Source organism: Prochlorococcus marinus XMU1412 (assembly GCF_017696315.1).
Taxonomy (GTDB): Bacteria; Cyanobacteriota; Cyanobacteriia; order PCC-6307; family Cyanobiaceae; genus Prochlorococcus_A; species Prochlorococcus_A marinus_AF.
The window spans coordinates 500,937-558,607 of record NZ_JAAORJ010000002.1 but is presented as its reverse complement, the minus strand read 5'-3'; the positions used below and the strand labels follow the sequence as shown (position 1 = coordinate 558,607).

General features: G+C 31.0%; 49 protein-coding genes and 1 tRNA gene (2 of these 50 cut by a window edge). 28 read left to right on the top strand and 22 right to left on the bottom strand.

All coding sequences use genetic code 11. The annotated features are described in order from the left end of the window. Window positions 1–172, bottom strand: partial view of a hypothetical protein gene (locus tag HA152_RS06020; RefSeq protein WP_209134598.1) — the 5' portion only. It extends 344 nt beyond the left edge of the window; only the first 172 of its 516 coding nucleotides appear in the window; the start codon lies at window positions 170–172; its stop codon lies off the left edge, out of view. Between the two features lie 43 nt (window positions 173–215). Next, entirely contained in the window at window positions 216–830 is a 615-nt protein-coding gene (locus HA152_RS06015) for a lysophospholipid acyltransferase family protein (RefSeq protein ID WP_209134684.1), read from the bottom strand. A 160-nt stretch (window positions 831–990) separates the two neighbouring features. Between HA152_RS06015 and HA152_RS06010 the strand changes: the two genes are divergently transcribed. The 9 genes from HA152_RS06010 to HA152_RS05970 all read left to right on the top strand — a co-directional run bounded on the left by HA152_RS06010 (window position 991) and on the right by HA152_RS05970 (window position 15,067). Beyond that, entirely contained in the window at window positions 991–1,707 is a 717-nt protein-coding gene (locus HA152_RS06010) for a pyridoxine 5'-phosphate synthase (RefSeq protein ID WP_209134596.1), read from the top strand. A gap of 8 nt (window positions 1,708–1,715) precedes the next feature. Next, window positions 1,716–2,033, top strand: coding sequence for an MgPME-cyclase complex family protein (locus tag HA152_RS06005; RefSeq protein WP_209134594.1), 318 nt, complete (start codon window positions 1,716–1,718; stop codon window positions 2,031–2,033). 17 nt (window positions 2,034–2,050) lie between these two features. After that, complete coding sequence (locus HA152_RS06000; RefSeq protein WP_209134586.1) at window positions 2,051–5,233, top strand: exodeoxyribonuclease V subunit gamma; 3,183 nt, start codon at window positions 2,051–2,053, stop codon at window positions 5,231–5,233. A gap of 3 nt (window positions 5,234–5,236) precedes the next feature. After that, entirely contained in the window at window positions 5,237–5,710 is a 474-nt protein-coding gene (locus HA152_RS05995; RefSeq protein ID WP_209134584.1) for a methyltransferase family protein, read from the top strand. Window positions 5,711–5,722: 12 nt separating this feature from the next. Continuing rightward, complete coding sequence (locus tag HA152_RS05990) at window positions 5,723–9,349, top strand: UvrD-helicase domain-containing protein (RefSeq protein WP_209134582.1); 3,627 nt, start codon at window positions 5,723–5,725, stop codon at window positions 9,347–9,349. Between the two features lies 1 nt (window position 9,350). Then, window positions 9,351–11,054 carry an ATP-dependent DNA helicase gene (locus HA152_RS05985; RefSeq protein ID WP_209134580.1) on the top strand — a complete coding sequence of 568 codons (1,704 nt, stop codon included), beginning with the start codon at window positions 9,351–9,353 and terminating at the stop codon, window positions 11,052–11,054. Window positions 11,055–11,192: 138 nt separating this feature from the next. Next, complete coding sequence (locus HA152_RS05980) at window positions 11,193–12,980, top strand: DEAD/DEAH box helicase (protein WP_209134578.1); 1,788 nt, start codon at window positions 11,193–11,195, stop codon at window positions 12,978–12,980. Between the two features lie 147 nt (window positions 12,981–13,127). Continuing rightward, window positions 13,128–13,283 (top strand): hypothetical protein, encoded by a 156-nt coding sequence (locus HA152_RS09980; protein WP_245211213.1) that lies wholly within the window; start codon window positions 13,128–13,130, stop codon window positions 13,281–13,283. An 11-nt stretch (window positions 13,284–13,294) separates the two neighbouring features. After that, a complete protein-coding gene (locus HA152_RS05970; RefSeq protein WP_209134575.1) occupies window positions 13,295–15,067 on the top strand; it encodes an ABC transporter ATP-binding protein in 1,773 nt (590 codons plus the stop codon). Between the two features lie 14 nt (window positions 15,068–15,081). Here the strand turns inward: HA152_RS05970 and psbP are convergent, their stop codons facing one another. Then, window positions 15,082–15,639: a photosystem II reaction center PsbP gene (gene psbP, locus HA152_RS05965; protein WP_209134573.1), complete on the bottom strand. Its 558-nt coding sequence runs from the start codon at window positions 15,637–15,639 to the stop codon at window positions 15,082–15,084. A gap of 103 nt (window positions 15,640–15,742) precedes the next feature. Between psbP and recR the strand changes: the two genes are divergently transcribed. After that, window positions 15,743–16,342, top strand: a complete 600-nt coding sequence (gene recR / locus HA152_RS05960) for a recombination mediator RecR (protein ID WP_209134571.1) — start codon at window positions 15,743–15,745, stop codon at window positions 16,340–16,342. A 3-nt stretch (window positions 16,343–16,345) separates the two neighbouring features. Next, a complete protein-coding gene (lipA, locus tag HA152_RS05955) occupies window positions 16,346–17,245 on the top strand; it encodes a lipoyl synthase (RefSeq protein ID WP_209134562.1) in 900 nt (299 codons plus the stop codon). On the opposite strand, the gene HA152_RS05950 is transcribed toward lipA, so the two are convergent. The 6 genes from HA152_RS05950 to lysA are packed head-to-tail and all read right to left on the bottom strand — an operon-like array spanning window position 17,242 to window position 22,813. Then, window positions 17,242–17,742: a hypothetical protein gene (locus HA152_RS05950; protein WP_209134560.1), complete on the bottom strand. Its 501-nt coding sequence runs from the start codon at window positions 17,740–17,742 to the stop codon at window positions 17,242–17,244. The genes lipA and HA152_RS05950 overlap by 4 nt on opposite strands. A gap of 11 nt (window positions 17,743–17,753) precedes the next feature. Next, on the bottom strand, window positions 17,754–18,686 hold the full coding sequence (locus HA152_RS05945) for a rhodanese-related sulfurtransferase (protein ID WP_209134558.1): 933 nt from the start codon (window positions 18,684–18,686) through the stop codon (window positions 17,754–17,756). Then, window positions 18,683–19,690, bottom strand: coding sequence for a biotin synthase BioB (gene bioB / locus HA152_RS05940; protein ID WP_209134556.1), 1,008 nt, complete (start codon window positions 19,688–19,690; stop codon window positions 18,683–18,685). The genes HA152_RS05945 and bioB overlap by 4 nt, the downstream gene beginning before the upstream one ends. A 5-nt stretch (window positions 19,691–19,695) precedes the next feature. Further along, on the bottom strand, window positions 19,696–20,499 hold the full coding sequence (locus tag HA152_RS05935; protein ID WP_209134554.1) for an isoprenyl transferase: 804 nt from the start codon (window positions 20,497–20,499) through the stop codon (window positions 19,696–19,698). A 3-nt stretch (window positions 20,500–20,502) separates the two neighbouring features. After that, a complete protein-coding gene (gene cdaA / locus HA152_RS05930) occupies window positions 20,503–21,411 on the bottom strand; it encodes a diadenylate cyclase CdaA (protein ID WP_209134552.1) in 909 nt (302 codons plus the stop codon). Between the two features lie 34 nt (window positions 21,412–21,445). Further along, window positions 21,446–22,813, bottom strand: a complete 1,368-nt coding sequence (lysA, locus tag HA152_RS05925) for a diaminopimelate decarboxylase (protein WP_209134550.1) — start codon at window positions 22,811–22,813, stop codon at window positions 21,446–21,448. Between the two features lie 88 nt (window positions 22,814–22,901). Here lysA and rimI point away from each other — a divergent pair, with 88 nt between their 5' ends. The 4 genes from rimI to HA152_RS05905 all read left to right on the top strand — a co-directional run bounded on the left by rimI (window position 22,902) and on the right by HA152_RS05905 (window position 28,062). Further along, window positions 22,902–23,342 carry a ribosomal protein S18-alanine N-acetyltransferase gene (rimI, locus tag HA152_RS05920; protein WP_209134548.1) on the top strand — a complete coding sequence of 147 codons (441 nt, stop codon included), beginning with the start codon at window positions 22,902–22,904 and terminating at the stop codon, window positions 23,340–23,342. 178 nt (window positions 23,343–23,520) lie between these two features. Further along, entirely contained in the window at window positions 23,521–26,046 is a 2,526-nt protein-coding gene (locus HA152_RS05915; RefSeq protein ID WP_209134546.1) for an ATP-dependent Clp protease ATP-binding subunit, read from the top strand. A gap of 17 nt (window positions 26,047–26,063) precedes the next feature. Continuing rightward, complete coding sequence (locus HA152_RS05910; protein WP_209134544.1) at window positions 26,064–27,155, top strand: iron-containing alcohol dehydrogenase; 1,092 nt, start codon at window positions 26,064–26,066, stop codon at window positions 27,153–27,155. Window positions 27,156–27,162: 7 nt separating this feature from the next. Beyond that, window positions 27,163–28,062, top strand: coding sequence for an alpha/beta fold hydrolase (locus HA152_RS05905; RefSeq protein ID WP_209134542.1), 900 nt, complete (start codon window positions 27,163–27,165; stop codon window positions 28,060–28,062). Window positions 28,063–28,073: 11 nt separating this feature from the next. Here HA152_RS05905 and HA152_RS05900 read toward each other — a convergent pair whose 3' ends face one another. Together HA152_RS05900 and HA152_RS05895 are read right to left on the bottom strand one after the other, a co-directional pair. After that, complete coding sequence (locus HA152_RS05900) at window positions 28,074–28,931, bottom strand: phosphatidate cytidylyltransferase (protein ID WP_209134540.1); 858 nt, start codon at window positions 28,929–28,931, stop codon at window positions 28,074–28,076. 9 nt (window positions 28,932–28,940) lie between these two features. After that, a complete protein-coding gene (locus HA152_RS05895; RefSeq protein WP_209134538.1) occupies window positions 28,941–30,338 on the bottom strand; it encodes an aminotransferase class I/II-fold pyridoxal phosphate-dependent enzyme in 1,398 nt (465 codons plus the stop codon). 64 nt (window positions 30,339–30,402) lie between these two features. Between HA152_RS05895 and HA152_RS05890 the strand changes: the two genes are divergently transcribed. After that, entirely contained in the window at window positions 30,403–32,058 is a 1,656-nt protein-coding gene (locus HA152_RS05890; protein WP_209134536.1) for an ABC1 kinase family protein, read from the top strand. A gap of 109 nt (window positions 32,059–32,167) precedes the next feature. Continuing rightward, window positions 32,168–32,662: a helix-turn-helix domain-containing protein gene (locus tag HA152_RS05885; protein ID WP_209134534.1), complete on the top strand. Its 495-nt coding sequence runs from the start codon at window positions 32,168–32,170 to the stop codon at window positions 32,660–32,662. A 13-nt stretch (window positions 32,663–32,675) separates the two neighbouring features. Here HA152_RS05885 and malQ read toward each other — a convergent pair whose 3' ends face one another. Continuing rightward, window positions 32,676–34,196, bottom strand: coding sequence for a 4-alpha-glucanotransferase (malQ, locus tag HA152_RS05880; RefSeq protein ID WP_209134532.1), 1,521 nt, complete (start codon window positions 34,194–34,196; stop codon window positions 32,676–32,678). 246 nt (window positions 34,197–34,442) lie between these two features. On the opposite strand from malQ, the gene HA152_RS05875 reads away from it, so the two are divergent. Continuing rightward, window positions 34,443–35,438 (top strand): ribose-phosphate pyrophosphokinase, encoded by a 996-nt coding sequence (locus tag HA152_RS05875; protein ID WP_209134530.1) that lies wholly within the window; start codon window positions 34,443–34,445, stop codon window positions 35,436–35,438. Window positions 35,439–35,450: 12 nt separating this feature from the next. Here HA152_RS05875 and HA152_RS05870 read toward each other — a convergent pair whose 3' ends face one another. After that, a complete protein-coding gene (locus HA152_RS05870; RefSeq protein ID WP_209134528.1) occupies window positions 35,451–35,885 on the bottom strand; it encodes a Villin headpiece domain-containing protein in 435 nt (144 codons plus the stop codon). A gap of 73 nt (window positions 35,886–35,958) precedes the next feature. Continuing rightward, the gene (locus HA152_RS05865; protein ID WP_209134526.1) at window positions 35,959–36,498 is read right to left on the bottom strand and encodes a hypothetical protein; all 540 of its coding nucleotides are present in this window, start codon (window positions 36,496–36,498) and stop codon (window positions 35,959–35,961) included. A gap of 106 nt (window positions 36,499–36,604) precedes the next feature. Between HA152_RS05865 and HA152_RS05860 the strand changes: the two genes are divergently transcribed. Next, the gene (locus HA152_RS05860; protein WP_209134524.1) at window positions 36,605–37,723 is read left to right on the top strand and encodes a histidine kinase; all 1,119 of its coding nucleotides are present in this window, start codon (window positions 36,605–36,607) and stop codon (window positions 37,721–37,723) included. A gap of 41 nt (window positions 37,724–37,764) precedes the next feature. After that, window positions 37,765–37,837: transfer RNA gene (locus HA152_RS05855), tRNA-Glu, on the top strand. An 11-nt stretch (window positions 37,838–37,848) separates the two neighbouring features. Here HA152_RS05855 and HA152_RS05850 read toward each other — a convergent pair. After that, window positions 37,849–38,391, bottom strand: a complete 543-nt coding sequence (locus HA152_RS05850; RefSeq protein WP_209134522.1) for an SRPBCC family protein — start codon at window positions 38,389–38,391, stop codon at window positions 37,849–37,851. A 181-nt stretch (window positions 38,392–38,572) separates the two neighbouring features. Between HA152_RS05850 and HA152_RS05845 the strand changes: the two genes are divergently transcribed. From HA152_RS05845 to HA152_RS05830, 4 genes are all read left to right on the top strand, one after another. After that, complete coding sequence (locus HA152_RS05845; protein ID WP_209134515.1) at window positions 38,573–39,685, top strand: FAD-binding oxidoreductase; 1,113 nt, start codon at window positions 38,573–38,575, stop codon at window positions 39,683–39,685. Between the two features lie 110 nt (window positions 39,686–39,795). After that, a complete protein-coding gene (gene zwf / locus HA152_RS05840; RefSeq protein WP_209134513.1) occupies window positions 39,796–41,319 on the top strand; it encodes a glucose-6-phosphate dehydrogenase in 1,524 nt (507 codons plus the stop codon). A gap of 2 nt (window positions 41,320–41,321) precedes the next feature. Then, a complete protein-coding gene (locus tag HA152_RS05835) occupies window positions 41,322–42,623 on the top strand; it encodes a glucose-6-phosphate dehydrogenase assembly protein OpcA (RefSeq protein ID WP_209134511.1) in 1,302 nt (433 codons plus the stop codon). A 3-nt stretch (window positions 42,624–42,626) separates the two neighbouring features. Beyond that, the gene (locus HA152_RS05830; RefSeq protein ID WP_209134509.1) at window positions 42,627–44,018 is read left to right on the top strand and encodes a cobyrinate a,c-diamide synthase; all 1,392 of its coding nucleotides are present in this window, start codon (window positions 42,627–42,629) and stop codon (window positions 44,016–44,018) included. On the opposite strand, the gene HA152_RS05825 is transcribed toward HA152_RS05830, so the two are convergent. The 3 genes from HA152_RS05825 to folD are packed head-to-tail and all read right to left on the bottom strand — an operon-like array spanning window position 44,015 to window position 46,343. Further along, on the bottom strand, window positions 44,015–44,494 hold the full coding sequence (locus HA152_RS05825; protein ID WP_209134507.1) for a divergent PAP2 family protein: 480 nt from the start codon (window positions 44,492–44,494) through the stop codon (window positions 44,015–44,017). The genes HA152_RS05830 and HA152_RS05825 overlap by 4 nt on opposite strands. A gap of 13 nt (window positions 44,495–44,507) precedes the next feature. Then, window positions 44,508–45,410 carry a geranylgeranyl diphosphate synthase CrtE gene (gene crtE, locus HA152_RS05820; protein WP_209134505.1) on the bottom strand — a complete coding sequence of 301 codons (903 nt, stop codon included), beginning with the start codon at window positions 45,408–45,410 and terminating at the stop codon, window positions 44,508–44,510. A gap of 36 nt (window positions 45,411–45,446) precedes the next feature. Beyond that, window positions 45,447–46,343, bottom strand: a complete 897-nt coding sequence (gene folD / locus HA152_RS05815; protein ID WP_209134503.1) for a bifunctional methylenetetrahydrofolate dehydrogenase/methenyltetrahydrofolate cyclohydrolase FolD — start codon at window positions 46,341–46,343, stop codon at window positions 45,447–45,449. Window positions 46,344–46,417: 74 nt separating this feature from the next. Here folD and HA152_RS05810 point away from each other — a divergent pair, with 74 nt between their 5' ends. After that, complete coding sequence (locus HA152_RS05810) at window positions 46,418–47,890, top strand: HDIG domain-containing metalloprotein (RefSeq protein WP_209134500.1); 1,473 nt, start codon at window positions 46,418–46,420, stop codon at window positions 47,888–47,890. 9 nt (window positions 47,891–47,899) lie between these two features. Here HA152_RS05810 and HA152_RS05805 read toward each other — a convergent pair whose 3' ends face one another. Both HA152_RS05805 and HA152_RS05800 read right to left on the bottom strand, forming a co-directional pair. Continuing rightward, complete coding sequence (locus HA152_RS05805) at window positions 47,900–48,292, bottom strand: hypothetical protein (RefSeq protein WP_209134498.1); 393 nt, start codon at window positions 48,290–48,292, stop codon at window positions 47,900–47,902. Between the two features lie 83 nt (window positions 48,293–48,375). Further along, window positions 48,376–50,016 carry a 2-isopropylmalate synthase gene (locus HA152_RS05800; protein ID WP_209134496.1) on the bottom strand — a complete coding sequence of 547 codons (1,641 nt, stop codon included), beginning with the start codon at window positions 50,014–50,016 and terminating at the stop codon, window positions 48,376–48,378. A 223-nt stretch (window positions 50,017–50,239) separates the two neighbouring features. Here HA152_RS05800 and HA152_RS05795 point away from each other — a divergent pair, with 223 nt between their 5' ends. Beyond that, window positions 50,240–51,823 carry a glycoside hydrolase family 57 protein gene (locus HA152_RS05795; RefSeq protein ID WP_209134493.1) on the top strand — a complete coding sequence of 528 codons (1,584 nt, stop codon included), beginning with the start codon at window positions 50,240–50,242 and terminating at the stop codon, window positions 51,821–51,823. Window positions 51,824–52,042: 219 nt separating this feature from the next. On the opposite strand, the gene crtL is transcribed toward HA152_RS05795, so the two are convergent. Next, window positions 52,043–53,254, bottom strand: a complete 1,212-nt coding sequence (gene crtL, locus HA152_RS05790) for a lycopene beta cyclase (RefSeq protein ID WP_209134491.1) — start codon at window positions 53,252–53,254, stop codon at window positions 52,043–52,045. 23 nt (window positions 53,255–53,277) lie between these two features. Continuing rightward, a complete protein-coding gene (gyrA, locus tag HA152_RS05785; RefSeq protein ID WP_209134488.1) occupies window positions 53,278–55,875 on the bottom strand; it encodes a DNA gyrase subunit A in 2,598 nt (865 codons plus the stop codon). A gap of 180 nt (window positions 55,876–56,055) precedes the next feature. Between gyrA and HA152_RS05780 the strand changes: the two genes are divergently transcribed. Both HA152_RS05780 and trxA read left to right on the top strand, forming a co-directional pair. Continuing rightward, entirely contained in the window at window positions 56,056–57,219 is a 1,164-nt protein-coding gene (locus tag HA152_RS05780; protein ID WP_209134486.1) for a GuaB3 family IMP dehydrogenase-related protein, read from the top strand. A gap of 231 nt (window positions 57,220–57,450) precedes the next feature. Beyond that, window positions 57,451–57,671 carry the 5' portion of a thioredoxin gene (gene trxA / locus HA152_RS05775; protein ID WP_011376622.1) on the top strand. The gene runs 103 nt beyond the window's last position, so 221 of the gene's 324 nt are visible here — the first part of the coding sequence; the start codon lies at window positions 57,451–57,453; its stop codon lies off the right edge, out of view.

Here is a 57,671-nt window from a genome sequence, read left to right as displayed (position 1 = left end):
ATTTATCACCCTCTTTTATAAAATATTCAACGTTTGAGATGGACAGCTTTTTACTCTCATTTGAGAGTACTCTAAAGTCTTCTGGATTCTTTATTTCTGCATGAACTTCATTTTTGTAAGGAACATTTCCAAAAAATATAAATAAAATTGGGATTAATTTTAAGAATTTCATTTTCTTTTTCAATAATTAAAATTCATAGTAACTTATTGCAGATTCATCTACCTACATTTTTTAATGCTTTTTCTTCCTCTTGGGTCATTTTTTCATTTAGAAATTTATTAAAGTCCTTGATAGTAAAGTATGAATAATCATTAATTGGGATTGGTTTTCCAAAGGATAAACAAAATTCGCCCCTAAAGTTCGGAGGTATTTTGCTGTAAGCAATTCCAATTGGAATAATAGTAATAGAGGTTGTTTTTTTGGTGGCTAATCTAGCTAATCTATATAGTCCTTCTTTGAGAACTAGTTTTTTTCCATATCTGTTAATTTTTCCTTCGGGGAAAACAACTAGTTGTTCTCCTTTTTCTATAAGATCAATCGCATATCTTAAAGCTGATAGAGATGGCGATAATTGATTTATTGAAAAACATCCAAGTCTTTTTAAAAACCAACCTTGTATACCTCTCATTTCGGATTTAGTAACCATAAATCTACAATCCTTTTTTGTTACCCTTCTACCCATTGCCATTGTGAGTATTAAGCCGTCCCATCTTGATCTGTGGGTTGGAGCCAAAATGATAGAGGAATTTATGGGAATCGAAAAACCATTTTTTAATATTTTCTTTTTTCTAAAAAAGAATCTCAAAACAACGTCCTGAGTAATGAACATTGCGATAAATCCCAATACAGGGTTGATTTTATGCCAAATATTTAAGTAATTCTTCTTCAAGTTCTATTTACTATATATTAATAATTTAATTGTTTGCCTTTTTTTATTAGCTATTATTGGGCGGTTACTAGATTGTCTAGAAACTAAGATTTTCAAAATTATGGCTACTTTAGGAGTAAACATTGATCATATTGCAAATGTAAGGCAAGCAAGGAAAACTGTCCAGCCTGACCCTGTGCAATTTGCTTTTTTAGCTGAATTAGGAGGGGCAGATTCCATAACAGTGCATCTAAGAGAAGATAGAAGACATATACAAGATAGGGACGTGTTCCTTCTGAAAGAAACCATAAAAACAAAACTCAATTTAGAGATGGCTGCTACACAAGAAATGTTAGAAATTGCCAAAAAAATTCTTCCTGATTATGTGACGCTTGTACCTGAGAAAAGAGAGGAAGTTACTACTGAAGGCGGGTTGGATTTAAAAAGTAATGTGCAATACCTTAAGAAGGCTGTTGGGAATTTAAAGGATTCAAATATAGAAGTAAGCGCATTTATTGATCCTCTTGGTGAACAGATAAATTATTCCAAAGAAATAGGCTTTGATTTTATAGAATTACATACTGGAAAATATGCTGAACTATCGGGATCTGAACAATATAAAGAGCTCCAAAGGATTATAGAGTCTACACATTTAGCAAATGACCTTGGATTAGTTGTTAATGCTGGTCATGGCCTGAACTACAATAATGTTAAAAAAATTGCATCAATTAACAATATGAACGAGTTGAACATAGGTCATAGTATTGTTGCAAGGGCTTTAGCGATAGGATTAGAAAAGTCTGTACGTGAAATGAAGTCCCTTATCACATCAAATTAAATTTCAAAATGACAACATACTTTTTCGTTGCGGCAAGTGAAAAGTTTTTAACAGTTGAAGAACCACTTGATGAAATTTTGAAAGAGAGGATGAGGAACTATAAAGAAAATAATAAAGAAGTAGATTTTTGGCTCTTAAAAAATCCATCATTTTTACAAACCACCCAATTTGCTGATCTAAAAGCAAAAATTCCATCTACCCCTGCAGTTGTTTTGTCGACTGATAAAAAATTTATAACTTTCTTAAAGCTTCGTTTAGAGTTTGTTGCTGTGGGGGAATTCGAATGTCCTAATGCAGAAATAATTGATCCATTTAAAGTTGAGTAATATAACCATCTAGTAAATTGCTCAATCTTTATAAGTCAAATAAAATTGAAGTAATTAGTGAGCTGTTAGCAGAGGAATTAAAAATATGTCCTCCGCCTATAAATGAGAAATTAGAAATAGCAGTCCCCAATTACTTTTTGGGGAATTGGTTACGTGAACAAATAACTATAAAAAACAAAATAAGTGCTCTTTATGAATTAAAGACAATATCAACCTATACCGAATCTTTATTGACAAATTTTTTCCCTGCAATTGATATGAGCGCATGGAATTTTGAATCAATTAAATGGGGCATTATTGATTCCTTGGAAGAATTAAATAGCTTTAAAGAATCATTTCCGCTTAGAAATTGGATTAATAAATATTTGGATAATAAAAAGACAATTGATGGAGACATATATAATCTGACAAAAAAGATCACGAATAATTTTATTGATTATCTGATTTTTAGACCTGAAATGATTGCTCAATGGAATACATATGAAATTAATTCATCTAATCTATTTAAGAATTTAAACTCAGATCAATTTTGGCAACCTATTTTATATAAATTATTAGAGGAAAAGATATCTGAAAAGCCATCATGTTTATACATGTTTGAAGTAATAAAAAATTTAAGAAAAATTAAAAACGTTCAATTTCAAGTACCAAATCAAATTTATATTTTTTCAGATAATAACTTATCTAAACTACATATTAATTTTTATTCAGAACTTTCAAAATTTATTAAGGTAAATTTGTATCTATTATCTCCTGGAGAAGATTTATGGAATAGGATAAATTGTCTTGAAGGAGAGTTGGAATTTGATGATAATGAAAGTAAATTGAATTTAAATAATACAAATATAGAGAAAATATTTGGTAAATTTGGAGCAAACTTTCAGAAATTAATTGATGAAAATATTTATAAGGAAGGTATAAATTTAAAAAATAATCTTATTTATCTCGATCCAACAACTAATTTTCATAATAAGAAAGATATTCCTCTTCTTAATCAAATACAAAAAAGACTAATTGATAATAATAGCTTTGATTTTATAGTGAGTGAAAGGGATGATTCAATATTACTTTGTGAGCATTTTAATCAGAATAGTCAATTTGAATATTTAAGAAATAAAATTATAGAAATAATAAATTCTTGCGAGAATATTAAATATAGTGATATTGCTGTTTTATCTCCACAAACTAATTTAATTAAACCTTATCTAAGGTACATCTTTAATAATGAGTTAATTAATGGTGAAAAGATACCTTATTTTTTTATTGATGAGGATAATAATGACTCTTCAGGCATTTATGAATTTCTAATTGACATCACTGAAATAGCAAGTGAAAAAATTACAGTTGAAAAAATAGATTATATTCTTTCGAAAAAAGTAACTCAGAACATTTTTGATTTTAATATAACTGAGAAGGATGAAATTATTTTATTACTTACTCAAGCGGGGTTTCATTGGGGACTAGATGATAAAGAAAGATTAGGTGAAGAGAAAAATACTCTAGATTGGTGTATAAATAGAATTACTTTAGGCTTAATTTATGACAAAGAAGTAAATATAAGTACTTTCAATTTAAAACCATTTAGCTGTAAAAATATAAGTTTGGATTTGAATAAATGGATTAAAATATTAATTCATTTAAAAAAATATATTAATTTGATAAGGGGATCTTTTTCTTACTCGAATTGGGTTGAAAAGATAAAGTTTATATTAAAAAGTATTTCTGATTCTAATGCAAATTTCAATTTAGAAATAAGTGAAATAAATAGAATTCTTGATAATCACGCAATACCTTTAATTCCTGATGATCTTATCTTGTTAAAAGTTTTTAGAGAAATATTAATTTCTTGCATAAATAAAGCTAAATATCAAAGCAAATCACGAGTCAACAAGATCCTAGTAAGTGATATTGAGAATTCAAGGCATATTCCACATAAGGTTATCTTCCTAATAGACATGAATAGTGTTAATTATCCAAAATTACCAAAGAGTGAAAACATTAATTTATTAAAAAACAAATATTATTTGGGTGATCCATCTGTTTTTGAAAGAGAGAAATATGCATTTCTGGAGTTATTAATTGCCTGCAGAGATAAATTTATAGTTACTTGGGTAAAAAATGATAAAAACAATAAAAAATTAGATGTTTCTTTTCCTATAAAAGAGTTAATTTCTTTTTTTGATATTTTCTTGAACCAAAGCCAAAGAGAACTAATAATTAAAGATTCTGATTTAAATAAAAATCAAATAATTGATCTTAATAAATCTAAGATTGTTAAAAGTAATTATTCTTTAATAAAAGATATAAATTGGAATGAAAAAAAATCTGATATTAAAAATTACAAATTATCAGAATTGATTTATTGGTTCAAGAATCCACAAAAATATTGGCTTAATAAAAACAATATTTCTCCCAAAGAATTATTTATTCATCATCCAGACGAGGAGTATGTAAGCAATCTGCAAAAGTCGCAAATAATTACAAAAATAATCCAGCAAGTAGAGATTGATAATCCTAATATTATTGATGATTTAAATGAATTAAATATTAATGATCAATTGGCTGAAAATGGTATTATTATGCCCAATAATAGTATTTTTACAAAAGAAAAAGAAATCAAAGACTTATTAAGCAGTCTATCTGCAAGTTTGAGTCAACATAATAAGATTAATAAAATCTATGTTAAGTTAAATGCGAATAAAGAAGAATATTTAATCGCTGATGATACAGTAATTGAATTAATTAATGCGAAGTTAAGTTTAAGCCGATTGACTGAGGCTTGGATAAAATTACTCTTTATTTCTTCTTTAAAGAGGAATATAAAAAGGACTAAAGTAATTTTTAGAAAAGAAAATAATTATAAATCGCAAATTATTCAATCACCAGGAGCAACTGAATCAAATCTAATTTTGGAGGAGTACATAAATATTTTTAAAAATTATTCTGAAAAATGTTTACCTCTTCCTCCAGAAAGTGCTTATAAATATGTAGAAGCAAAAATAAAATCAAAAAATGAAAAAAAAGCTTTTACAGATAAATGGATTGGTAATAAAAATTTTTCTAAAGGAGAAAGAGATAATATTGAAATGAAAATGTGTTTTGGTAATGAGAAAGAACCAGATTTCTTTCTTGGAAATAATAATTTTGATCAATTATCATACAGATTATATGGTCCTCTAATTAAAGCATTAAAGAAATAAAAAATGTCAAAATTTCCGTTAAAAAATTTTTTTAAAGCTGCTTATGATCTAATTCTTGTTTTTTTACAGTTCTTTATTATTAGTCTTCATTTTTTTCAATGGGAATTTCTTCCACAAAGACAAATAATTCAAGAAAGTCCTTTTTCTTATTTCTTGGGTATTTTAATTATCATAATCGCTTTCATAATAATGTTAGTTTCAATTAAAGACTTAGGTAGAAATTTATCCCCTTTCCCAAGACCTATAAATAATAGCAATCTAGTTACTTCAGGTATTTATCGATTTACGCGTCATCCTATGTACTATTCTTTAATATTTATTTCCATTGGAGTTTTTATAATAAAATTATCTATTTATTATTTATTCTTGACAATAATTTTAGCTCTAATAATTAAATTGAAGATTGCCTTGGAAGAGAAATATTTAATGACTATATTTAAGAATTACTCACTTTATAAAAATAAGGTCAAAGTTTAATTTAATAAAGGAATGGATATTAATCAAATTAAATTAGATAATAAGTTTAAATTAGTAGAAGCAAGTGCAGGAACTGGTAAAAGTTTTACTTTAGCTCATATAGTTTTAAGAGCTGTTTTGGAGAAAAAAGTTAAACCAGATGAGATACTCTTGCTAAGTTTTACAAAAAATACTTGTTGTGAATTAAGAGATAAAATACTCTCGAGATTTCATAATTTAAAATTATATTTGCAAAGTCATAATGAAAGTAAGATAGATAATACTCTTAAGGATTGGTATCTAAATTTTAAGGATAAAGATAAATCTAAGGAAAAAATAATTTCCGAAATTGATAATTTTATAAATCAATTCTATAAGTTAAAAGTAATTACGTTCCATGCTTTTTGTAATAATATTATTGATGAATATAGTATTGAAATAGGTGTAACTCAAGATCCATATATTGAGAATAATATTGATAATTTGTATAAAGATGTAATAGATAATTTGTGGATTGATGATTTTCTGAATCTTAATCATGAGCTTGTTTCAGCAGTCAACAAAAAAAAAATAAGTTCTAAATTTGGAAGCAGTATCAATAAGTCATTTTTTGTAGAAATTTTAAAAAATATAGATCAAGAAAATATCTATAAATTTCAAATAAATAATAAATATAAGATTATTGATTTAAATAATTATTTTAATGAAATTTTTTATTTAAATTGGAACGAGTTTTGTTTTGAATGGAATAAGAATGGTAAGGAATTATTTTTACAACTCATAGAGTTGGGAAAATTAATTAAGGAGAGTGGTGGAAAAAGTCAAATATATGCTGCAAAGCCAAGAAATGATAAGTTTAATCAAATAAATTGTTGGATTGAAGAGATTAACAAAAGGCTTAATTCTAAAAATGTTATTGATTTTATATATGATATTTCTAAGGATGATCTTTTATCTAAATATTTTTACATTGAAAATATATCTAAAGAAATTAGTAAACATAATCTAAAATTAGATTTTACTAAATTTAATTTATTACAAGATAAAATTTATAAAATAAAAGAAGGTTTCTTTACTGAATTTGTAAGAATATTTACTCAATTAGCTTATATAAAATTAATTGAATTAAAGAAAAGTTTTTCTATATTCAACTTCAACGATCTTATAAAGACTGTAGAAAATACATTTCTAGATTCAGAAATTAGTAATAGTAATACTCTATCTAAAATTCAAAAAAGATTTACTTGTGTCTTAGTTGATGAATTCCAAGATACAGATATTACTCAGTGGAATTTAATAAAAAAATTCTTTAATACAAAAAATCATTTTTTACTTTGCGTAGGTGATCCAAAACAAGCTATTTACAAATTTAGAGGTGGAGATATTGAAACTTACTTAGATGCAAGATCTAATGCAATCGAAGTTTTTAGTCTTACAGATAACTATAGATCCTCAAAAAAGTTAATAGATGTTCTTAATAAACTTTATAAGAATGGACTTAAACAATCAAAACTAAACTATAGTAAATTAACCTCAAGAATTAATAAAAATATTAATCCTGAATTTAGATTTAAGGATGTATTTGAAATTGTAGAATTTTCAAAAAAAGAGACTGATATAGAGGATCTTGTAACTCATTACATAGTTAATTTTATTTTAAATAATAAGGAAATTGATATTAATAATATTGCGATTCTTACATTAAATAATTCGCAATGCTTAGATTTTAAAAAAAAATTAGATCAGTTTAACCTCCCATGCAAAATTCAAAATAAACAAAATATTTTTGATACAGAAGCAAGTTCTCTTCTATTTTTATTCATTGAATGTTTATTAAATCCGAGGTCTTTAAAAAATATAAATTTGCTTTCTACTTCAAAGTTTATCGAAATAAAATTAGAAGATTTACTTGATCATGGTATTAGTAATAATTTAGAAATTTTAATTAATAAATGCATTACTTGGTCCCAAGAACTAAGAGAAAAAGGTTTTTTAAACATTGTTAATGAACTGCTTATAAATTACAAGTCATCCTCGATTATTCAAGATTCAGATTTAAATTCAAATTTATTTCAACTTTCAGAAATTGTTGAAATAGAATTAATAAATAATGATTTTGATCTAAATATAGTCTTCAACTGGTATAAAAATCAGTTAGATCATATTTTAAGAATTTCTACTGGAGAAGATTTTTTAACGAAAGATTATAATCTTCAAAATGGAATAAATCTTTCTACCATTCATAGTAGTAAGGGCCTCGAATTTGAAATAGTCTTATGTCCATATCTCTCAATTATTTCAAATAAGTCAAATAAAATTAAAGGACCTCTTTGGAAATCAAATATTGATAGAAATATATACGTTAATATTTCAAATAATTTCGCGAAAGTAAAAAAATTTAAATTAATAGAAGAAGAAGATTTATTTAAAGAGAGTGAGAGGTTAATTTATGTAGCACTTACAAGGAGCAAATATAAACTTATTGTTTTTAATGATTTAGAGGATACAAATAATATTTTAAATAATGATTTACTTAATAATTTGGAAAATATCAATATTTATAAGTCTAATTTTGAAGTAAGGGTAGAAAAAGAGAAAATAAAAGAATTATTTTCTAAGTTCCAAACCAACCGATTTAACAATAATCTTTGGAAAATAAATAACGTTAATAAAAAAATATCTAATGTATTTAATTCTGATCAATTTATTTCTTATTCAAGTTATTCTTCTTGGATACGTAAAGATAAAAAATTTGATGCAGCCATTAATCAATATAAGGATTATGAAGATAATATATCAATTATCAAAAATTCTAATTTTAAGAATTCAAATAATTATCCTAATTATTTTTCTTATCCAAATCCCTTAAGTGAATTTCCAAAAGGAACTATTGCTGGGACTTGCCTGCACAAAATAATAGAAAGATTTGAATTTAGAAACGATAATAATCAAGAATTAATTGATTTAATTGTTGAGGAATTGAACTTTCATCAAATCGATACTTCTTTGGCTTTTAAAGTAAAAGATGCGATTTTGAGAATCATAAATATATCTTTAGGAAGAGAATTACAAAATAAAAAACTAGTTGATATTCCAAATGAATACTTAATTAAGGAACTCAAATATGATTTAACCCTATCTTATGAAGGTAGAAATATTAATTCTAATGATATATCAAATTGCTTTTTTTTAGATCAGGGATATGAATTTGGTGAAGAATATGCAAATAAAATAAATGATCTTCAAATTATGAATAAAGGCTTTCATTCAGGATGTATTGATTGTGTTTTCCCTGTAGGAAATAAATTAGAAGACAGTAAATGGTGGGTAATTGATTGGAAAAGTAATTTGATTTCTGGGAGTGATAATAGTGATTGTTTACCAAGAAACTATAACTATGAAAACATGAGAAATGAAATGATTAAACATCATTATCCATTGCAATCTCATCTTTATTTATTAGCATTGCATAGATTATTAAAGTGGCGACTTAAAAATTATCAACCACATAAACATCTAGGAGGATATATTTATCTGTTTTTAAAGGGATTGCCAGATTTTGAATTATTTGAAAAATCTAAGTCTGAAGATATATCTCCAGGTATTTTTATTAGCAAAGCACCTTTAAAAAGAATTAATTATTTAGATAACCTTTTTTAGAATGACTAAAACTACTATAGATATTGAAAAGTTCCAATACGATCATATATTTAATTTAATCTTAGGTATTTTCAAATTTAGTGAAAAAAAATATGGAAATTTCGTTAAAGATGTCATAAGAATTTTATTAGAGTTTGAAAAAAATGGTGAAACTATTATTGATGTTGATAATAGTTTAATAATCTTTGAATTATTAGAAGATGGCTGGCCCAATAAACATATAGATGTTCTAAAAAATATAGGTTTGATTGGTTCCCTTCATTCTCCATTCGTATTAGTAAATAGAAAATTATCCTTATCAAAATGGTCAAAAAAGATAGAAAGAGTTATTAATTCATTCCAAAAAAAAATAGATACCGATAATTTAATGAACTCAATAATTTATAAAGATGATAATAAAATTGATCAAATTAAAAATATATTTAAATATTCAAACCTAGTTTTCCTTCAAGGAGGACCAGGTACCGGTAAAACCACTTTAATAATAAAGTTAATAATCGAACTCCTTCAAATTGATAAGTTTTTAAATATTGGTTTGTCTGCTCCAACTGGTAAAGCTACAACACGTTTAAAAGAAGCGCTTAATGATAAAAAAAATATTTCAATTAGCAAATTTCTAGACCAAATAGAATTTCAAACTTTACATAGATGGATTTTAAATTCTCAAAATAAATCTCTTAACTTGAAATTTAAACTAAAAGAGCTTGATATTTTCATAATTGATGAAATGTCTATGGTTAATATCGATTTGATTGAATCAGTTTTAAATTTGCTAGCAAAGGACTGTAAAATTATTTTAGTTGGAGATAAAAATCAATTATCTCCAGTAAATAACTGTTCTATATGGAATTATTTGTTTGAATATCCCGATAATAGTTCAATTAAATCTTGTGTAGTAAATTTAGAAAAAACTTATAGAAATATTGGAGATATATCATTAATTAGTAGTTTAATATTTAATAATGATTTTTCTTTACTTAATCAAAAGATTAAAGAATTAGAAAAAGATAATAATTCAAAAGAAATTACTATTTCAAAGAGTAGAGAAAAAGATATTCCAAAAGATCTATTATTTTCGATTACAAGTCATCTAAAAAAGTTAAATATTTCAACTTCAAATTTAAGTAAAAAAAAATATATATTTGATGAGAGTATTAATAATTTATTGCTTAATGAAAAAGATTTAGTAGATAAGATATTTCTAGATTTACAAAGTCAATTGATTTTATGCGAAAAAAATTCAGGAATATGGAGTGTTGAATATTTGAATGAAATTGTTTTTGGTCAAAAAAAACCCTATGACCTTAAAACTCTTAAAGAGGGTGTTCCGATTATGTGTACAAAAAATAATAATGAACTTGGATTGTCAAATGGGGATATCGGAGTACTTATAGGTTTAAAAAATAAAAGAAAATATCTTTTTAGAAAATTTAATGATAGTAACGAAGAAATTGTCGCATTAATTGATCCATCTAATTTAGAAAATGTTGTACCAGCAATAGCCATTACTATTCATAAATCTCAAGGAAGTGAATCTGAAAAAGTAAACATTTTGTGGTCCCAAAATTATAGAAGAAAACAATATGCTGTAAAAGAAAAAAAAGATAATCAAAATATCTTTTGCAGAGATAATTTTGAAAGAAGGTTATTTTATACTGCTGTTACAAGAGCTAAAAAATCTTTAAATATATATTATTTAAATTAAATTTTATTTTTGAGAAATTAGTAATATCTTAACCTCAAGATGCTAGATTAATAATTCGGCTCTGTAAGGCTAATCAACAATTTAAGTAAATTTAGATATTTGTTGAATGCCTAATCAGAAGATTATTAGGCATTTAAAATGGCTTTAAGAAAAGATAATAACTCTATTGGTAGTGAGCAGGAAAAGTCTCAGAATGAAGATTCTTCTCTACTAGAGTCCAAGAAGTTAGAGAACAAAAAAGAAATTGAATCTCAATTATTGGAAGTATCGAAAGGAGATGACAATGATAATGAGAATGGATTTCTCGATTTTGGGTTTAATCAATCTATCTTAAACTCGTTAATAAATAAAGGATATAAAAATCCAACTCCCATCCAAAAAGCTGCAATTCCCGAACTAATGTTAGGCAGGGATTTACTAGGACAAGCACAAACAGGAACAGGAAAGACTGCAGCTTTCGCATTACCATTAATAGAAAAACTTACAGATAATAAAGAATTAAATGCCAAGGTTTTAGTAATGACTCCTACAAGAGAATTAGCAACTCAAGTGGCAGAATCTTTTAAAAGTTATAGTTCTGAATCTAGTAATTTTAAGACGGTTGCAATATATGGAGGTACCGACTATCGAAATCAAATTTCTGCATTAAAAAGAAAAGTTGACGTAGTAGTTGGGACCCCAGGCCGAATAATGGATCATATAAGGCAGGGGACTTTTAAAGTTAAAGATATAAATTGTCTTGTTTTAGATGAGGCAGATGAAATGTTAAATATGGGTTTTCTTGAAGATATTGAATGGATAATAGATAAACTTCCGGAAAATAAGCAGATGGTATTGTTTTCAGCAACAATGCCTAGTGAGATAAGAAATATAGCAAAAAAATATCTAAATGATCCCGCCGAAATATTAATCAAAAGTGTCAAAAAAGAAACTCAATTAATTTCGCAAAAATTTCTATATGTACAAAGGCATCATAAGTTAGATGCTTTAAAAAGAATACTAGAACTTAATAACGAGGGAGTAATTATTTTTGTTAGGACAAAACTACTTACTACTTCAATAGCTGAAGCTTTAGAGAATTCAGGTCATACTGTGGCAGTACTTAATGGAGATATACCTCAAAATCAAAGAGAAAATACTGTAGATAGATTGAAAAAAGGATTTATTAATATCCTTGTTGCCACGGATGTAGCAGCTAGAGGATTAGATGTTGAGAGGATAAAACTTGTTGTTAATTACGATTTTCCTTTTGACAAGGAAACATATACTCATAGAATTGGAAGAACTGGAAGGGCAGGCAGATCAGGAGAAGCAATTTTATTTGTTAATCAAAGAGAAAAACATTTTCTAAGAAACTTAGAAAACTCAACAAGAACCAAGATTGAAGAAATAAACATACCAAGTAATAAAATAATAAATGAAAAAAGGATGGAGAAACTTATAGATAATGTTAATGAGAGTTCTTTAGCTAAAGATGAAAATGAAGAAAATAAAGCTTTGATTATTGATGTACTAGATAATTTAAAAGAAAAATACTCTATGGATGACTCAAATATTGCAATGGCGGCGATTAATTTAGTAATAGGTAATAAATCATTTTTTGTTAATGAAGATGATTCTTGGATTAATAAACAAAATAATAATGATCGAAATAGATCAAATAGAAATAGTAATAATCGTATGAGAAATTCAAATAGAAGAAATAATTATCAAAATGATTCTTTTGAAACCTACAAATTTAACTTTGGTAAATTTGATGGAGTTAGAGTTGCAAATATTATATCCTCAATCTGTAATTCAACTAATATAAATGGTAGATCCATAGGTAAGATACAGATTTTTAATGATTACAGTTTGGTAGATTTACCCAGAGATCTGCATAGAGAAACTAAAAATAAATTAAAAAAAATTAAAGTCAGAAACTAGTGATAGAAAATGAAAGATAGCAAATATAATTTATTTATTTTTGTGAATCTGATAATACTATTCAACTCCTTTAATAGTTATTATTTAGCTCAAACGAAACAAAGTTCAATCATAAAATTATTTTGTCTTCAGAGTGTCAAAGAGGAAATGATGAAAGCAGAAATGGTATATAGTGAAGAAATTGCGAATGAAACTTGTGATTGTTACTACGAAGAATTTCTGCAAACTGCGAGTCATCAAGATGCAAAAACAAAATGTAAATTAGAAACTAAAGAAAATTTAAATCATAATAGAAAAATTTAATTATTATTTTTATGAGGTCTAAGAACAATCAAAATCCAATAATTAGACTTTATTTAAATCTGATTGAGGAAAGAAGGTTACTATTATTTGCTTTTCTTAGTTCCATAATTAATAAAATATTAGATTTAGCTCCCCCTGTAATAATTGGCCTTGCAGTAGATATCGTTGTTAAGGAACAGAATTCATGGATTGCTGGTTTTGGAATAAAAGAAGTTCCAGCACAATTGATTTTTCTTGCATTTGCTTCAGGGATAGTTTGGTCTGGTGAATCCTCCTTTGAATATTTATATTCGATTTTATGGAGAAATTTGGCTCAGCTATCGCAACATAAATTAAGAATAAAAGCTTATGAGCATATCCAAGAATTAGATATGGATTTTTTTGAAAATGATAATACTGGAAGGCTATTATCTATTTTGAATGATGATATAAATCAACTTGAGAGATTTTTAGACCAAGGGGCTAATCAGATTATTCAGTTATTTATAACTGTTTTAATAATTGGGGGTACTATGATTTTTGTCGCTCCAAAAATCGCATTATTTGCTTTCTTTCCTATTCCAATTATATTTTTAGGATCAATTAAATTTCAAAGGAAGCTTGCTCCAAAATACAGAGATGTTAGAAATAAAGCTGGACTGTTGGCATCAAGGCTTAATAATAATTTAAGTGGAATTCTAACCATAAAAAGTTTTACTAAAGAAAAATGGGAACTAAATAGATTAAATAAAGAAAGTCTCGATTATCAAAGAAGTAATAAAGCTGCAATAAAATTATCTTCTGCTTTTATCCCTCTTATAAGATTTGCAATTTTATTTGCTTTTATATCGATTCTATTAATTGGAGGTTTCCAAACTTGGAATAAGACACTTGATGTAGGTACTTATAGTTTTTTAGTGTTTATTACACAAAGACTATTATGGCCTTTAACTACTTTGGGGCATGTTTTAGATGATTTTCAGAGATCTATGGCTTCAATAGATAGAGTAATTGATCTCATAGATACGCCTATAAAAATAAAAGATGGAAAAATAAAAATTGAACCTAAAGATATCAAAGGAGAAATTATTTTTAATAATGTAAATTTTAATTATCCTGGTCGAGATTTAACATTAAAAAACATAAATATCAAAATTGAAAATAACTCAACATTAGGAATTGTTGGTTTAACAGGTTCTGGGAAGAGTACAATAATAAAACTACTACTTAGAATTTATGATAGTAATAATGGGTCAATAACCTTGGATGGGTTTTCTATTAAAGAAATAAATTTGAGGGATTTAAGAAAGTGTATCTCTTTAGTAAGTCAAGAAACTTATTTATTTCATGGCAGTGTACAAGAAAATATTGCTTATGGCTCAATCAACCCAAGTCTTAAAGATATTATTAAAGCTTCAAAGATTGCGGAAGCTCATAAATTTATTGAACAATTACCAGATGGTTATAGAACTATAGTGGGGGAAAGGGGCCAAAGACTCTCGGGCGGGCAACGTCAAAGAATTGCCTTGGCGAGAGCTGTTTTAAAGGATGCTCCAATATTAATATTAGATGAAGCTACAGCTTCAGTTGATAATGAAACAGAGGCTTTAATTCAAAAATCGTTATCTAAAATCACAAAAGAAAGAACAACTATAGTAATAGCTCATAGATTAAGCACTATAAAAAATGCGGATAATATTGTAGTTATTGATAAAGGTAAAATAGTTGAAAGCGGAAAACATGAAAAACTATTAGATCAGAACAAAATATATGCTGATTTGTGGAATGTTCAAGTAGGAATCTAATATGAATTTCTAAACTATATTAAGAAGTTAAATGATTCAATTACGTTACTAAACATACCGTCAACTTTATTCCACCTTTCTTCATTTGTTCCCACAGCGAAAGTGTAAAGTGTTCCTCTATCAATTACGACAGTAGCTAATTCATGTCTTGCCTGTTCATTTAAATTTAATTCATACTCTAAATCATAGAAAATGTGACTGGATGCTTCCCTCTTATCGGCATTTATAAGTTTCACCTCTCTACCTGAACCTTCGGGAGCAATGACTTTATCAATTAATGTTTGACCTACTTCACTTGGGCTTCCTAATTGCTCTAATTGAACCTCTTTATTGACATCAGAAATAACTAAACTTAAGGTCTCATTACTATTTATTAAATCATGATAAATAATTTCAGGTCCTCCATCGACTTTTACTCTAGTCCACCCTGTTGGATACAAAAAGGCATATCTACCATCTGGACTTTGATAAGCTTCTAATCCCGCATTCAGTCCGCCACTACAAGCACTCAGTGTTAAACACAAAAAAACCAAAAATAAATATTTGAAAGGGTTTAATTTAATATTTTTCATTTTGTTTGAAATTACTAACTGAAAACATAATAAGACATTAAAAGCAAACAATTATGGCAATTCGGAATTTTGCGTCTAAATTATCTTTAGAAATAGTTTAATTTTGATTACTTATACCAAACCACTTTCAAAATTAATCGGTCATTTTGAGAAATTCCCAGGGATTGGTCCAAGAACAGCGCAACGATTAGCCCTGTTTATTTTAAAACAACCTGAAAGTACAATAAGAGAATTTTCAAAGGCTCTGTTAGAGGCACGTAGTAATGTTGGTCGTTGCAAAAAATGTTTCAATTTGACTTCAGAAGATGAATGCGAAATTTGTAGGAATATTGAAAGAAATCAAAAACTAATCTGTGTAGTAGCAGAAACAAAAGATCTGCTTGCTTTGGAGCGCGCCAGAGAATTTAAAGGTGTTTACCATGTTATTGGTGGTTTAATATCCCCAATGGATTCTGTTGGCCCCGAACTCTTAGAAATAAGAAGCTTGGTAGAAAGAGTTAGTAAGTCTGAAATAGATGAAATCATATTGGCATTGACCCCTAGTGTTGAGGGAGATACAACAAGTCTTTATATTGGAAAATTGTTAGCCCCTTTTACTAAAGTTACGAGGATTGCATATGGGCTCCCAATGGGCAGTGAACTTGAATATGTGGATGAAGTTACACTTGCAAGGGCCTTAGAAGGTAGAACAAAACTAAATTAGACAATGAGAGACAATAATCTAATCAAGAAAGAAAAAATCTTAAGACTTCCCTCTTGGATTAAATTTCCTGTTAGTAAAGCTTCAGAATTCGCAAAAATACAAACACTCATAAAAAAATCAAATATTCATACTATTTGTGAAGAAGCAAGATGTCCAAATAGAGCAGAATGTTATGCCTCAGGAACAGCCACCTTCTTACTGGGTGGATCGATATGTTCACGTTCATGTGCTTTTTGTCAGGTAAATAAAGGGAGGCCTAGTTCTATCAATATTGATGAATGTACTCAAGTCGCTGAAGCAGTGAAAGTACTAAATTTGAAATATGTTGTTTTGACATCTGTAGCTAGAGACGATCTCCCTGATCATGGCGCAAATTTATTTATATCTACAATTGATGAGATTAGAAAAATTGATTCAACAATTAAAATTGAAGTTTTAACTCCTGATTTATGGGGTGGAGGCAAAAATCTTGATGAAACAAATAACCTTCAGACTGAGAGATTGAAGATGATTTTAGAAAAAGATCCAATATGCTTTAATCATAATCTTGAAACTGTTGAAAGACTGCAAAAAGAAGTTAGGAGGGGGGCAAATTACAAAAAATCCCTTATTTTACTAAAAAAGTCAAAGGATATTGCTCCTCATATTCAAACTAAATCAGGCATTATGTTAGGACTTGGGGAAACATTGGATGAAATAAAAAATACAATTTATGATCTTAGAAAAATAGATTGTGATCAAATTACAATTGGCCAATATTTAAGGCCCTCATTCAATCATTTGGCAGTTAAGAAATATTGGGATCCATCAGAGTTTAAATATTTATATCGCTTCTCTAAGAAATTAGGATTCAAAAAAGTATCTTCTGGCCCTTTAGTAAGAAGTAGTTATCACGTGGGTTAACTTTCTTTAATTAAAGAGAGTTTCTTTTCAAGTCTTTTCAATATGGAAATACATTCCCCGTTCATAAGTGTACCTGCACCTCCCCAAACCAATCTTAATAAAAGATCTACTGGGCTAGAACCAACTTCTTTGACAATTTTGAATCCTATTAACTTGAAATATCTTACAAGTTTTTTACTATATCCTTCACTATCAAAAATGGCTAAAAGTCTTACTTTGTTGCTTGATTTTTTTTCAATTGCCCAAGCCATAGTTGTTGCCCATATTAATTCCGAAACAAATGCAGGAGATTTACTAAGGATTCTTAATGTATCAAGCTGAATACCTTGTTTATTCAAATAAGTCCAACCTTTCATTTCGGCCCAAATCTTAATTATGTTATCTTTCTGTTCTGCAATCACGATTCTAAAGAAACATAATCCAAGAGTTTCTCTAACTTGAATTTTAATTAATAATCCAATAGTACCCGCTAATTTTTCTAATTCTTCAACCTTCATTATTTTGAAAATTAGTCCTTATAGATTTTATGATTTTCAACTTTTAATATATCGATTTGTTTTTGTCTTTCTTCAAACCTTTTCCTATCATCATCACTGAATTGGTCTATGCAGAAATGACATTGGATACCTTTTCTAAATTCTTTTCTTTCTTGATCTTGAATTGAAATTGGCATTCCACATGCATGACAAATCGAGTATGAGCCTTTTTCTAATTCATGATCTAAAGCAACTCTTTTATCAAAAACATAACATTCACCTTCAAATAAGTTATTTTCTTTTGGAGTATCATAAAGGTATTGAAGGATGCCCCCTTTTAGGTGATAAATATTTTTATAACCTTTCCTTTTCAGCAAACTAGTAGCTTTTTCACATCTTATTCCTCCGGTACAGAACATTGCTATATTTGTATCCTGTTTATTTTCTAAATGGGTTTCTAAATGATCATCTACCCACTTTGGGAATTCGCTAAAGTTTCTTGTATTTGGGTTTATAGAGTTCTGAAATGTACCTAAAGAAACCTCATAATGATTTCTAGTATCAATGACTATTGTATTTTGATTTTTAATTAACTTATTCCAATCAGCTGAGTCAATATAGGTCCCATTATTTTCTGCAGGGTTTATTTCAGGGACACCCATGGTGACTATTTCTTTTTTGATTTTTATCTTTAATTTTTTGAAGACTTTGTCTTTTGAAAAGTTTACTTTAATATTCAAATTTCTATTACCTGCATATTTATTAAGTAAATTGATAACAAAATCAATTACATTTTTCTCGGCACAAATAGTTCCATTAATACCCTCACTTGCAAAAATTAACAACCCTGAAAGATCATTTTCATTTTCGATTTCTAATAATTGATTTTTTAGATTAATAATTAGGTTTTCTTGAAATGGGAAGAAAGAGTAAAGAGAAACTATTTTATAATTTTTGCCTTTCATAAAGAAGATAATGTTTTTTCATGAGTTTCAAAATCTTTGTTAAATGATACTCCTACCTCTTTAAGAAGTTTTCTGTCTGATTGAAAAGATGGATTTGAAGTTGTGAGTAACTCATCTCCATAAAAAATTGAATTTGCTCCACATTGAAAACATAAAATTTGGGCTTCTTTTGAAAGCTTTTCTCGCCCTGCACTTAATCTTATTTTACTTTTAGGCATAAGAATTCTTGCTGTAGCTATCATCCTTATCATTTCAATAGAATCAATTTCTTGATTATCTTCTAAACCAGTACCTTCAATAGCTACCAGTGAATTTATAGGAACACTTTCAGGGTGTGGATTCATATTTGAAAGCACTTTTAAAAGAGATGCTCTATCGCTATTAGTTTCACCCAAACCTATTATCCCTCCACAACAAACATTTATTCCTGCATTCCTTACTCTTTTGATAGTATCAAGTCTGTCTTGATAAGTTCTTGTCGTAATAATATTTTTATAATGCTCAGGACTAGTGTCAAGATTGTGGTTATACGCGGTTAAACCTGCATCAGCCAGTCTGGAAGCTTGTTCTTCTGTAAGCATCCCAGCAGTAACGCATGCTTCCATCCCTAAATCTCTTACGCCGCTAACCATCTCTAACATTGCATTAAAAGATTTCCCATCTCTAATTTCTCTCCACGCCCACCCCATACAAAACCTATCTGCTCCCTCATTTTTTGCTATTTGAGCTCTTGCTAAAACCTCTTCAACTTGAAATTGTGGATGACTTTTGATGTCGCTAGAACTATAAATTGATTGACTACAGTACGAACAATTTTCTTCACATCCACCAGTTTTTACGCTAAACAATGATGCTAATTGAATATCGTAGTTGTTAAATTTCCTGTGAACGGTTTGTGATTCCCACATTAAATCAATAAGAGGCATATTAAGTATTCCCAATATCTCCTCTTTATTCCAATCGAACCTAATTTCTTTAAATAACTGATTATTCGAATTAACCATTTTTATTAGGAAGAATATTGAGAATCTTCAAAAGATTCATTTGGTAATGATTCTATCCCGCCGAAACGTCTATTTCTTGATTGGTAATCAATTATTGCTTTAAAAAATTCATGCTCATTGAAATCTGGCCAAAGTACGTCAGATATATAAATTTCTGAATATGCTAATTGCCATAATAAAAAATTACTTATCCTTTTTTCGCCACTAGTTCTTATTAGCAATTCTGGATCCTTAATCCCTCCAGTTAATAGCTCTGAATTAAATAATTCTTCATTGATTTCACTTGGTTTTATTTCCCCAGCAGAAGATTTTAATGCTAGTTCTTTAGCAACTTTTACTATTTCTTGTCTACCTCCGTAATTAACACAAACATTGAATAAAAATTTATTATTGTTTTTAGTAAGTGATTCTGAACTAGAGATTATTTCTTTTAAATTTCTTGGGAAAGGAGTTAAATCACCAATAAATTTTATTTTTGTTGATTCTTCATGTATCTCTTTAATTTCGTTTTTTAAAACTTCGCTAAAAAGATTTATGAGGAAATCAACTTCTTTTGCTGGTCTTGCCCAATTCTCAGTTGAAAAAGCATAAACAGTAATTTCTTTACAACCTAAATTTTTTGCAGATTTGAGAATTTTTTTTAATACACTAACGCCCTGTTTATGTCCAAATGATCTGGGTAAACCTTTTCTAGTCGCCCATCTTCCATTGCCGTCCATAATTATTGCTACATGTCTAGGCAATTTTTGCTTATCTATTTTCATTGATAAGTTACTAATTTTATTGTCTATTACTTTTTCTAAACTCATTAGTTAATCCTTTTTGTTTATAAAAATTTCTGATTTTTCTGACTTTTTTTTATTAATATCACTGATGATATTATCACCTGAGCTTGTCTTTTGGGATAAGACATTTTTACTTAAAGATGCTTTATTTGCTCCCATAGAGTTTTGATTACCAATCAGTTTTGCAAGAAGTTCTTGTAACCTGCTGCTGGTTATTGGCCTTTCTAGTTTGCCTTGGTTTGCTAATGATAACGTACCTGTTTCTTCAGAAACAACAATACAAATACATCTGTCAAATCTTTCTGTAATTCCTAATGCTGCTAAATGTCTTGTGCCATATCTACTTATTCCTTGTCTTGAAAGAGGAAGTATTACGCCAGCAGAAATTATTTTATTCCCTTTCACAAGAACTGCTCCATCATGTAAAGGCGTATCTGTTGCAAAAAGATTTATTAAAAGGTCAGTTGATAATTGTGCCTCAATATGGGTACCTGAATATAAAAAATCTTCAGGTCTTAAATCACTCCCCAAATCTACAACGATTAAAGCCCCTCTTCTATTTTGAGAGAGTTTACCTGCAGTATCAACTAACTGAGTAATAGTAGTTGAAGTTGCTCTAAATTCTCTTGGGGGATTCCCAAGTAATACAGCTAGCCTCCCAGTGCCTAGTAGTTCCATTAATCTTCTTAACTCTCCTTGCCAAAGGATCGCTAATGAAAGAGAGCAAGCGAGGACAACAGCATCAATTAATTTTGATGTTAGTGGTAAGTATGCATATCTTTGAATAAACCATGCTGATGAGACTAAAAACAAATATCCTCTTAGCAGCCATAATGTCCGTTGTTCTTTTACTCTAGAAAATAATAAAAGTCCGAAACCAACAGCAAATAAGACATCTAATAAAAGCTTTAAATTTATAATCCCCCAGAAATTCACACTAAAAACTAAATTAATTTAAATTTACCTGATTTTATTTAATAAAGCGATCAGGCAAAACATCATATTTCAAAAGATCAAATGGACTTTCTCTTTTTTGAATAATTTCTGCTTCTCCATTACAAACTAAAAGTGCTGCGGGTCTCGGTATTCTGTTGTAGTTAGAACTCATTGAATTATTGTAAGCACCAGTACCAAAAACACATATTAGATCTCCTGTTTCACAATTTGCTAGTTCTATCTCCTTAAACAATACATCTCCTGATTCGCAGTGTTTGCCAGCAATTGTATATTTATTTTTTGAATTAAAATTAAAGGGGTTTTTTACCAAACATGCAGAATAATTTGATTGATATGTTATTGGCCTTGGATTATCACTCATCCCGCCATCAACAGACAAATAAGTTCTGATTCCTGGAATTTCTTTAAAAGCTCCAATTTTGTAAATTGTTATGCCTGCTGTTGATACGATAGATCTTCCAGGCTCGCACATCAATTTTGGCAGATCTAAATTGTGTTTTTTACAAGCATTAACAACTGAGTTGGAAATTGTTCTTACCCATTCATCGATAGAAGGCGGATCATCATCTTTTGTATATTTAATGCCTAAACCTCCACCAACATTAAGTTCTTTAATATTATGGCCAAAATTTTTAGCGTCTAAAATAACTTTTACCATTATTTCACCTAGATCCTTATGAGGGTCTAGTTCAAAGATCTGGGAACCAATATGAGCATGTATTCCTTTTAATTTTAGGTGTTTAGTTTCGCTTATGCTCGCAAATAAATTATTCAAATATTCGATTCCAAAACCAAATTTGCTATCAAATGAACCTGTTCTAATGTATTCATGTGTATGGCATTCGATTCCGGGAGTGAAGCGAATCATTATTTCTAAGTCATGATTTAATGAATTTGATATCTCCTCTAGTCTTCTTAAGTCATAATCATTATCTACGATTATTTTGATGTTATTTCTTATTGCGAAATCAATTTCTTTGTCAGATTTATTATTCCCATGAAAAACAATTTTTTCGTTTGGTACACCACCCTTTAGAGCAGTTAATAATTCTCCTTCTGAGACTGCATCAAGTCCTAAACCTTCTGAGGAAACAAGATTACTCATGAATATAGAGCTATTTGCCTTGGAAGCATATATAGGGAGAGATTCCCCTGGGTAATATTTTTCTAATGCTTTTTTATAGGCTCTACAAGACTTTCTTAAAGTGATTTCATCCAATATATAAAGAGGAGAATCATATTTTTTAACTAACTCTTCAATAGAACATCCACCAATTGACAATTTTCCATCTCCTCCAATGGATGTAGTAATAGGTACGATATTTTTATTAGGACTTTCCAAGTCAATTTTCTGTTTTAAAAAAGATTGTTTTTCTTCCATAGGAGAACTTTAAATAAAGTTTTGCCAAAACTGTCATATTTTATAATGACTCTAGATTTGAACTTTTTAAATATACATACATAATAAAATGATATCTATCAAACAAATAAATAAGAAAGATATTGATTTATGTTATGAATTAGATTCAAATACAATTTCCCTATGGAGCAAGAAACAATGGGCTAACGAATTCAAAAAAGAAGGTACAAAAATCTTTGGGTTATTAATTGTAAATTTAGTCATTGGAATATGTGTTTTTCAGGTTGTTCTTGATGAAGCTCAAATAAATTATTTTGTTGTTAATAAGAGATTTAGGAAAAAGGGTTTTGGATCATACCTTATGAGCTATTTAATAAAAAAATGTGAAAAATTAAATTTAAAAAAAATTCTATTGGAGGTTTCTCAGGTCAATGTTAATGCTGAAAGATTTTATAGTCGCTTTGATTTTTCTACTGTAGGAATAAGAAAAAATTATTATAAAGATGGTTCACATGCTCTTTTAAAAGAAAAAAAATTAACAACAAAATAATGTAAAATTTAATTGTTCGGATAACCAGAATCCTTGAAATTACTATAATTTCTTGCTATATCACTAAAAATGTTCAATTTAAATTAATAAATTATACTTTTGGGTATTCACAAAAGCTCATTCTGAACACAAAATTGACATATTACTGGTAGGTTATTAGTAGGAATTTAATCTTCTAATGTTTGAAAGATTTACAGAAAAGGCTATAAAAGTCATTATGCTTGCTCAAGAGGAAGCTAGAAGACTTGGTCATAATTTTGTTGGAACTGAACAAATTCTTTTGGGGTTAATTGGAGAAGGGACTGGGGTTGCAGCAAAAGTGCTCAAATCACTTGGAGTTAATTTAAAAGATTCAAGGATAGAGGTGGAAAAGATAATAGGTAGAGGTTCAGGGTTTGTAGCTGTAGAAATACCTTTTACTCCTAGGGCTAAAAGAGTTTTAGAACTATCTTTAGAAGAGGCTCGTCAACTTGGCCATAATTACATTGGGACAGAACATCTATTGTTAGGTTTAATAAGAGAAGGTGAAGGTGTGGCTGCAAGAGTTCTTGAAAACCTTAATATTGACCTTACAAAAGTTAGAACTCAAGTTATAAGAATGCTAGGTGAAACAGCGGAAGTTGGCACAGGGACCAGTACAAATAAGGGCAACTTAAAAACTGCTACTCTTGATGAATTCGGAACAAATTTAACAAAATTAGCAAGTGAATCAAAATTAGATCCAGTCGTTGGACGCCATTCAGAAATAGATCGTGTAGTTCAAATACTTGGCAGAAGGACAAAAAATAATCCTGTACTTATTGGAGAGCCAGGTGTAGGTAAAACAGCTATCGCAGAAGGTTTAGCTCAAAGAATACAAACTGGGGATATTCCAGACATACTTGAAGATAAAAGAGTTTTGACTCTTGATATAGGTCTTTTGGTGGCAGGAACAAAATATAGAGGTGAATTTGAAGAAAGGTTAAAAAAAATAATGGAAGAAATTAAATCAGCAGGTAATGTCATTCTTGTCATAGATGAAGTGCATACTTTAATTGGTGCTGGAGCTGCTGAAGGAGCTATAGATGCAGCAAATATACTCAAGCCAGCATTAGCTAGAGGGGAACTTCAATGTATTGGAGCAACAACTCTTGATGAATATAGAAAACATATTGAAAGAGATGCTGCTCTAGAAAGAAGATTCCAGCCTGTAATGGTAGGGGAGCCATCTATAGAAGATACAATCGAAATTTTAAGAGGTCTTAGAGAGCGTTACGAACAACATCATCGTCTAAAAATTACTGATGATGCTCTAGAGGCTGCCGCTCATTTAGGAGATCGTTATATATCTGACAGATTTTTACCTGATAAGGCTATTGACCTCATCGACGAGGCTGGAAGTAGAGTACGTTTAATAAACTCTAAACTTCCCCCTGAAGCAAAACAAATTGATAGAGAATTAAGACAAGTTCAAAAACAGAAGGAAGAATCTGTAAGAGATCAAAATTTCGATCAAGCTGGCCAATTACGTGAAAAGGAGATTGAATTGTCTGCAAAAATTAAAGAGGTATTGGACAATAAAAAAGAAACTACAGTTGGAGAGCAATCTGATGCTGATAATTCTTTAAAAAGTGATTCAAAACTTTTACAAAGTCCCCTTGTTAGTGAAGAGGATGTAGCACATATTGTAGCTTCATGGACTGGTGTTCCTGTTCAAAAACTAACAGAAACTGAATCAGTCAAGCTTCTTAATATGGAGGAAACACTTCACCAAAGGCTAATTGGACAAGATGAAGCTGTAAAGGCTGTCTCAAGAGCCATAAGAAGAGCAAGAGTTGGACTGAAAAATCCTAATAGACCCATCGCAAGTTTTATCTTCTCTGGTCCTACTGGTGTTGGTAAAACTGAATTGACTAAATCATTAGCTTCATATTTCTTCGGTAGTGAAGAAGCAATGATCAGATTAGATATGTCAGAATTTATGGAAAGGCATACAGTTAGTAAACTTATAGGCTCCCCTCCTGGTTATGTTGGTTTTAATGAAGGAGGTCAGCTTACTGAAGCGGTTAGAAGACGTCCTTATACCGTCGTTTTATTTGATGAAGTTGAAAAGGCGCATCCAGATGTTTTTAACTTATTATTGCAACTACTTGAAGACGGAAGATTAACTGACTCCAAAGGTAGAACTGTAGATTTTAAAAATACATTGTTAATAATGACTTCTAATATCGGTTCAAAAGTAATCGAGAAAGGAGGTGGTGGACTAGGATTTGAATTCTCAGGTGATTCAGTTGAAGATAGCCAATATAATAGAATTAAGTCACTAGTTAATGAAGAACTTAAGCAATACTTTAGGCCTGAATTTTTAAATAGGCTTGATGAAATTATTGTATTTAGACAACTAACTAAAAATGAAGTTAAAGAAATTGCTGAAATAATGTTGCAAGAAGTTTTTGTCCGATTACAAGATAAGGGCATTAAGTTAAATGTTACCGATGCTTTCAAAGAAAGGCTTGTTGAAGAAGGTTATAATCCTTCATATGGAGCAAGACCTTTGAGAAGAGCAGTTATGCGTTTACTCGAAGATAGTTTGGCTGAAGAAGTTCTTTCAGGGAGAATAAAAGATGGAGATAATGCATTAGTTGATATAGATAATAATAAAAAAGTTACTATAAATATTTCTTCTGAAGAATCTTCTCAAGAGCTAGCAGGTGCTAATTTCTAATCATTCAAAGTAAATATATGCAGTCAATCTCTCCAGAAACTATATATAGGGGAAATTATGCTTGGGAAGAATCTTTACCTCATATTGCCGAATTAACTAAAAGTCCATTAATTCTAGGTAGAGGCATTCAGACTAATAATTTGAGAAATAATATTTTTAAAGATTTAAAAAATCAAAAACTTAATGTTAATTACGCTAATTTACAATTTGATTGTTGTTACGAAGATATTACAAGAGTTAAGAATATCATTTCAAATAATAATAATGATTCTGTTATCGCAGCTGGGGGTGGCAAAGTTCTAGATTCTGGAAAATATATAGCCGAGTCTCTTAATATCCCATGTATTACAGTCCCCCTTAGCGCCTCTACATGTGCAGGTTGGACAGCATTATCAAATATATATACAAAGGATGGTCAATTCATAAAGGATGTCGCATTAAGATCTTGTCCGAAAATACTAGTTTATGATCATAAATTTATTAAAACAGCTCCATCAAGAACACTTGCAAGTGGCATTGCAGATGCCTTGGCAAAATGGTACGAATCCTCAATAACAAGTGCAACGATAGATGACGGTCTTGTTCAACAAGCAATTCAGATATCAAGAGTTTTAAGAGATCAATTATTAATAGATGGAGAAAAAGCGTTTAAGGATCAATTTGAAAATTATCCTTCTTGGCAAAATACTGTAGAAGCCTGTGGACTTACGGCAGGATTAGTTGGCGGTATTGGTGGAGAAAAGTGTAGGACTGCAGCAGCACATGCTATTCATAATGCAATTACTCAGATAATCACTCCTAATAAATTCTTACATGGTGAAATTGTTGGGGTTGGATTATTATTGCAATTAAGATTAGAAGAAATGAAAAACAATAATAAATTAGCTGATCAATCAATTAAACAATTATTGGTACTCATGAAAGAATTGAATTTGCCAACTACAATAGGACAACTTGGAATAAATGTTTTTGAAAATAATAATTTAGATAAAATTGCTGATTTCACTTGTCGAGATAAATCTGAGATTCACTTTTTGCCTTTTGAAATTAATAAACGGGACATAATAGAGGTCATTTCAAATTTTGAACAACAAAAAATAAAAATATAAAATTTTTTTGACTAAAAACAATTTTGAACAATTAAGTGACTTAAATGCAGAATTTTTTGAGAGTGCCAGATTGTCACTATTAGACCCTTTAGGTCTTTATTTGGCAAATGATGTTAAGTGGATAAAACTTAACCAAAAGTGGAATTCTTTAAAATTCCCAGTAGTTATGGGAGGTAAAGGTCAACCTATACTTCTTCTACATGGTTTTGATAGTAGTTTTTTAGAATTCAGGAGAATATATAAATCACTAAAAAGAAATTTTCAAGTTATCGTTCCTGATCTTCTGGGTTTTGGTTTTAGTCCCAGGTGCGCAACAAATGAATACAATTCCTCGAAAATAATTTTACATTTAATTGATCTCCTTAAGACATTAAACATAGCAAAGAATCTAAAAATTATTGGAGCCTCCATGGGAGGCTCAACTGCTTTAAAACTTGCTTTTGAAATTCCTGATTCTATTGATAAAATCATCCTTTTGTCTCCCGCCGGATTGTTTGGAGAACCTAAGAGTATCCCTTTCCCTCTTAACCAAATTGGCGCCTCATTTCTTGGATTGCCTCAGGTCAGAAAAACTCTTTGTAGGCAAGCATTTGCTTATCCAGATGAATGTGTTGGTAAGATGGAAGAGCAAATTGCTTCAATTCATCTAGGTTGTAAAGGATGGAGGAATTCACTTGCATCATTTGCAAAAAGTGGTGGGTTCGCAGGGACTCAAAAATATATCCCAAATATCCCAATTAAAACATTGTGTGGAGAAAATGATCGAATTCTTGGAAAAAAAGAGATTAAAAATATAAGAAGTATTGAAAAATTAAATTTTGTAGGGTTGCAAAATTGTGGTCATCTTCCTCATATAGATCTACCATCATTATCTAGTAAAATTATCCAAGATTATTTTTTGGAATAAAAGATTTTTAATTAATTTAGATACTTGAGAATTATAAAAATATAATACAAAACTGATGGAGTAAAGATGTAACTGTCAATTCGGTCAAGAATTCCTCCATGTCCCGGTAAAAAAGTTCCGGAATCTTTTATTTTTGCATCTCTCTTCATCATAGATTCGATTAAATCTCCAACTAATGCCATGAGAGAAACTGAAATTCCATATATTATTCCAACAAATAATGGATTTTCCCAATTCATTAAAAATGCGAAAAATATTGCTAGTAAAGTTGAACAGGATATTCCTCCAATTAAACCTTCTATAGTTTTGCTAGGAGATATTGGAGATAGAGATGTTTTGCCAAATGACTTCCCAATGAAATAAGAGCCAATATCACTAGCAACAATTAAAAAACAAGAAGTTAAAGTTAAATGAAGGCCTGCAGTATTTGATAAGTTCTCAAACGACATAAAACCCTGATTTGAACTTATTATCACTGAATCTAATCCCCTTAGCTTAATCCAATAACTAGGTAAAAAACCTAAGTAGAATAATCCAAAAATAGAGGCTGCAATATCTGAAATTGTCCCAGGTTTTGGTTGCAAAAGTAGCCAAGTGCATATCCCAACTGAACAGATCGGCAAAATTGAATTTGAAATTTCTCCTTCAAGCAATCCAATAGTCTCAAGATAAGTAGAAACTATAATAATAAAGGATGAAAATAATGTGGTTTTTGTAGCTGGTCTAATTCCTTTAAATTCTGCCATTCTAAAAAATTCTAATAATGCAAGATATGTAAGCAAAGCAGTTGCCAATGTAAAAAACCATCCGCCCAACAAAACAACAATTAAACCAAAAATTCCTATAAGTAATCCGCTTCTTAATCTCATATGAAATTGCTATGTTTCTAAGACTCTTATATTAAAATTTACCAGATCTTTGTTGCATAGACTTTGATTATTTATCCAATTAAACCTATCTTTATCAATTTTTTCGCCAGGAATTAGTAAAGGTATCCCAGGAGGATAAGGGCAAATAATATCTCCAGATATTTTATTTAATGATTGTGAGAAAGAAATACTCCGAGCCTTACTTCTCCAAGCAATCCCTATTTCAATTTCGGGAGCTTGAACTAATTTAAAGGGCGATTTGAGAACTTCTAAATTTTTTGATTTTTTGGAATTCAATAGTAATTTTTTCCATAACTTTTCAAATAAATTAAGAAAATCTTTTTGATTTCCAAATCCTAAGCAAAAAGTGAGAGTCATCATTTCTGGCAATTCGGCAATAAGGCCATTTCTATAAAAAAAGTTATCAGCAGTAAAACCATCAATCCCAGCCTTAGAGGTATTTACTACAATTTTTAAGGGGTCTTGAGTTTCTATGAGAGGAATATTTTTTTGAATTAATTTTTTATAAATACTTTTTGCCTCTAAAATTCTTTTTTGATATTTTGATAAACTTTTTTTGTTAAGCCAGTCCCTTATAGACTCTTCACAAGAAGAAAGTAATAAGGAACTTGGACTGGTAGTTTGGAGCAAATTAATACTTTTGATTAAATTACTTTCATTTATTAGATTCCCTTTGTACCAAAGTACTGCCGTTTGAGTTAATCCATTGAGCGACTTATGCAATGAATTTACGACTAAATCAGCGTTTGATGATAAGGCCGGTTTTGGTAAATTAAGGTTTTCACAAAAAAGGAAATATGAACCATGGGCTTCATCAACTAAAACAGGTAAATTTTTTTGATGACAACAATCTATTAAAGACTCTAAATCTCCGGCATATCCATGATAAGAGGGATTTACGAGAATAACCCCTGCAATTTTATTCTCATCTAAATTTAATTTTTTAAATATATTTTCCAACCAAATTTTTGTAATTGGTTTGTAATGCCCCGTTACGGGTGAAAATTCTAGGTCAAAAAATATTGGATTTATATTCTGCATCGCACAGATTTTTATAACACTTATATGAACATTTCTAGGCATCAGGATATTTTCGCCTGGTTTTGCCAATGCAATTACTGCGGATTGTATTAATCCGGAAGCTCCATTAACTCCAAAAAAACATCCTTTAGCCCCAAATTTGTCGGAGAATTCTCTTTGAGATTTAGCAATTAATCCGCTTTGGGATAGTGGGGAGCCTATTTCTGGCAGTTCGGGCAAGTCCCAATACCCAGGTGGATATTTTAATAACTTCACTAATTTCTTTGGTAAAGCTGCCCCTCTGTTATGAGCGGGAAAGAATAAAGACTTTAAAAACTTTTTAGTTAGAAAAGATGAAATGCTCATAAAGTATTATTGACATATATAGAATGGACTACATGGTAATCTTTTTTGATATTTTTTAACTTTAATGAAAAGATCTTATTCGAAATATTCAGCAAAAGATGACTTATTTTGGTTGATTTTGAGACCATGGATTTTTATCCCAAGAGTTTTATATATCCTTTTAACTTTTATTTTTCTTTTTTTAAGAATACTTTTTCAAGGTAACAGTAAAAATAAAAATGTACAAAAAAATCTTTCGAAATATCTTTTTGATGTAATAACGGATTTAGGACCTTGTTTTATCAAATTAGGCCAAGCACTCTCAACTAGACCAGATCTTGTTAGACAAGATTGGCTTACAGAACTTACAAAATTACAAGATAATCTCCCAGCATTTGATCACAAAATTGCTCTAAAAATCATTGAAGAGGAACTTGATTCCCCTGCTAATGAATTATTTGAAGAGTTTCCAGATAGTCCTATTGCTTCAGCAAGCTTAGGTCAAGTTTATAAAGCAAAAATAAATAATTCTTATCTAGCTGTGAAAGTACAACGGCCAAATTTATACTTTCTCATAAGAAGGGATGTTGTAATCTTAAGGTTTTTGGGAACTTTTTTATCTCCACTCTTACCATTAAATATAGGTGTCGGAATTGGAGAAATAATAGATGAATTCGGTAGGGCACTTTTTGATGAAATTGACTATCAAAAAGAAGCCGAAAATGCTTTGAGGTTTGCAAATTTATTTAAAGAAAACCCAAATATTTTTATTCCTAAATTAGAAAAACAGTTTTCATCCAAAAGGGTAATCACAACTTCTTGGATTGATGGAGTTAAGTTAAGAGATCGAGCTTTACTAGAGGAAAATAACTTAATACCTTCTTCGTTTATAAAAACATGTGTCATCAGTGGTCTGCAGCAATTATTTGAATTTGGATACTTTCATGCAGACCCACATCCAGGAAATATGTTTGCTCTTAAAGGAGGAAATGCAGATTGTGGGAATTTAGCTTATGTTGATTTCGGAATGATGGATACTATTACAAATTCAGATAGACTTACTCTTATTAAGGCAATTGTTCACATAATAAACGATGAATATTACCTTCTCGCAGAAGATTTCCAGAAATTAGGTTTTTTAACCAAAGAACAAGATCTTCAAAAACTTGTTGAACCATTAAAAGAAGTTCTTGGAGGATCTTTTGGCGCTGAGGTTGGTAATTTTAATCTTAAAAATGTAACTGACAAATTTTCAAAACTAATGTATTCCTATCCTTTCAGAGTTCCTAGTAGGTTTGCCTTAATAATAAGAGCCGTTGTTAGTCAAGAAGGGTTAGCACTAAGGTTAGATCCTGAATTTAAAATTTTAAAAATAGCTTATCCATATATTGCTAAAAAACTACTTACTGATAATTCTGAAGAGATTTTAGACATACTTTTAGAAGTCGTTTTTGATAAAAAAGGTCAAATCCAAGTAGAAAAAGTTGAAAGTTTATTAAACATTTTATTTAGAGATTCAGAGAATATTAATTCAGATCTCATACCAGTTGCGAACGCTGGATTGAAATTATTTGTCAGTAAAAAAGGATCCGAAGTTAGGAAGAATCTTCTTTTAAGTCTTATAAAAGATGAAAAATTAGAATTTACTAATGCAAAAAAACTCTTAGCTTTAATTAGAGATACTTTTAGCCCTCTGAATATTGCAAAAAGTGCAGTACAAAATATTATTTCAACAGTTTAGTTTTTATATTTATAGTTAATTAACTTACCTATGAATTTAATTCTATTAGAATTAGATGTAATATTTTAAAAATGAGAATTAAAAGGATTATTTAGCTTTGGAAGATTAAATGAAAATTTTGAAAAATCTCTTTTTATTTAATAAAAAATCTGAAAAAAATAAAGAATTTAGTCCTAGAATGGCTGACCAATTTTTAGAAATTGCAAAGTTAGTAAAAGACGCAAGAATTCAACAAAACCTTACAATTAAAGAATTGTCATACATTTCAAAAATCCCTGAACGAATAATAAACTCTATTGAAAATAATAATAAAAGTACTAGGCCAGAGTATCCTTTTATAAGATCTATATTAATTAAATTAGAGGAATGCTTAGTTTTAAAAAAAAATACGTTAATAAATTTAGCAGTTAAAGAAAGAAAAATTTTAAAGAAAAAGGGAAAGGATTTTATGTTTAGGAAATTTGATCTTGTCAATACATGGCAAGGAAGTCTTTTGTATTTTTTTATATTAGTTTTAACTATTTTTATATTAAAGAGATACTTTATTTTAAATGTAAATGTTATCGAGATTCAAAATATTGAAAATCAAATTATTGATAAATAATTTTTAAAAATATCTATATTAGAGTTCTCCCAAAATTATTTCCTATCTCACTAAACATTTTTATATTATTTTCTATTTCTTCTAAAGGACAATTTAACTTCCATTTCCAGTTATTTTTTGTGGTCCCAGGTTTGTTTAATCTACTTGAATCGTCTAGAGATAAGAGATCTTGTAATGGAGCGATAAAAAGATTAGCATTTGTCCCCATGCCAATTTCTATTAAATCCCAAGAAGGATTTTCTGAAAATTTATATTCATCTTTTATTCTTTTTTGGGATTCATAATCTAAATTATTCCACCATGAAACAGAAGTAGAGTTGTCGTGAGTACCTGTATAAACAACCCAATTTTCTCCTTCAATATTCTTTGGTAAATAAGGATTATCTTCATTGCCATCAAAAGCAAATTGTAATATTTTCATGCCAGGTAGTTCAAAGTTTTTCCTTAATTTCTCTACATCTGGAGTAATTACTCCCAGATCCTCCGCAATAATAGGTAGATAGTTACCCCCTAGATCCTTTTTTACTTTATTTAATAGTGTTTTACCTGGAGAATTTATCCATTTTCCAATAATTGCCGTTTTAGAATTGCCATTAACTCTCCAGTAACCTGCTAAACCCCTGAAATGATCAAATCTTAATATGTCCACAAGTTCAAATTGTCTTTGAAATCTTTTTCTCCACCAATTGAAATTAGTCCTTTTATGCTTTGACCAAAAGTAAGTTGGGGTACCCCATAATTGTCCTGTTGATGAAAAATAATCAGGTGGAACCCCACTTTGAAAGATTAAATCTCCATTTTTAAAAATTGAAAATAATGATTTATTACTCCATACGTCGGCGCTGTCTCTAGAGACATAAAAAGGCAAATCTCCTATCAGCTTAATATTTCTTGATTTTGCAAAGTTTTTAATGACACTCCATTGCTCATGAAGATGCCACTGTATTAATTTTTTAATAAGTATCTCTTCACTTTTTTTCTTAATCCACGATTTTAAGAACTTATTATTTTTTATTTTAAATTCTTGAGGCCATTCCCACCAAGGCAACATATTAAATTCCTCTCTGATAACAACAAATGTTGCATAATCTTCAACCCAAGAATGCCTACTGACCCATTTGTTAAAATTAATTTTTCTTTCTTCAGATTGTGAACTCCAACCTTGCAAAAGGAGGTGACCTAATTTTTTTGTTAGGTCATCTGCAATATCAAAATCAAAATGATCTTTATTCTGATTTGTTGGACCTAGATTTTCTTTATCTGAGATGTAGATAAAACCTTTTTCGATTAAATCATCCATATCCAAAAACCATGGGTTTAGTGCAAAACTAGATGGGGAACTATATGGTGAACCTGTAGAGTCAGTAGGTGTAAGAGGTAAAAATTGCCAGTATTCAATTCCATGCTTATGAAGTTTTCTTATCCACTCTTTAGCTCCTCTCCCAAAAGTTCCACATACTCTTCCTCCCGGAATACATGTTGGATGCATAAGTACGCCTAATGATTTTCTTGCAATAATTGACTCTATAGGCATGTTTTCAATATATTTTGATTCTTTAAACTTAACGTGTTTTTATTTCTCTAAATTCAACCTTATACAAATTTTTTTTAATTGACAAATATCATTGCTGATTTTTACGCCTGGATAAATATAAATATTAATTTTTATTCAACAAATTTTTGCTTAATTGAGGTGTCTTTTGAAAATATCTAGTCATTATCTTTTGCTAAATTCACATAAACGACTACGATGATAATATAGTTTTATGGTGCAAATTTCGTGACAAGTTTTATCACGGCAATGCAGAGTAAAGAATCGAACTTTAATCTAACTAATAGTAGATTAAGGTTAGTAAGTGGGACAACAAACCCAAAGTTAGCTGAAGAAATTGCATCATACTTAGGGATTGAAAATGTACCTTTAATATCTAAAAGATTTGCAGATGGAGAACTTTATGTTCAGATTCAGCAATCTATTAGAGGTTGTGATGTATTCCTTGTACAACCTACATGCGCTCCTGTAAACGATAGTTTAATGGAGCTCATGATCATGGTTGACGCTTGTAAAAGAGCATCTGCAAGACAAATAACGGCTGTAATTCCCTATTTTGGATATGCAAGGGCAGACAGGAAAACCTCAGGAAGAGAGTCTATAACTGCAAAATTAACTGCCAATTTACTAGAGAAATCAGGAGTTGATAGAGTTTTAGCGATGGACTTACACTCGGCTCAAATACAAGGCTACTTCGATATACCATGCGATCATATTTACGGTTCACCTGTATTAATTGATTATCTAGAATCTTTAGATTTAGAAGAAATAGTTGTAGTCTCTCCTGATGTAGGCGGGGTAGCAAGAGCAAGAGCGTTCGCGAAATTAATGAATGATGCGCCGTTGGCTATCATTGATAAAAGGAGAGCTGCGCATAATATCGCTGAAAGTCTAACCGTTATCGGTGAAGTCAAAGGTAAAACGGCCATTCTTATAGACGACATGATAGACACGGGAGGTACGATTTGTTCTGGAGCAAATTTACTAAAAAAAGAAGGAGCTAATAGAATATTTGCATGTGCCTCACATGCTGTATTTTCTCCTCCTTCTTATGAAAGATTAAGTTCTAAGAATCTTTTCGAACAAGTTATTGTGACTAACAGCATACCAGTTATACATAAAGATAATTTTCCACAGTTAAAAGTCCTTTCCGTCGCAAATATGCTTGGAGAAGCTATTTGGAGAATCCACGAAGAAAGTTCTGTTAGCTCTATGTTTAGATAAAAAAATTATTTTTTACAAACCTTGTAATTTCTTGAGTCTCTCAGTTTCAATCTTAAATTGTTTTTCGATCTTTTCAGGGACATTATCTGGACAAACTTGAAGAGCTGATTCAACTAATTGCAGAGATGCAATAAATTGCAATTGTTTCATATCAACTGTTTGCTGTTTCTTTTTTTCTATTATTTTCCCTCCATGTTTTTGTGATACTACTGATGCGAACGTTGCTGAGGCAACGTTTAATGTTTTTGGGAAATCTAGATCAAATCCTTTTCTTGTCGCATTACATAGAAATGAAACACCCATCCCATGATATAAATCTAAATCTTCCTTATTGGCAGGCAAATTTTTAACATTTGCATTTACTTTATTAAATTCATTATTTGTATCAAATAAAAAAGATGAAAAAATTAGAGGAATTGCAAAAATTTTAGATATTTTTAAACTCATATTTGATTTATTTTTAATTCATATTATCAAAGATAACATTTTTTATTTTTTAAACTAAACCTGCCCAAAGAATTTATTTAATAATTTTAATTTCGTGATGATTCTCTACTATTTTAAGCATATCTTTATTCCATGAATATATAACCCTAAATCTATAATTATCAGAATCTACAAGTCTTGTATGTTCAAGAATATGCCAATCTTTGTAAGAAGATTCAAAAATCATTTCGTGTTCGTCGACTTGTTTAATATTTGAAATACCTTCATCATTACTTAAATAAAAATTTTCCCTCTTAAGTTGATGGCCTTTTAAAAATGCATGCATTTCTCCTCGTTCTTTATACTGGGGATTTTCGTCAAAGAAATTATATTTTTTTTCTGGATACCAAGTGAATTTATAATGCGACTCCCATTCGGACTTACTTTCGAGAGCTTGAATATTTATATTCATACTTAAATTATAAGTTTTTTGTGCTTCATCGAGAAAATACGTTCTATTAGATTTCCATAATCCAATATTCCTGGAAAACCATCTTTTTAAATTACTGTTTAAGTTGATTTCAGGAGGGTTTTCACCAAAATGTAAATTTTTCTTTGGATTAATAGCAACCATTTATAAAAAAGTCCTATTTATTTAATAGCCTATCTGTAAAATAAAAAAAAATATCTTAAGGTGTTTATAAGGATTAACAGCTTTTCAACACTTCAGAGGAATTCATTTGAATGATAAAAAAGAGCTAAAATTAATACTTGTGGCAGCTAGAAATCAACTTTCTAGTAATGATATTAAGTCCCTAATAGCTTATTTGGAATCAGATGATTGTGAATTTGAGACATCTCTTCAGATCTCAGAACCCACAGAGCAACCAGAATTACTTGAATTACATAGATTAGTCGCTATTCCTGCTCTTATAAAGGTTTCCCCAGCTCCAAAGCAAATATTTGCTGGAAGTAATATTTTCTCTCAGTTGCAAAAATGGTTGCCAAGGTGGTCACAAGAAGGCTTAACAAAAAATCTTGGGATTAATTTGCAGCCATCCAAAATTGATTCAACAAGAACTCAAAAAGAATTTCTATTGGAAGACGAACTTCTTGTTTTACGACAAGAAAATGAGACATTAACAAAAAGAATAGAATCTCAGGAAAGATTATTAAGAATGGTCGCTCATGAACTAAGAACACCCTTAACTGCTGCTACTTTAGCTGTTCAAAGTCAAAAACTTGGACAAATAGATATTTCAAAATTGCAGGAGGTTATTAAAAGACGTCTTGAAGAGATTGAACTCTTATCTCAGGATCTTTTAGAGGTTGGAACTACTAAATGGGAAGCATTATTTAATCCTCAGAAAATTGATTTAGGTAGTATTAGTGCTGAAGTAATACTCGAATTAGAAAAATTCTGGAGATTAAGAAATATTGAAATTGATACTGATATTCCATCTGATCTGCCAAGTGTATTCGCAGATCAAAGAAGAATGAGGCAAGTATTTTTAAATTTAATTGAAAATGCTATTAAATTTTCTAAAGATTCTGGATCTATAAAAATCACTATGATCCATAAGACAAATCAATGGGTAGAAATAACAATTTGTGACAAAGGCGCAGGTATTCCTTTGACCGAACAAAAAAGAATTTTTCTAGATAGGGTTAGACTTCCCCAGACTTCTGAAGGAACTTCAGGATTTGGTATAGGGTTATCAGTATGTAGGAGAATAGTACAAGTCCATGGAGGAAGAATATGGGTCGTATCTGAAGTAGGGGAAGGTTCCTGCTTCCATTTCACAGTTCCTGTGTGGCAAGGACAAAACAAAGAGCAACAATACTTGACGAAAGGCTAGCCTTACTCTTAGTTTTTAATAAGCTGTTAAGCTAATTTCCTGGCCCCATCGTCTAGAGGCCTAGGACACCTCCCTTTCACGGAGGCGACAGGGGTTCGAATCCCCTTGGGGCTATTACTTTAAATTTATAACGATCTTTTTGATGATTTTGCTTGCCTATCTACGGCAATTAAATTTTCTGAAAGATCTTTTTTCAGTCTCTTCTCTATCATCCCTATTGGCATCCACTGACAACCTTGAACAGTAAGATCATAAATTAATGAGTTTGTTGAAGTATTTTTAATATTTTGAATTTTCCAACTACCCTGAAACTTTCTAAAATCTCCTTTTATTAAATTAAATTTTAAGAGGCCAAGCTCCTTATCTTCAAATAAATCTATAGTTACTTCAGCTGAAAACTTCATGCCAAGGAAATCCTGAGCCCCAACTTGTTTAAGGTGAACATTATTTCCCTTCTGAAATATTTTTTTGCTCGATAAAAGATTTGGTATGTAGAGATTTAGGCGATCATAATCTGTTAAAACACTCCACAAAGAATCAAAGCTTGCAGAAGTTGTAAGTTGAGCTGCCAGTCTTCTCGTCCCACCGGAAAACTTCTCCATAGTCTGCTCAATTGTCCTGTAATCATTGTTCTTAGAATGATCTTCTGATTCTTGAGGATTATTCATAAATGAATTTTTTAATTAAATAAAAAATTATTTCTGTGTAACTATACTGATAAAAACAACAAATACTGAAAAATTAAAATAATTTCTTTTATTTATCCCGATCTCAAAACGTAACCATTTTTGTAAAATCACTACAAATTAAACTACAAATTGATAATCTTTTATAAAAGAAATCTAAAAAATGTATTCACAAGCAAAAGTAATCGCAGGCGGATTAGCTCATATACCAGTAGTTATAGCTGTTTTTTATTTTATACTCACAACTTTTAATAAAAGAGCCTTAAAATTTGTTGAAGAAGCAAAAACAAAAAAACCTGAGGCAAAAGCTGTGGAAACTAAAAAAGTCGCTGTTTCAAAAACAGAAGCGCCAAAAACAGAAGCTCCAAAAATAGTTAAGAAAAAACATGCAGATGTTCCAGTCAATATTTACCGTCCTAAATCACCATATGAGGGAACAGTTATTGAAAACTACAGTCTTCTCAAAGAAGGTGCAATTGGTAGAGTTAATCATATAACTTTCGACCTTAAAGATAGTGATCCATTTTTAAATTATGTAGAAGGGCAAAGTATTGGTATCATGCCTGCTGGTGAAGATGCTAATGGAAAACCTCATAAATTAAGACTATACTCAATAGCTAGCACTAGACATGGTGATAATTTTAATGGAAATACAGTTTCTCTTTGTGTAAGACAGCTTCAGTATGAAAAAGATGGTGAAACCATTAATGGTGTCTGCTCTACTTACTTATGTGATATTAAGCCTGGAGATAAAGTTAAAATAACAGGTCCTGTTGGTAAAGAAATGCTTCTCCCTGATGAAGAGGACGCAAACATTGTTATGTTAGCCACTGGAACTGGAATAGCACCAATGAGGGCTTATTTAAGAAGAATGTTCGAACCAACCGAAAAAGAAAAAAATAAATGGAATTTCAAGGGTAAAGCTTGGTTATTTATGGGTGCTCCAAAATCAGCTAATTTGTTATACGAAGAAGATCTTCAAAGATACATTGCTGAGAATCCAGATAATTTTAAATATACAAAAGCTATTAGTCGTGAGCAGCAAAATACAAAAGGTGGAAGAATGTACATTCAAGACAGAGTTTTAGAGTCAGCCAACGAACTTTTCAATATGATTGAAGATGAAAAGACACATATATATCTTTGTGGATTAAAGGGTATGGAGCCTGGAATAGATGAAGCAATGACTAAGGCAGCTGAAGAAAAAGGATTGAACTGGTCAGAATTAAGACCTCAACTAAAAAAAGCAGGAAGATGGCACGTAGAAACTTACTAAATCTTTGATATTTAGATTTAAGTTTCACATACTAAATACTTTTTGGTTTAGACACAATATGTAGCTAATATTAGAAAAAAAGAGGATTTTAAATAAAGAATACTAAAAATATGCCTTCAACTTTAAGTAATCCTCTAAGATTAGGTTTACGGCAGGAAAGAGTCATATCTCCACAATGTTTAGTAATTTTTGGCGCTAGTGGAGACCTTACTCATAGAAAATTAATACCAGCCTTATTTGAACTCTATTTGCAAAGAAGAATTCCTAGTGAATTTGGAATAGTTGGTTGTGCGAGAAGACCTTGGACTGATAATGAGTTTAGAGAAAAGATGAAAGTAAAGTTATCAAATCAAATATCTGGTAAAGAAAGGGAGTGGGAACAATTTTCTAATTATCTTTTCTATGAACCAGTTGACCTACAACAAAGTGATCATGTCGTAAGGCTTTCTAGAAGATTAAATGAAATTGATAAAACACAAGCTACTCATGGGAATAGAACATTTTATTTATCAGTATCTCCGAATTTCTATGCAAGTGGATGTAAAGCCCTTAAAGGGGCTGGCCTTTTAGATGACCCTAAGAAAAGTCGTTTAGTAATTGAAAAACCTTTTGGAAGAGATTATTCAAGTGCAAAAAAATTGAATAAGATCGTTCAAAGTTGCGCTGAAGAAAGTCAGATTTATAGGATTGATCATTATTTAGGTAAAGAGACAGTTCAGAATATTCTTGTTTTGAGGTTTGCTAACACTATTTTTGAACCAATTTGGAATAGGAATTATATATCAAGTATTCAAATTACTTCATCTGAAACAGTTGGTGTTGAAGATAGAGCAGGTTATTACGAAAGCTCTGGTGCTTTACGGGATATGCTTCAAAATCATATGACTCAAATGCTTGCAGTTACTGCAATGGAACCTCCTGGGAAATTTGAACCAGAAGCAATAAGAAATGAAAAAGCTAAGGTTCTTCAAGCTTCAAAACTTGCTGACGATAATGAACCGTGGAATTGTTGCATAAGAGGTCAATATGGAGAGGGAGGGAATATTTCAAATCGACTCAAAGGATATAGGCAGGAAGATGGTGTTAATAGTAACAGCACAACAGAAACTTATATTGCGACAAAAGTTTTCGTGGATAACTGGCGTTGGCAAGGGGTTCCTTTTTATTTGAGAACAGGTAAAAGACTACCTAAAAGACTTGGAGAAATAGTCTTGACTTTTAAAGACGTTCCTGTTCATTTATTTGAATCAACAATAATAAATCCTGCCCCAAATCAACTTGTCCTTAGAATTCAGCCAAATGAAGGTGCTACTTTCAAATTTGAGGTAAAATCTCCTGGTTCTGGAATGAAATCAAGACCTGTTGAGATGGAATTTTCTTATGATGAATCATTTGGAGAACCCTCAGATGAAGGCTATGTAAGATTATTAGCTGATGCAATGCTTTCTGACCCAACATTATTTACTCGAAGTGATGAGGTAGAGGCAGCCTGGAAACTTTATACGCCATTAATAGAATTGATGGATAATTCTCCTTGGAAGTTACCTATTTATAATTATGAATCTATGACATGGGGACCTCCTGAGTCAGATCAATTAATTTCAAAAGATAATATTTTCTGGCGTAGACCCTAAAAATGAAACCTCAACTTACACTACAAACACCTTTAGAGTTGCCTTATCAGGAAATTTCTAATTACCTTAATAAATTATGGATTTCAGAAGATAAAGATAATAGTGGAGCTAATACTTTCACATTAATGGTCTGGCAGCCTGCTTGGCTAGAACAATGCTTGGTCCAAAAAGGATTAGTAAATGGACCAATTACTGGAAATTTAAGTCGAGAGATAATTGAAGTTGCTAAAAAATTTATATTAGATCAAGGACTTCCTATCACTACTTCACTTAGTAGTGAAGAATTATTGAGTTTGTTGAAGGAAAATTTATCTAATAAAGACTTTGAAGATTTTAGAGGACAATTTTTTGAATCAACGATAAGTACATTAAATCCAAGAAGATTAATAACTCTAGCGCCAACATTAAATAAAAATTCAGATATCAAAACTTTTGTATCCGCTTACTGTCCATTAAGTGATGCCCCAGCTATGCAACCTATTTGTGGGGATTTAGTTGTTATTAGGGGGGGCTCGGAATCAATATCTAATAATGGATTAAAAATAATTGATGAATTATCTATTGCTGAATTACCTTCATGGTTGTGGTGGAATGGAAGCTTGGATGAGTCGCCTGAAATCTTCGAATATTTTACAGATCATGGTCTAAGGTTAATAATTGATACTGCTCTTGGATCGCCTCAAAGATGTTTAAAAGTTTTACATCAATTAAATAATTCAAATAAAGCTATTAATGATTTGAATTGGGTTAGATTGAAAAACTGGAGGGAATCATTGGCAATGATTTTTGATCCGCCTTCAAGGAGACCAATTTTGGATCATATTACTGATATTGACATTGATATCGCGGGAGATCATATGATTCAAGCGTTGTTTTTGATTTCATGGATTAGCGATAAACTTGGTTGGTCTTTTCTAAGAGTTGAAAGAAATACAGAATCAACAAAAATAGAGTTTGAAAGAATTAATGGCGAAATAATTTCTACATCAATTAATCCCTTATCTTTGGGAAATCCAAGTATTCATTTAGGACAAGTTATTGGATTGAGGCTGATTTCAAAAATTAGTGAGGTTCAAAAAAATAATACATGTGTAATACTTGGCTGTGAATCAGTGGAATGTATGAGACTTGAAGCAGGGGGAATGGCTAATATGGAATTAATAGAACAAGTTGTTCCAAATTCTTTTTCTACATCAGAGTACGATGTTAGTAAATTATTGGGAAGTAGTAGAGGTAATACCAGTCCTCTTTTTGAAAATTCTATTAAAATAGCTCTTCAAATATTTAATGGTTTGAATAACTAATAGATGCCTTGTGTAATATCTTCTCCTTCAAGTGATAGCGGGAAAACCACATTATCTCTTTTGCTATCTTGTTGGGCGTTCTCAAAAGGTATAAAGATACAAACTTTCAAGGTTGGCCCAGATTATCTTGATCAACAACAACTTAGCTCAATTGGACAACCTATTTGCAGGAATTTAGATATTTTTTTAAGTGGTGAGGAATGGGTACAAGAAAGTTTTTTTAAACATTCTTTGAAATATGAATTCTCGTTAATTGAAGGAGCAATGGGTCTGTTTGATGGACTAGGGTCAACAACCTATTCCAGCACAGCAAATATCTCTAAACTTCTCAATGCTCCAATAATTTTTATTGTTAATGCTAAAGGTCAAGTAGCTTCTCTTTTGGCGACTATTCGAGGTTTTAGAGATTTCGATAGTGAGTTGTCAATAGCAGGAATTATATTTAACAACGTTAATTCAGATAGACATAAAAAATTAATCAAAGAAGTTTTTAAAAATGAAGATATCGAAATTCTTGGTTTTTTACCATCTGATTCAAAAATAACTTTAAACAAAGCTAATTTAGGTTTGATATCTCCAATGGATAATGGAAAAGAAATTGATGTTGAATATTTTGCTAATTTCGCCGAAAGAAATCTTGATATATTTTCTCTTATTAAATTTCTGAAATCTCCTCAAAAGAAAATATTTAATTCTTTCAATTTTAAAGATTTTAAAATTGATAAAAGTAAACCTATCGCAATTGCAGAAGATAAAATCTTTCATTTTCAATACCCTGAAACTAAGGAGTTTTTGAGTGCAATAGGAATACCATTGATTTCATGGAGTATTTATGATGATGAAGAAATACCTAATGAGGCTTCTTCTTTAATTATTCCTGGGGGGTTCCCTGAAAAATATGCTGATCATATAAGTAACTCTACAAAAAGCTTAAATTCGTTAAGGAAATTCCGCAAAAATGGATTTATATATGCTGAGTGTGGAGGGATGATGATTTTAGGAGACTTCATCAAAGATGAAACTGGTAATAATCATAAAATGAGTGGTATCCTGCCTTTTAGATCAAAAAAAAGTAAACTTTCAGTAGGTTATAGATACATTGAGGGTTTAAAAGATACTCCAGTCATTAAACAAAATCAATTAATTAGAGGACATGAATTTCATTATTGGGAAATTGAAAATAATTTATCTGAACTTAATTCTGGAAAAGCTGAGCATCAGAAGAATCTTTCTTCCCCATGGAAAATTAAATCTTGGAAAACCGAATATAAAAATGAAGGCTTTTTTGATGAAAAATTACATGCAAGTTGGATTCACTTACATTTGCCAAGTTCTCCAGAAGTCGCAAAAAACTTTATAGAAGCCACCCAAATTAGTTTTTCAAAAAATTCTTAATTTATTATCAAATCAAATATTTTGAGAGGAGAACCTAAAAAAAACATTCCAGGCAAAGTGATTAATGGCCCTAAAAAACTCCCAACCATGACCTCAATTTTCGTATGACCCAAGGTTTCTTTTAACAGTAATTCAGATTGAGGTTCTAGTTTTTTTGATAGTTTATTAATTTCTGCAGCTTGAATTCCAGCTGATTTTCGAACGCCGCTAGCGTCATACATAACTATTAGTGATACAGCAACTGATAATGCAAATATTGAGCTATCAAATCCCAATTCATAACCTATACCAGATGTAGCACCAGTTATTAAGGCCGAATGACTTGAAGGCATACCACCCGTCTCGAACATAATTCCTAATCTCATCTCTCCAGTTGAAAAGAAATTGAATACAATTTTACAAATTTGAGCTAGCAAACAGGATAATAGGCTCCAGAAAAGAACTGAATTATTAAAAAAGGAAAAAAACTCAGGCATAAATTAAAAATAATTATCTGTCTCTATTTGTAATAAAGTCGGCTAACGATATTAAATACTTTGCATCTGCACCCCAAGGTTCTATTGCTTTTTTTGCATTTTCTACTAAATCAAATGCTCTTTTCTTTGACTCCTCCATTCCAAGTAATTTAGGGTAAGTAGTTTTGTCAGCTAAAAGATCTTTGCCAGCAGTTTTACCAAGCTTTTCACTGCTGGAAGTTAAATCAAGAATATCATCTATTATTTGGAAGGCTAAACCAATTCCCTCTGCATATGTTGTCAGAGCTTGTAATAGTTTTTCGTTAGCTCCTGCGATCATCGCGCCAGTTCTTACACAGGCCTTTAATAAAGCCCCAGTCTTGTGAAGATGAATATATTCGAGAGTTTCAAGGTCGACTTCTTTGCCTTCGCATTCCAAATCAACAACTTGTCCCCCGACTAGGCCTGGTGCACCCGCAACTAGGGATAATTCACCAACTACATTTAATAATCTATTTGGATTGACTCCAGGGCTTCTTAGAGAGACCATCTCAAAGGCCCTTGTTAATAAAGCATCGCCCGCAAGAATAGCTAATGCATCGCCATATACTTTATGGTTTGTCGGCCTACCTCTCCTCAAGTCATCATTATCCATGGCAGGCAGATCATCATGAATCAAGGACATTGTATGGATCATTTCTATTGCTACCGCAGTAGGAACTGCAAGAGAGGGTTCTCCTCCAGCCAGTGAGCAAGATGCTAAACATAAAATTGGACGTATTCTTTTCCCTCCAGCTAAGAGGGAATATCTCATTGACTCTCTTAATATTTCTGGATTCTCAGGGCCCAAGGAAAAATCAAGGGCTTCTTCTACAACCTTTTTTGTGTTTTTAAGATATTTTTCAAAATCAGAAATACTATTTATAACTTCAGTCATATTATTCCTTTAGTAAAAAAAATTTCATCTTGCAGTTTATGGCAAAAGGTCATTAAGAGTTGATGATAAACCAAATTGCTTTTGCCAGCTAAAAATAGTATTTACAAGTAACATTGTTACTGTCATTGGTCCAACACCGCCTGGTACAGGCGTGTAAGCAAATACTTTAGAAATGACATCTTCTAATAATACATCGCCACATAATCTGGTTTGTTTTTTATCGGAACTTTTTAATCTATGTATGCCAACATCAATAATTACTGCTCCTTCTTTCACAAAACTCGAATCTACAAGATTGGGTTTTCCTGCAGCCGCAATTAGAATGTCGGCTTCTCTACAGACTTTATTCAAATTTAATGTTTTAGAGTGAGTAATTGTTACCGTTCCATTTAGATTCAACAACATAAGCGAAAGCGGTTTCCCAACAAGCAAACTTCTTCCAATAACAACGATTTTCTTACCTTCAATTGTAATATTTTGGGATCTTAATAAATTAATAATTCCAGCTGGTGTGCATGATCTCATCGCAGGCTCATTTTTTACTAGTTTGCCAATGTTAATCTCATTTAGTCCATCTACATCTTTGCTTGGATTAATATGGCTGATCAGTTTTTGCTCGTCAAACTTCTTTGGGATGGGAAGTTGTAGTAACATTCCATCAATATCTTTATCAGAATTAAGTTTGATTATTAATTGTTCAACTTCTTTTTGCTCTACACTATCTTTTAGATGAAAGATAAAGCTCTTTATTCCAATCCTTGAACATGCTTTTTCCTTGTTATTAACGTAAACACCACTCGCAGGGTCTTCACCTATTCTTATTACAGCTAAACCGGGAGCTCTTTTAGTAATTTTTTTATTACTAGATATATAGTCAGTTAATCTTTCTTCAATTTCAAGAGATAATTTTTTACCGTCTAATTTTAATGACATTTAGAAAAACATCTCCTTTTTACACCTAGCATGCCTATAATTTTAAATTATTCAAATAGATTTATCTATATTCTGTGCAAAACATCATAACTACTCTAAAAAAATTGTTTTATCTGTGGAGGCGAAGTCAAGTCCCAGCAAAACAACCAATTAAAATTTCAAGAATAGATAATCTTATAATTTTTTTAGTATGCATTTTAATTTCAATAATTTCTTCTTATAAATTACTTCTTATATCGCCTTTAAATATCGCAGATATTTTTTCTTGGTTTTTGTCCTTTACTGAAATACTTATTAGTTCCGGAGTTTTGATATTAGTTTCAAAAAAAGAGAATCCCACAATTTCTTCAAGACAGATCTTCTTGATCATTACTCTTCTTTTGGGGGTGCAAGTTACGAAATTAGTCTTAGCTTCAACCATAAGTCCATTATCTATGATAATTCCACCGGCATTAATAATATCTCAAGGAATGGGAAGCATAACAGCTTTAGCTTGGGTATCAATAGCGAGTCTTATTTGGCCTGACCCAGAAATTGTTATCAATAACAACTTATTTTTTATTTTATTATTTTGTGCTTCAATAGTATCTCTTCTTGGGGGAAGAATTAGAAGTAGAGCTCAGTTACTTCAACTATCAATTTTTGTCCCAATAGGATCCTTCTTGAGTCAGTGGATATTAATAGGCAAAGATAAAATATCTATTATTAATAAGCAAGATTTTGTATTAGCTAATGGGGATATATTTTCTGACTCCTTGCTTTTGGCAATAGCTATGCTTTTTACAATTTTATTTATTCCTATTTTTGAATCGATATTCGGATTATTAACTAAAGCAAGATTGCTCGAATTGGCTGATAAGGAGAAACCTCTAATTAGAAGATTGTCTCTAGAAGCTCCAGGTACTTTTGAACATACCTTACTTATATGTGGCTTGGCAGAGGAAGCAACAAGAATGATTGGTGGTGATATTGATCTAATTAAAACTGGAGCTTTATATCATGATGTTGGCAAATTACATGCACCTAATTGGTTTATTGAAAATCAAGATGGTTCAAAAAATCCCCATGACGAATTGGATGATCCGATTAAAAGTGCAGAAGTATTACAAGCTCACGTTGATGAAGGATTGAAATTTGCTAGAAAAAATAGACTACCTAAACTGATAGCTAATTTTATTCCTGAACATCAAGGTACCCTTAAAATGGGATATTTTTTTCAAAAAGCTAAAGAAAAAAATCTCGACATTAATGAATATTATTTTAGATACAAAGGCCCTATCCCTCAGTCTAAAGAAACAGCTATTTTAATGCTTGCCGATGGATGTGAAGCAGCATTAAGAGCTATGAATATTAATGCATCTGATGAAGAAGCTTTGAAAACAATTTCTAATATTATCTACTCGCGTAAAAAAGATGGGCAATTAGATGATAGTAATTTATCGAAAGGAGAAATTTTTCTAATAAAAAGGGCATTCTTGAATGTGTGGAAAAGAATTAGACACAGAAGAATTCAGTATCCAACTAGCAAGAATAATACTTTTTCTTAGTTTTCAATTTTATAACCTAATACTTCTTCGATGTTTCGGATTACACCAATAAAGAAGAGCTAACGTACTTAATAATGTTGTTAAAAGAGTAAACCCACCAACTCCATAAATGTCTTGAAGAGTTATGAGCCTTACAACTGAATAAGGACCCATACCAGAAATTACCATTGATAGAGATACTAGAGTTAAAGTTACTCCCCATTTTCTCTCTGCTAACAGAGCTGCTGAGGAAACTATGCCAACAATTGCAGCAGGCCATCCAAGACTTATGGCAAGAGTTATATTCGCAACTTTTAGTGGAGGCCCATAACTTATTATTAATGCGATTATTGGAAGTGCAACTATGTTGCCTATTAAGCCAACCCACGAAAGTGCCCAATATCCAAGTACCCTTTCTCTCATTATTTACTGCTTTAACTATTAATTTAATCTACAGTATTGTGAGACTACTTTTTGGTGCTACTTAATAATCCTAAGAAAATAATTTAATTAGCAGGATTAGATAGGAACTTATTATCAGAATTCTCTAAATTATCAAATTGTGGATGAATTGAATTTTTTTTCTCAGAAAATACAAGTCTATTTAAAGCATTAACGTAAGCATTCGCTGCAGCAACTACAACGTCTGTATCAGCAGAATGACCAGAATATATTTTATTATCCCTTCTTATTCTTATTGTTACTTCGCCCAAAGCATCAATTCCTTCTGTTACCGACTTAACAGAAAATTCAATTAATTCATTAGGAACTTTAGCTAATTTATTTAAAGCCTCGCATACAGCATCAACAGGTCCAGTCCCTATTGATACAGCAGTGTCTTCACTATTATCTTCCGTGTTTAGAAGCGAAATGGTGGCAGTAGGTTTAGAGGCGTTACCACAACTTACTTGTACAAGACTTAATTGAAATTTAGCTTCGGGGAGCTGAACTTGTTCACTAACAATTGCTTCTAAATCTCTATCAGTAATTTCTCTTTTCCTGTCAGCTAAATCCTTAAAACGAGCAAAAGCATCATTTAAATCTTCTCGACTCAAGTCATATCCCATCTCTTCTAATCTTGCTCTTACCGCACTTCTTCCACTAAGTTTCCCTAAAGAAATTTTGTTTTCACTCAAACCAACAGTTTTTGCGTCGATAATTTCGTAAGTTAGTCTATTTTTTAAAACCCCATCCTGATGAATGCCTGACTCATGTGCAAAAGCATTAGCTCCAACAATTGCTTTATTAGGTTGTACAGTCATTCCAGTTAGGTTAGAAACAAGTCTAGAGGTTTTTGTTATTTCTTCTGTTCTTATAGCCGTAAGAGGAGTTGGGGAATCTGGATTTCTTTTGAAAAAACTATTAAAAAAACTTTTCCTAACATGAAGTGCCATTACTAATTCTTCTAGAGAGGCATTCCCGGCTCTTTCACCAATTCCATTAATAGTACATTCTAGTTGTCTTGCTCCATTTTTTACTGCCTCAAGAAAATTGGCTACTGCTAAACCCAAATCATTATGACCATGAACCGAGATTACTGCCTCATCAATATTTGGAACATTTTTATTTATGTCGACAATTAGCTTGCCAAATTCACTAGGAGTTGTAAATCCAACAGTATCAGGGATATTTATTGTTGTCGCTCCTGCAGAAATTGCTAGTTGAATAACTTCGTATAAAAAATCAGGATCACTCCTTGAGGCATCTTCACAAGAAAACTCAATATCATCAACTAATGATTTTGCATAGTTAACCATTTCTGGAACTATTTGAAGAACATCTTTTCTGGATTTTTTAAGTTTATGTTTAAGATGAATATCACTTGTCGCAATAAAAGTATGTATTCTTTTTTTGGGAGCTGGACTTACTGCTTCGTAACATGCTTTTATATCGCCTTTAGACGCTCTAGCTAAACCGCATATTATAGGGCCATTTTCTTTCCCTACAGCATTAGCAATTTTATTAACAGCTTTAAAATCTCCTGGACTTGCGAAAGGGAATCCAGCTTCAATAACATCTACTCCTAATCTTGCTAATTGATGGGCGATAGCAAGTTTTTCTTCGAGATTTAAACTGGCACCAGGAGATTGCTCTCCATCTCGAAGAGTTGTATCAAATATCAAAATTCTTCCAGGATCTTTTGACATTAGAGGGAGTAAACTAAACTTATATTAAGCTAATTAAAAAAATTTGACTAGATTTACTTCAATAAAAATTTGTTGAAAGATTATAACTTAGATAATATTGGTTAAAATTATGAAAAAAAAATAAAATACTTAAATTTTTAAAGTATTCTTTTATGGTTAAAGCCTTCTTTTATAAAAAATAATTTCGAATTTTTATAGAACTATAGGCATAAATTTAAAAAGTATGAATGGGCAATACCCTAAAAATAATTTTTTAGGACAGTTAGCGATAGTTTTACATGCGCATCTACCTTATGTCAGAAAAAATGAAAAAAACTCTTTAGAAGAGGATTGGTTATTTCAAGCGATTTTGGAATGTTATATACCACTACTTCAATCAATAGAATCTTCCAAAAATGAAAATCCTTTAAATACCAAACTTACTATTAGTTTGTCTCCAACATTATTATCACTTCTAAATGATAAAAAAATTAAAGAAACATTCCCAAGCTGGATTGAAACAAGAAATAATTTCTTAAACGAACTGCCAAAAGAAGAAAAAAATGCCTCTGCATTTTTAATGAATAACCTTAATGACAAATACTTGTATTGGCAACAATGTTCTGGAGATTTAATTGAGAAGTTTAGAGTTTTAAATAACTCTGGAAATTTGGATATTCTTACTTGTGCTGCTACACACGGATATTTGCCAATTTTAAGGGAGAATCCAGAAACTGTTAAAGGACAAATCAATACAGCCATTAGGAACCATGAAAATATTTTTGGAACTAAGCCTTTAGGTATTTGGTTACCTGAATGTGCATATTATGAGAATTTAGATGAAATGCTATTTAATTCTGGAATTAGATATGCAATCTTAGATGGTCATGGTATTCTAAACGCTACGCCAAGGCCTAGGTATGGCGTGTACGCTCCAATATGCTCGAAAAAAGGAGTAGCCTTTTTTGGAAGAGATAGTGAATCAACTTTACCTGTTTGGTCAGCAAAGGACGGGTTCCCGGGAGATAAGGTTTATAGGGAATTTCATAAAGATTTGGGATGGGAATTACCTATCTCCAAACTCCAAAAGAAAGGTATCTCAACAAAAAGACCTTTGGGTTTGAAGTTTCATAAGATTACAAATGATAAGGTACCATTAGGGGAAAAGGCGTTTTACTTAGAAAATGAAGCCAAAAAGAAGGTTGCAGAACATGCTGATTCTTATCTTCTCGCGAGATCCAAACAATTAGAAAAATTAACATTATCCTCTTCCTTCAAGCCCTTATTGGTAGCTCCATTTGATGCAGAGTTATTTGGTCATTGGTGGTATGAGGGACCTTTTTTTATTGAAAATATTTTAAAAAATTCTAGTAAATATTCAATTAAGCTTACAAATTTAAAAGAATTCTTAATTCAAAAGCCAAATCTTCAGATTTGCGATCCATCACCATCAAGTTGGGGACAAGGAGGTTACCATAACTATTGGATTAATGATGCAAATGCTTGGATTGTTCCTGAAATTACGAAAGCAGGCTCAACTTTTGTTGATTTATGTTCTAAAAAATTTAATAATGACCTTTCTTTACGACTTTTCAAGCAAGCAGCAAGAGAATTACTTCTCTCTGAATCCTCTGATTGGAGTTTCATACTAAGAGCTGGAACTACAACTGAACTTGCAAAAGAGAGGATAGAAAGACATTTGTTCAGGTTTTGGAAAATAGTTGAAATGATTAAAAATCATTCCAATATCAATTTAAAATTTCTTGAAGATATTGAGGAAGAAGATAAAGTTTTTCCGGATATTAATATTAATGATTGGCGAAAATAAAAAAATACTAAGAGCTTGTTAGCCTCGAAATGTCACGACTTTAGCTAAAAAAAATTCTGCAAATTTTTAATGTAGAAGAAAAATATTTGTAAGCCTTCAAAGTATTAACAGTTTCATTAATACTTAACTGATCGTCATAGATGTTTTTGTCATTCCCATAAATTGGCTTAAAGGTGGTATGAAACTTGTTTAATTTTATGCATAAAAGAGTAGAGTGATTCAATTTAACTTAAGCATTCCTAGTTTTACTTTTAGAGGTGAATTTATAAACATCTTACTCATAACGTAAATTAGTTTTGGGAGTGGAAGTGTATTAGTAAGAAAACCTACCCATTCATTCGTTGATAATCTAAAGAAATTCGAGAAAAAACATCTTAATCTACTTTCGTCAAAACTCATCAATCTTCTAAGACCATATTGGTAAAGTTTATGCCTTTGTGTTAACTCGTAAGGCCATAGGATCCCCCAACCTTTTGTTGCTAGTTCAAGAGAACTTAGATGAGGTTCTTCTAAAAAGAGTGCTAATTTTTCTGCAAGTAGTGGAGCTCTTCTTAATAAAGATCCGATCATGTATCCTGATGCAGGATGCACCATGCTAGCAGAACCTCCAAAACCAAGTACAAATTGTTTTTTAAATGGGAGGGGTAAATTCATTGGGAAAAGGCAATTCTCTTCATGAAAAATTTCACTTACCTCTATACCTTTATTATTCAGTCTTTTAAAAAGTCTTTTTTTAAGATTCTCTTGGGATAATGCAGGATAACAAGCTAATGATGTTTCTTCAACAAAAAAAGTTTCATTTCCAAGATCCATTGCATAGAGAAATGATGGAGATGATAATTTTTCTTCATTGTTTAAATGATTTGGACGAAAATCCATTAAAACAAACTGTTCCTTACTGACTGGTGGCGATGAAAATTTCCCGACGATTCCATATGCAGCTTGTTGAGCGATCTCATTTTGGACTGGCCTTTTTACAAAATTACTTTTATGACCACTTGCGTCAATGACTAACCTTGCCTTTATCCTTAGTCCTGAAAAACAAATTACCTCAGATATTTTATTTTTCTCTTTAATATCTTTAGCTGTTTCATTCAACCATTCAATTCCTTTACACTTTTTTAAAAGTTCGTTTTGAAAGGCTTCTTGGTTTATCAAACCATAATCATAATTATGTTTTGTTGGATTATCTCCCTTTTTATTTTCCCCATTTCCAAAAAAACTAACTGTTTTACACCATCGATGAGATAACAAGGACTCTAATCCTAATTCCTCTAATTCAGAAGCCCAAATACCATATGTATTCTCCCATTTTTCATTTGGAGATTTAGTTGATATCCCTTTTATATTTAGATCTTGCTTGGCTAATTCAGAGGCCAAGCAAAGTGCGGCGGGCCCGGAACCAAGAATTAAAATATCAAGTATTTCCATATGATCTAATAAACCATTTTCTTTTAATTTTCTGTGCCTGCATTAAATTGGTCTAGTTCTTCTGTTTGTGCATGAGGAACTAAGACAACTTCTGATAAGTGATCACCCTCGTCCAACCTTTGTAATTTTACTCCAGTAGCGGCTCTAGATTGTTGGGAAATTTTATCTGCGTTTGTTCTTACTATCACCCCTTTTTCGGTCACAAAAAGTAATTCTTCCCCTTCTCCGAGGACCTTCAAACAAACTAATACATCATCTTTAATTCTGAATTTTATGGCTTTCAAACCCATGCCTGCTCTTTTTTGCAATCTGAACTGAGTTACAGGCACTCTTTTACCTAGTCCAAATGAACTGGCAATTAGTACCCAAGGACCTTCTGAAGAGTTAACTTCAAGATTGTCATCAAATTCGTTAGTAAGATCTTCATTTTTAGCTAATTGATCAACTAAATCAGATGTCAAAACATCCATAGATACAAGATTGTCTCCTTTTCTCAGATTCATAGATTTAACCCCCCTCGCAGTCCTGCCAAGTGGCCTTAATTCCTTAATATCTAATCTGAAATGAATAGCCATTCCTGTTCTTGATCCAATCAAAACACTATCACCTTCTCTTGATAATCTAACCCAAGTTAAAGCGTCTCCATCCTCAAGATTTATTGCTATTAATCCATTTGATCGAATTTTTGAGAAGGCAGAGAGTGAAGTTCTTTTTATAAATCCAGCCTTGGTTAGCATTAATAGATAACAGTTGTTATCAAAAGAATCTACTGCAACCAATGAAGTTATCTTTTCTTCTCTTGGTATTGGGAGAAGTTGAACTGATGGAGTACCTTTAGCTGTTCTGCTACTCATAGGAACTCTATATGCTGGAAGAGCATAAGATACGCCTCTATCACTGAAAAGCAAAAGAGTATCATGATCATTACAGCTTATAAATAATTTTACTTCATCATCTCCTTGTGTCTTTGTTCCAGCCTTACCTCTTGACCCACGACTTGTAGATTCGAATTCATTAACAGGCATTCTTTTTAAATAACCTGCTTCAGTTAATAAAACTACAGATCTGTCATTAGCGATAAGATCAATATCATCTAGACCACCTCCTAAATCAAGTATTTCTGTTTTTCTTGGAGAGGAAAATCTTTCATCGATTTTATTAAGTTCTTCAAGAATAATTTCAAAAATTCTCTCTTTACTATTCAATATTTGCTGATATTGGTTGATTTTTCGGGTTAATTCATTATGTTCACCTTTGATTTTATCTGCTTCTAAGGCTGTTAATCTTCTTAACTGCATTTGTAAGATTGCGTCTGCCTGTGTGGCAGATAACTCATGATCATTTTGTAATTTTTCTCTAGCTGAAGCTGTATCTTTTGCTGATCTTATTAGATTGATAATTTCATCCATAGAGCCCAACGCTAATAAAAGACCTTTTACAATGTGATCCCTCTCTTCAGCCTTTTTTAATAAAAATCCCGTTCTTCGCCTTATTGTCTCCACTCTGAAGTCTAGAAATACATCTAACATTTTCCTGAGTGAAAGTGTTGTGGGCTCTCCTTTTACTAAAGCAAGGATATTTGCACTAAAGTTATTTTGTAGAGGTGTTAACTTAAATAAATTATTTAAAACTACTTGTGGGTAGGCATCCCTTTTTAGTTCAATAACAATCCTCATTCCGTCTCGATCACTTTCATCTCTAATATCAGAAATACCTTCTAGTTTTTTTTCATTAACTAAGTCAGCAATTCTTTCTATCAATGCCGCTTTATTAGTTTGAAATGGGAGCTCTGTAATTATTACTGCATCTTTTTCTGCTCTACCACTGGATTTAATTTGCTCAATATTTGCTACACCTCTCATGGTTATTGAACCCCTCCCTGTCTTGAAAGTTTCTCTGATACCATCTCTGCCTAGGATTTGACCACCTGTGGGAAAATCTGGACCCTTAATTATTTCAAAAAGTTCTCTATCTTCAATCGAAGGGTTATTGATGATTGATTTAAGACCATTAATTAATTCTCCTAAGTTATGAGGTGGAATATTAGTTGCCATTCCTACAGCTATTCCAGATGATCCATTTAGCAGTAGTTGAGGAATCCTAGCAGGTAAAACTGTTGGTTCTTGCTGAGAACCGTCAAAATTATCGGCGAAATCTACAGTTTCAGATTCAATATCCTCTAATAGACTTTCATCTGTAAGAGACTGTAAACGAGATTCTGTATATCTCATTGCGGCTGGAGGGTCATTATCAACAGAACCAAAGTTTCCATGGCCATCTATGAGAGGCATTCTCATAGAGAAATCCTGAGCCATCCTAACCAAAGCATCATAAACAGCAGTATCGCCATGAGGGTGATACTTACCTAGTACTTCTCCAACAACTCTTGCACATTTTCTGTATGGTCTACCGCTAGTTAAACCAAGTTCATACATTGCATAAAGAATTCTTCTATGAACAGGTTTTAATCCATCTCTCGCATCCGGAAGAGCACGACCGACTATAACGCTCATTGCATACTCAAGGTATGAGCGAGACATCTCGTTTCTTAGGTCAGTCTGAATAATTCGGTCGTTATCTTCGCTTAATCCTGAGTTATCAGAATCTAAAATATCAGACATATAAAAATCCTTTTTTTAATAATAATCGCTCATTGTCATAATGAATAAAAAAAAATATTTATTTAATTCCCAAATACTCACATTTACACACAAATCAAAATAAAACCTGTTGTTTTTGAATAAACCTTGGCTTATTACCCCTTTAGTTGTTAATTTATTCAAAATAAAGAGAAAAATTCCGTGAATATTGAACTTGGTTTAAATAAAAAAGTCAGAAGGGCTTATGGCATTGATGAAATAGCTTTAGTCCCGGGTAATAGAACACTTGATTACGATTTGACTGATCCTTCTTGGTCAATAGGTGATTTTAAAAGAGAAGTTCCGATCGTAGCTAGTGCCATGGACAGTGTTGTCGATGTCAATACGGCTGTAGAACTCACAAAATTAGGTTCCATAGGGGTAATTAATATGGAGGGTATACAAACAAGATATGAAAATCCTGATGAAATATTGAACCAAATAGCATCTGTCGGGAAGAATGAGTTCGTTCCGTTAATGCAGAAAATATATAGTGAACCCGTCAAGGAGGAATTGATTTTACAAAGAATAAATGAGGTCAAAGAAAGAGGAGGTATCGCTGCTTTTAGTGGGACACCTCAAGCTGCTATTAAGTTTAAAGAAACACTTAATAATTCCAAAATAGATTTATTTTTTCTTCAAGGAACAGTTGTTTCAACTGAACATCTAGGTATGGAAGGTAAGGAAACCTTAAATATTAAAAATCTCTGCCAATCTATGAATGTCCCAGTTGTAGCTGGAAATTGTGTTACTTACAAAGTTGCAAAACTTCTTATGAATGCTGGAGTTGCAGGACTAATGGTTGGGATAGGACCCGGAGCGGCATGTACATCAAGAGGAGTATTGGGAATTGGAATCCCTCAAGCAACTGCAATTGCTGATTGTAGTGCGGCAAGAAATGATTACTTTAAAGAAAGTGGTCGTTATATTCCTATTATTGGTGATGGAGGAATTGTAACGGGCGGAGATATCTGCAAATGTTTAGCATGTGGAGCAGATTCTGTAATGATTGGATCCCCAATAGCTAAATCCTCAGACGCTCCAGGTAAAGGATTTCATTGGGGTATGGCTACTCCAAGTCCAGTATTGCCAAGGGGCACAAGAATTGAAGTTGGTTCTACAGGCTCCTTAGAAAGAATAATTAAAGGCCCTGCCTTACTTGATGATGGGACACATAATTTATTAGGAGCCATTAGAACCTCAATGAGTACTCTTGGTGCAAAAAATATTAAAGAAATGCAAGAAGTTGAAATAGTTATCGCACCATCGCTTCTCACAGAGGGTAAGGTTTATCAAAAAGCTCAGCAGCTTGGGATGGGTAAGTAGTTCATCTAGAACAAAATTATAAAACCTTAGTGAATTAAGTATTAAATTGAAAAATTTTCTAATTAGGAGTTATTATGAAATGATGGGGGAAACCCCATACTCCTCACACACTAAATCGCCCGATTAATCGGGCTTTTTTAGATATTTTGTTACTTATATTATTTTATCTGTAATGAAATCATCACTTAAAAGATTTGCCTGCTAAATTTTCAAAAAGGGAATACTTAAATTATGTCATCAGCTCCAGCCGTAACTGATTCTTCATTTGACAAGGATGTACTGCAAAGTGATCTACCAGTATTGGTTGATTTTTGGGCACCATGGTGCGGTCCATGTAGGATGGTCGCTCCAGTTGTAGAAGAAATTTCAAAGGACTTTGAAGGGAAAATTAAAGTTTTTAAATTAAACACGGATGAGAATCCAAATGTAGCCAGTCAATACGGAATTAGAAG

Bases quoted from the DNA above. Each gene is read 5' to 3' on its own strand.
- crtL (WP_209134491.1), bottom strand. From the start codon at position 53,254: ATGGAAATACTTGATATTTTAATTCTTGGTTCCGGGCCCGCCGCACTT.
- HA152_RS05915 (WP_209134546.1), top strand. From the start codon at position 23,521: ATGTTTGAAAGATTTACAGAAAAGGCTATAAAAGTCATTATGCTTGCT.
- HA152_RS05850 (WP_209134522.1), bottom strand. From the start codon at position 38,391: ATGAATAATCCTCAAGAATCAGAAGATCATTCTAAGAACAATGATTAC.
- HA152_RS05865 (WP_209134526.1), bottom strand. From the start codon at position 36,498: ATGGTTGCTATTAATCCAAAGAAAAATTTACATTTTGGTGAAAACCCT.
- HA152_RS05990 (WP_209134582.1), top strand. From the start codon at position 5,723: ATGGATATTAATCAAATTAAATTAGATAATAAGTTTAAATTAGTAGAA.
- HA152_RS05900 (WP_209134540.1), bottom strand. From the start codon at position 28,931: ATGAGATTAAGAAGCGGATTACTTATAGGAATTTTTGGTTTAATTGTT.
- HA152_RS05870 (WP_209134528.1), bottom strand. From the start codon at position 35,885: ATGAGTTTAAAAATATCTAAAATTTTTGCAATTCCTCTAATTTTTTCA.
- HA152_RS05980 (WP_209134578.1), top strand. From the start codon at position 11,193: ATGGCTTTAAGAAAAGATAATAACTCTATTGGTAGTGAGCAGGAAAAG.
- bioB (WP_209134556.1), bottom strand. From the start codon at position 19,690: ATGGTTAATTCGAATAATCAGTTATTTAAAGAAATTAGGTTCGATTGG.
- HA152_RS06005 (WP_209134594.1), top strand. From the start codon at position 1,716: ATGACAACATACTTTTTCGTTGCGGCAAGTGAAAAGTTTTTAACAGTT.
- HA152_RS05985 (WP_209134580.1), top strand. From the start codon at position 9,351: ATGACTAAAACTACTATAGATATTGAAAAGTTCCAATACGATCATATA.
- HA152_RS05995 (WP_209134584.1), top strand. From the start codon at position 5,237: ATGTCAAAATTTCCGTTAAAAAATTTTTTTAAAGCTGCTTATGATCTA.
- HA152_RS05885 (WP_209134534.1), top strand. From the start codon at position 32,168: ATGAAAATTTTGAAAAATCTCTTTTTATTTAATAAAAAATCTGAAAAA.
- HA152_RS05945 (WP_209134558.1), bottom strand. From the start codon at position 18,686: ATGAAAGGCAAAAATTATAAAATAGTTTCTCTTTACTCTTTCTTCCCA.
- HA152_RS06015 (WP_209134684.1), bottom strand. From the start codon at position 830: ATGTTCATTACTCAGGACGTTGTTTTGAGATTCTTTTTTAGAAAAAAG.
- HA152_RS05825 (WP_209134507.1), bottom strand. From the start codon at position 44,494: ATGCCTGAGTTTTTTTCCTTTTTTAATAATTCAGTTCTTTTCTGGAGC.
- HA152_RS05935 (WP_209134554.1), bottom strand. From the start codon at position 20,499: ATGAGTTTAGAAAAAGTAATAGACAATAAAATTAGTAACTTATCAATG.
- HA152_RS05800 (WP_209134496.1), bottom strand. From the start codon at position 50,016: ATGTCAAAAGATCCTGGAAGAATTTTGATATTTGATACAACTCTTCGA.
- malQ (WP_209134532.1), bottom strand. From the start codon at position 34,196: ATGCCTATAGAGTCAATTATTGCAAGAAAATCATTAGGCGTACTTATG.
- lipA (WP_209134562.1), top strand. From the start codon at position 16,346: ATGAGAGACAATAATCTAATCAAGAAAGAAAAAATCTTAAGACTTCCC.
- HA152_RS05890 (WP_209134536.1), top strand. From the start codon at position 30,403: ATGAAAAGATCTTATTCGAAATATTCAGCAAAAGATGACTTATTTTGG.
- gyrA (WP_209134488.1), bottom strand. From the start codon at position 55,875: ATGTCTGATATTTTAGATTCTGATAACTCAGGATTAAGCGAAGATAAC.
- folD (WP_209134503.1), bottom strand. From the start codon at position 46,343: ATGTCATTAAAATTAGACGGTAAAAAATTATCTCTTGAAATTGAAGAA.
- HA152_RS05805 (WP_209134498.1), bottom strand. From the start codon at position 48,292: ATGAGAGAAAGGGTACTTGGATATTGGGCACTTTCGTGGGTTGGCTTA.
- HA152_RS05970 (WP_209134575.1), top strand. From the start codon at position 13,295: ATGAGGTCTAAGAACAATCAAAATCCAATAATTAGACTTTATTTAAAT.
- HA152_RS05835 (WP_209134511.1), top strand. From the start codon at position 41,322: ATGAAACCTCAACTTACACTACAAACACCTTTAGAGTTGCCTTATCAG.
- HA152_RS05950 (WP_209134560.1), bottom strand. From the start codon at position 17,742: ATGAAGGTTGAAGAATTAGAAAAATTAGCGGGTACTATTGGATTATTA.
- lysA (WP_209134550.1), bottom strand. From the start codon at position 22,813: ATGGAAGAAAAACAATCTTTTTTAAAACAGAAAATTGACTTGGAAAGT.
- HA152_RS09980 (WP_245211213.1), top strand. From the start codon at position 13,128: ATGATGAAAGCAGAAATGGTATATAGTGAAGAAATTGCGAATGAAACT.
- HA152_RS05830 (WP_209134509.1), top strand. From the start codon at position 42,627: ATGCCTTGTGTAATATCTTCTCCTTCAAGTGATAGCGGGAAAACCACA.
- crtE (WP_209134505.1), bottom strand. From the start codon at position 45,410: ATGACTGAAGTTATAAATAGTATTTCTGATTTTGAAAAATATCTTAAA.
- HA152_RS06010 (WP_209134596.1), top strand. From the start codon at position 991: ATGGCTACTTTAGGAGTAAACATTGATCATATTGCAAATGTAAGGCAA.
- HA152_RS05895 (WP_209134538.1), bottom strand. From the start codon at position 30,338: ATGAGCATTTCATCTTTTCTAACTAAAAAGTTTTTAAAGTCTTTATTC.
- psbP (WP_209134573.1), bottom strand. From the start codon at position 15,639: ATGAAAAATATTAAATTAAACCCTTTCAAATATTTATTTTTGGTTTTT.
- HA152_RS05845 (WP_209134515.1), top strand. From the start codon at position 38,573: ATGTATTCACAAGCAAAAGTAATCGCAGGCGGATTAGCTCATATACCA.
- HA152_RS05795 (WP_209134493.1), top strand. From the start codon at position 50,240: ATGAATGGGCAATACCCTAAAAATAATTTTTTAGGACAGTTAGCGATA.
- zwf (WP_209134513.1), top strand. From the start codon at position 39,796: ATGCCTTCAACTTTAAGTAATCCTCTAAGATTAGGTTTACGGCAGGAA.
- rimI (WP_209134548.1), top strand. From the start codon at position 22,902: ATGATATCTATCAAACAAATAAATAAGAAAGATATTGATTTATGTTAT.
- HA152_RS05910 (WP_209134544.1), top strand. From the start codon at position 26,064: ATGCAGTCAATCTCTCCAGAAACTATATATAGGGGAAATTATGCTTGG.